Annotated in this window: 47 protein-coding genes (1 of these 47 running past the window's edge); 14 read left to right on the top strand and 33 right to left on the bottom strand. The window is 44.6% G+C overall.

All coding sequences use genetic code 11. From position 1 onward, the window contains the following. Both RH86_RS00500 and yfcC read right to left on the bottom strand, forming a co-directional pair. Positions 1-991 carry the 5' portion of a succinylglutamate desuccinylase/aspartoacylase family protein gene (locus RH86_RS00500; RefSeq protein WP_009384265.1) on the bottom strand. 5 nt of this gene lie to the left of the window's left edge, so the window shows 991 of its 996 coding nt (coding positions 1-991); its start codon is at positions 989-991; its stop codon lies off the left edge, out of view. A gap of 109 nt (positions 992-1,100) precedes the next feature. After that, positions 1,101-2,633, bottom strand: coding sequence for a putative basic amino acid antiporter YfcC (gene yfcC / locus RH86_RS00495; protein WP_009384263.1), 1,533 nt, complete (start codon positions 2,631-2,633; stop codon positions 1,101-1,103). A gap of 379 nt (positions 2,634-3,012) precedes the next feature. On the opposite strand from yfcC, the gene RH86_RS00490 reads away from it, so the two are divergent. Both RH86_RS00490 and RH86_RS00485 read left to right on the top strand, forming a co-directional pair. Next, positions 3,013-3,255, top strand: a complete 243-nt coding sequence (locus tag RH86_RS00490; protein ID WP_009384261.1) for a hypothetical protein — start codon at positions 3,013-3,015, stop codon at positions 3,253-3,255. Between the two features lie 100 nt (positions 3,256-3,355). Continuing rightward, positions 3,356-4,606, top strand: a complete 1,251-nt coding sequence (locus RH86_RS00485) for a DEAD/DEAH box helicase (RefSeq protein ID WP_009384259.1) — start codon at positions 3,356-3,358, stop codon at positions 4,604-4,606. 140 nt (positions 4,607-4,746) lie between these two features. On the opposite strand, the gene RH86_RS00480 is transcribed toward RH86_RS00485, so the two are convergent. Together RH86_RS00480 and RH86_RS00475 are read right to left on the bottom strand one after the other, a co-directional pair. Continuing rightward, positions 4,747-6,591, bottom strand: a complete 1,845-nt coding sequence (locus tag RH86_RS00480; protein ID WP_009384257.1) for a toxin-antitoxin system YwqK family antitoxin — start codon at positions 6,589-6,591, stop codon at positions 4,747-4,749. A gap of 4 nt (positions 6,592-6,595) precedes the next feature. Continuing rightward, positions 6,596-8,950, bottom strand: coding sequence for a hypothetical protein (locus RH86_RS00475; protein ID WP_009384256.1), 2,355 nt, complete (start codon positions 8,948-8,950; stop codon positions 6,596-6,598). Positions 8,951-9,347: 397 nt separating this feature from the next. On the opposite strand from RH86_RS00475, the gene RH86_RS00470 reads away from it, so the two are divergent. Next, positions 9,348-11,345, top strand: a complete 1,998-nt coding sequence (locus RH86_RS00470) for a peptidase U32 family protein (RefSeq protein ID WP_038219012.1) — start codon at positions 9,348-9,350, stop codon at positions 11,343-11,345. 110 nt (positions 11,346-11,455) lie between these two features. Here RH86_RS00470 and brnQ read toward each other — a convergent pair whose 3' ends face one another. From brnQ to uvrB, 3 genes are all read right to left on the bottom strand, one after another. Then, positions 11,456-12,739, bottom strand: coding sequence for a branched-chain amino acid transport system II carrier protein (brnQ, locus tag RH86_RS00465; RefSeq protein ID WP_038218987.1), 1,284 nt, complete (start codon positions 12,737-12,739; stop codon positions 11,456-11,458). Between the two features lie 136 nt (positions 12,740-12,875). After that, entirely contained in the window at positions 12,876-13,010 is a 135-nt protein-coding gene (locus tag RH86_RS20755) for a hypothetical protein (protein WP_005592909.1), read from the bottom strand. A 254-nt stretch (positions 13,011-13,264) separates the two neighbouring features. After that, positions 13,265-15,253: an excinuclease ABC subunit UvrB gene (gene uvrB, locus RH86_RS00460; RefSeq protein WP_009384250.1), complete on the bottom strand. Its 1,989-nt coding sequence runs from the start codon at positions 15,251-15,253 to the stop codon at positions 13,265-13,267. A 349-nt stretch (positions 15,254-15,602) separates the two neighbouring features. On the opposite strand from uvrB, the gene RH86_RS00455 reads away from it, so the two are divergent. Further along, entirely contained in the window at positions 15,603-17,933 is a 2,331-nt protein-coding gene (locus RH86_RS00455; RefSeq protein WP_009384248.1) for a hypothetical protein, read from the top strand. Positions 17,934-18,050: 117 nt separating this feature from the next. Here the strand turns inward: RH86_RS00455 and RH86_RS00450 are convergent, their stop codons facing one another. Then, a complete protein-coding gene (locus tag RH86_RS00450; protein WP_009384246.1) occupies positions 18,051-18,659 on the bottom strand; it encodes an SMI1/KNR4 family protein in 609 nt (202 codons plus the stop codon). A 367-nt stretch (positions 18,660-19,026) separates the two neighbouring features. Here RH86_RS00450 and RH86_RS00445 point away from each other — a divergent pair, with 367 nt between their 5' ends. Further along, positions 19,027-20,985, top strand: a complete 1,959-nt coding sequence (locus RH86_RS00445; RefSeq protein WP_009384244.1) for an ATP-dependent DNA helicase RecQ — start codon at positions 19,027-19,029, stop codon at positions 20,983-20,985. A gap of 93 nt (positions 20,986-21,078) precedes the next feature. Here the strand turns inward: RH86_RS00445 and katG are convergent, their stop codons facing one another. From katG to RH86_RS00430, 3 genes are all read right to left on the bottom strand, one after another. Further along, entirely contained in the window at positions 21,079-23,259 is a 2,181-nt protein-coding gene (katG, locus tag RH86_RS00440; RefSeq protein ID WP_009384242.1) for a catalase/peroxidase HPI, read from the bottom strand. Between the two features lie 250 nt (positions 23,260-23,509). Then, the gene (locus RH86_RS00435) at positions 23,510-24,703 is read right to left on the bottom strand and encodes an acetate/propionate family kinase (protein WP_005592901.1); all 1,194 of its coding nucleotides are present in this window, start codon (positions 24,701-24,703) and stop codon (positions 23,510-23,512) included. A gap of 578 nt (positions 24,704-25,281) precedes the next feature. Continuing rightward, positions 25,282-27,291, bottom strand: coding sequence for a TonB-dependent siderophore receptor (locus RH86_RS00430; RefSeq protein ID WP_038218985.1), 2,010 nt, complete (start codon positions 27,289-27,291; stop codon positions 25,282-25,284). Positions 27,292-27,406: 115 nt separating this feature from the next. Between RH86_RS00430 and RH86_RS00425 the strand changes: the two genes are divergently transcribed. After that, positions 27,407-28,387, top strand: coding sequence for a helix-turn-helix transcriptional regulator (locus RH86_RS00425; protein ID WP_009384238.1), 981 nt, complete (start codon positions 27,407-27,409; stop codon positions 28,385-28,387). A 68-nt stretch (positions 28,388-28,455) separates the two neighbouring features. Continuing rightward, positions 28,456-28,845 (top strand): Cu(I)-responsive transcriptional regulator, encoded by a 390-nt coding sequence (cueR, locus tag RH86_RS00420; protein WP_009384236.1) that lies wholly within the window; start codon positions 28,456-28,458, stop codon positions 28,843-28,845. Positions 28,846-28,949: 104 nt separating this feature from the next. On the opposite strand, the gene vctC is transcribed toward cueR, so the two are convergent. The 5 genes from vctC to RH86_RS00395 form a co-directional block, all read right to left on the bottom strand. Further along, positions 28,950-29,705, bottom strand: a complete 756-nt coding sequence (gene vctC, locus RH86_RS00415; RefSeq protein WP_009384234.1) for an iron chelate ABC transporter ATP-binding protein VctC — start codon at positions 29,703-29,705, stop codon at positions 28,950-28,952. 7 nt (positions 29,706-29,712) lie between these two features. Further along, a complete protein-coding gene (gene vctG / locus RH86_RS00410; RefSeq protein ID WP_009384232.1) occupies positions 29,713-30,663 on the bottom strand; it encodes an iron chelate uptake ABC transporter permease subunit VctG in 951 nt (316 codons plus the stop codon). Further along, positions 30,653-31,588 (bottom strand): iron chelate uptake ABC transporter permease subunit VctD, encoded by a 936-nt coding sequence (gene vctD / locus RH86_RS00405; RefSeq protein ID WP_009384230.1) that lies wholly within the window; start codon positions 31,586-31,588, stop codon positions 30,653-30,655. Before vctD ends, vctG begins: the two co-directional genes overlap by 11 nt. Before the next feature lie 65 nt (positions 31,589-31,653). After that, positions 31,654-32,562, bottom strand: coding sequence for a siderophore ABC transporter substrate-binding protein (locus tag RH86_RS00400; protein WP_009384228.1), 909 nt, complete (start codon positions 32,560-32,562; stop codon positions 31,654-31,656). A 264-nt stretch (positions 32,563-32,826) separates the two neighbouring features. Next, positions 32,827-33,399, bottom strand: a complete 573-nt coding sequence (locus RH86_RS00395; RefSeq protein ID WP_009384226.1) for an RNA-binding S4 domain-containing protein — start codon at positions 33,397-33,399, stop codon at positions 32,827-32,829. Positions 33,400-33,737: 338 nt separating this feature from the next. On the opposite strand from RH86_RS00395, the gene RH86_RS00390 reads away from it, so the two are divergent. Continuing rightward, the gene (locus RH86_RS00390) at positions 33,738-35,516 is read left to right on the top strand and encodes an EAL domain-containing protein (RefSeq protein ID WP_009384224.1); all 1,779 of its coding nucleotides are present in this window, start codon (positions 33,738-33,740) and stop codon (positions 35,514-35,516) included. A 43-nt stretch (positions 35,517-35,559) separates the two neighbouring features. Here RH86_RS00390 and RH86_RS00385 read toward each other — a convergent pair whose 3' ends face one another. From RH86_RS00385 to RH86_RS00365, 5 genes are all read right to left on the bottom strand, one after another. After that, positions 35,560-37,203, bottom strand: a complete 1,644-nt coding sequence (locus tag RH86_RS00385) for an ABC transporter ATP-binding protein (RefSeq protein ID WP_009384222.1) — start codon at positions 37,201-37,203, stop codon at positions 35,560-35,562. Further along, the gene (locus RH86_RS00380) at positions 37,203-38,246 is read right to left on the bottom strand and encodes an ABC transporter permease (protein WP_174269629.1); all 1,044 of its coding nucleotides are present in this window, start codon (positions 38,244-38,246) and stop codon (positions 37,203-37,205) included. The genes RH86_RS00385 and RH86_RS00380 overlap by 1 nt, the downstream gene beginning before the upstream one ends. A gap of 59 nt (positions 38,247-38,305) precedes the next feature. Then, positions 38,306-39,394: a microcin C ABC transporter permease YejB gene (locus RH86_RS00375; RefSeq protein WP_009384218.1), complete on the bottom strand. Its 1,089-nt coding sequence runs from the start codon at positions 39,392-39,394 to the stop codon at positions 38,306-38,308. 10 nt (positions 39,395-39,404) lie between these two features. Then, positions 39,405-41,222, bottom strand: coding sequence for an extracellular solute-binding protein (locus RH86_RS00370; RefSeq protein WP_009384216.1), 1,818 nt, complete (start codon positions 41,220-41,222; stop codon positions 39,405-39,407). Positions 41,223-41,474: 252 nt separating this feature from the next. After that, positions 41,475-41,993, bottom strand: coding sequence for an NUDIX hydrolase (locus RH86_RS00365; protein WP_009384214.1), 519 nt, complete (start codon positions 41,991-41,993; stop codon positions 41,475-41,477). Between the two features lie 416 nt (positions 41,994-42,409). On the opposite strand from RH86_RS00365, the gene RH86_RS00360 reads away from it, so the two are divergent. After that, positions 42,410-43,405, top strand: a complete 996-nt coding sequence (locus tag RH86_RS00360) for a 2-hydroxyacid dehydrogenase (protein ID WP_009384210.1) — start codon at positions 42,410-42,412, stop codon at positions 43,403-43,405. Between the two features lie 70 nt (positions 43,406-43,475). Here RH86_RS00360 and RH86_RS00355 read toward each other — a convergent pair whose 3' ends face one another. Beyond that, positions 43,476-45,836 (bottom strand): Lon protease family protein, encoded by a 2,361-nt coding sequence (locus RH86_RS00355; protein WP_005592881.1) that lies wholly within the window; start codon positions 45,834-45,836, stop codon positions 43,476-43,478. Between the two features lie 229 nt (positions 45,837-46,065). Here RH86_RS00355 and RH86_RS00350 point away from each other — a divergent pair, with 229 nt between their 5' ends. Further along, a complete protein-coding gene (locus RH86_RS00350; protein WP_009384208.1) occupies positions 46,066-46,560 on the top strand; it encodes a hypothetical protein in 495 nt (164 codons plus the stop codon). 35 nt (positions 46,561-46,595) lie between these two features. Here RH86_RS00350 and RH86_RS00345 read toward each other — a convergent pair whose 3' ends face one another. The 4 genes from RH86_RS00345 to RH86_RS00325 all read right to left on the bottom strand — a co-directional run bounded on the left by RH86_RS00345 (position 46,596) and on the right by RH86_RS00325 (position 49,453). Continuing rightward, the gene (locus RH86_RS00345) at positions 46,596-47,495 is read right to left on the bottom strand and encodes a LysR family transcriptional regulator (RefSeq protein WP_009384206.1); all 900 of its coding nucleotides are present in this window, start codon (positions 47,493-47,495) and stop codon (positions 46,596-46,598) included. A gap of 419 nt (positions 47,496-47,914) precedes the next feature. Further along, complete coding sequence (locus RH86_RS00340; RefSeq protein ID WP_009384204.1) at positions 47,915-48,265, bottom strand: hypothetical protein; 351 nt, start codon at positions 48,263-48,265, stop codon at positions 47,915-47,917. Positions 48,266-48,401: 136 nt separating this feature from the next. Then, complete coding sequence (locus tag RH86_RS00335; protein ID WP_081467348.1) at positions 48,402-48,698, bottom strand: YkgJ family cysteine cluster protein; 297 nt, start codon at positions 48,696-48,698, stop codon at positions 48,402-48,404. A 290-nt stretch (positions 48,699-48,988) separates the two neighbouring features. Beyond that, positions 48,989-49,453: a DUF1456 family protein gene (locus RH86_RS00325; RefSeq protein ID WP_009384201.1), complete on the bottom strand. Its 465-nt coding sequence runs from the start codon at positions 49,451-49,453 to the stop codon at positions 48,989-48,991. A 408-nt stretch (positions 49,454-49,861) separates the two neighbouring features. Here RH86_RS00325 and RH86_RS00320 point away from each other — a divergent pair, with 408 nt between their 5' ends. Next, entirely contained in the window at positions 49,862-50,194 is a 333-nt protein-coding gene (locus RH86_RS00320; protein ID WP_005592874.1) for a PBPRA1643 family SWIM/SEC-C metal-binding motif protein, read from the top strand. 109 nt (positions 50,195-50,303) lie between these two features. On the opposite strand, the gene RH86_RS00315 is transcribed toward RH86_RS00320, so the two are convergent. From RH86_RS00315 to RH86_RS00305, 3 genes are all read right to left on the bottom strand, one after another. Then, positions 50,304-50,930, bottom strand: coding sequence for an HD domain-containing protein (locus RH86_RS00315; RefSeq protein WP_009384197.1), 627 nt, complete (start codon positions 50,928-50,930; stop codon positions 50,304-50,306). 222 nt (positions 50,931-51,152) lie between these two features. Next, a complete protein-coding gene (locus tag RH86_RS00310; protein ID WP_005592869.1) occupies positions 51,153-51,401 on the bottom strand; it encodes a DUF3297 family protein in 249 nt (82 codons plus the stop codon). A 169-nt stretch (positions 51,402-51,570) separates the two neighbouring features. After that, complete coding sequence (locus RH86_RS00305; RefSeq protein WP_009384195.1) at positions 51,571-51,981, bottom strand: DUF1330 domain-containing protein; 411 nt, start codon at positions 51,979-51,981, stop codon at positions 51,571-51,573. Positions 51,982-52,106: 125 nt separating this feature from the next. Between RH86_RS00305 and RH86_RS00300 the strand changes: the two genes are divergently transcribed. Beyond that, positions 52,107-52,499, top strand: a complete 393-nt coding sequence (locus RH86_RS00300) for a hypothetical protein (RefSeq protein WP_009384194.1) — start codon at positions 52,107-52,109, stop codon at positions 52,497-52,499. Positions 52,500-52,551: 52 nt separating this feature from the next. On the opposite strand, the gene RH86_RS00295 is transcribed toward RH86_RS00300, so the two are convergent. Further along, positions 52,552-53,361, bottom strand: a complete 810-nt coding sequence (locus RH86_RS00295; protein ID WP_009384193.1) for a sulfite exporter TauE/SafE family protein — start codon at positions 53,359-53,361, stop codon at positions 52,552-52,554. A gap of 309 nt (positions 53,362-53,670) precedes the next feature. Here RH86_RS00295 and RH86_RS00290 point away from each other — a divergent pair, with 309 nt between their 5' ends. After that, on the top strand, positions 53,671-54,645 hold the full coding sequence (locus tag RH86_RS00290; RefSeq protein ID WP_009384192.1) for a DUF1852 domain-containing protein: 975 nt from the start codon (positions 53,671-53,673) through the stop codon (positions 54,643-54,645). Positions 54,646-54,676: 31 nt separating this feature from the next. Beyond that, complete coding sequence (locus RH86_RS00285; RefSeq protein ID WP_009384191.1) at positions 54,677-55,708, top strand: methionine synthase; 1,032 nt, start codon at positions 54,677-54,679, stop codon at positions 55,706-55,708. A 197-nt stretch (positions 55,709-55,905) separates the two neighbouring features. Here RH86_RS00285 and RH86_RS00280 read toward each other — a convergent pair whose 3' ends face one another. The 3 genes from RH86_RS00280 to RH86_RS20615 all read right to left on the bottom strand — a co-directional run bounded on the left by RH86_RS00280 (position 55,906) and on the right by RH86_RS20615 (position 57,600). Continuing rightward, positions 55,906-56,541, bottom strand: a complete 636-nt coding sequence (locus RH86_RS00280) for a LysE family translocator (protein WP_009384190.1) — start codon at positions 56,539-56,541, stop codon at positions 55,906-55,908. A 122-nt stretch (positions 56,542-56,663) separates the two neighbouring features. Next, positions 56,664-57,098 (bottom strand): GNAT family N-acetyltransferase, encoded by a 435-nt coding sequence (locus RH86_RS00275; RefSeq protein WP_009384189.1) that lies wholly within the window; start codon positions 57,096-57,098, stop codon positions 56,664-56,666. Positions 57,099-57,186: 88 nt separating this feature from the next. Next, a complete protein-coding gene (locus RH86_RS20615) occupies positions 57,187-57,600 on the bottom strand; it encodes a transposase (RefSeq protein WP_009384188.1) in 414 nt (137 codons plus the stop codon). Positions 57,601-57,671: the final 71 nt, after the last annotated feature.

Raw genomic sequence — 57,671 nt, 5'->3', positions numbered from 1 at the left:
TTATCAAGCGTACTACCAAAGACCCCGGGGCACGGATTGATTCAACGTTATAGCTCAATACGGTACCGCTATTTGGCGCATAGTAACGCTTTAGCTCATCGCCAAAGTTATCGTGTTGGATCGCAACTAACTGGTTTTGCTCTACTTTGTCCATCATGGATACTTGTGGGATCACAAAGCCACCAATTTCCGCGCGAATACTGGTGATCTCTTGCCCTTCTAAACACGGGATCACCGCATCTACTTCACCTTGCAGTAGCTCATGGTGTTTAAGGATATTGAAAATACCATTAACCGTACGATCAATCAGTGTCAGTTCCGTGTAACGGCCCATGCCCACTTCGATGGTAATGCTTGGGATACCACTACTGTTCCACATGGTTTCAAGTACACCCGCATCGCCCGGATCATTTAAAATCGCATCAGGGTTAGTGAGGCGCGCCATCTCAATGGCCTGCTCTAAACGGAAATCCGCAAACACGTACAATGGGTAAACCGTTCCGCTTGTTTGGGTATGCAGATCAATCGCTAGGTCAGCATTAGGTTGTAGCAAGTGGTGCCACAATGCATGGATAAATCGATTCGCCTCGTTACCGTTAGCATCACCTGGGAAGAAACGGTTTAAGTTACACGGTGAAGCATCTGGGTCTGCCGAATAAAAATCACGGCTATGATTCAGCATGCCGGTAAGGTTGATCATCGGCACAATCGTGACGGTACCGGCCAATTCTTTACCAACCAATTCACGCGCCGTTTTTTGCGCAGCTAACACACCGTTGTATTCATCACCATGAACACCCGCCGTGATGAGGATTTTTTTGCCCGGCTTTTTACCTTTGAACACCATCACAGGCAAATGTTGCCACTGCGAAAGCGCATCGGTTGCGATACGGAACATAAACTTATGTTCACCTGCCGCTAAATCAGCCACATCTAAAGTGTGAATAACACGATGACCTTGGATCACGTCATCTGAGTACTGTGTCGCCATTAAAATGGTCTCTCCAAAATATTTGCTTACTTATCTAGAAATAAACAATAAAAAATGGCGAGATAAATATCTCGCCATCGAATCTAATTGCTAAACTCGCTTGAGTTTATTATGAGAAGCCCATTAGCTGAGCAACTACCACGACTACGCTCGAGATGGCGAACAATAGTAGCATAAAGCGCCAGCAGAATTTCGCCCAGTCACCCCAATCGATACGACATACACCAAGTGTTGCCATAAGAGGCGCAGAGGTTGGTACGATCACGTTCGTAAAACCGTCACCTAGCTGGAATGCCAATACCGCTACCTGACGCGTCACGCCAGCGATATCAGACAATGGCGATAGTAGCGGCATGGTTAGTGCTGCTTGGCCAGAGCCCGAGGTTACAAAGAAGTTGAACACAGACTGGAACACGTACATTAACCAAGCAGATGCCACTGCTGGCAAACCACTTAGCATGCCACCGGCACCATTTAGGATTGAGTTTAGTACGCTTGGTTCCTCTGAAGAGCCACCACCTAGCAGCAGTAATACACCTTTAGCACAACCAACCAGTAGTGCTGGCGCGAGCATGATGCTTGCGCCTTCTTTAAAGGCTGCCGCAGCATCATTCAATGTCATGCCGTTTAGACGGAACAAAGTACCAATAATCGCCACAACAAAGCCCATAGTGAAGAACTGAGAAGCGATTTCAGGGATGTACCATGCGTGCATTACTACGCCCCATACCACCCAAGCAGTAGAAGCAATAACAGTAAGCAGAACTAACGTATCACCGACATTCCAACGCGAAGCGGTTTCAGAAAGCTCTTGAGAACGGAAATGTGCATCAGTATGACGGCTGTAAGAAAGCTCAGGGTTTGCTTTGATGCGTGCAGCGTACGCCATAGTGAAAGCGATACCGATAAGCGTAAAGCCAGCCCATAAGCCCATACGAACTGTCATACCAGAAAGAACTGGAATGCCCGCGATACCTTGAGCAATCGCCACTGAGAATGGGTTCATCCAAGAAGTCGCAAAACCAATTTGGGTTGCGATGTAGGTGACCATTACGGTAGTGATACCGTCGTAGCCTAGGCGAACCATCAGTGGTGCAATGATAATCGCAAACGCAACCGCTTCTTCACCCATACCAAATACTGCACCACCGAGTGAGAACAGCAAGAATAGTACTGGGATAAACAGTGATTCATTACCTTTGGTTTTATCAATCAGGCGCAAAATACCGTTATCAATCGTGCCTGTGCGCATTACTACGCCAAACGCACCACCGATCACCAGCATAAACATAATTACGCCAATGGCACTGCCCCATTTTGAGCCCGAAGTTAGACCTTCAAATGGGAAGTTCATTAAGCCAATACCACCACCTGAAGCAAATAGGCTTACCGTGTTGTAAACCAGTTCACCCGCGGCATCAGTGGCATAAGTAAATGAGTTAGGGTCAATAACTGTACGAGTCTTTTCAGCACCATCGACCATGTATGTCACCTGCTGGCTTTCAAAAGAACCTGCAGGGATTAAGTAAGTAAGAATCGCAGCAAAGATACCAACAAAAAATATAAGAATAAGGGTATCTGGCATTTGCCAAGATTTCTTCGTTACAGCCGAGTCCGCTGGCTGTGCATGAGAGTGAGACATAGCTTATTTCACGTTAATATTTGTAGAGCATGAAATATCGTAAAAACAGAATAAAAAGTCAATATATATAAATATGTCAGATTATTAATTCACCATTAACACCCTATTTCACCACACAACACCAATTAACCACACACAAATAGACATACAAACCAAACAATTTATTAAAGCATTAAACAAAAGCACCTCATCCCCTCGCTTTAAATTTTTGTACTGAATTCTCTTCCATAATCGCCATTGTTAATTTAGATCACACAACGCAATGGTTTATACTCCCGAACTTATTGGTTTCATTTATACCGTTTTAGATCGAAAAAATGGATGGGTGACCCCGTCCGTTACGCTCACTCTAATCACATTAAAGAGAACGAGGAGTGATATGAATACTTTGTCAAATAGCGAAACTTACGGACTGATTTTGGCCCTTATTGCCTTCGCAGCGGCGTATGGGTTTATTCATGTGCGCTATATTCGTCATCATGCGTTGCACAAGCGTTTTCTTGAAGCTCTGTGGAAACTAATGAAAAACACCATTCACGGCCAACATATTCGTACTTTGGGATACAAAGGGGAAAGTGAATCCAACAAAGAACAAGTGACTAATACAACGAAAAACCGCTAGATGACTTGGCATAGTTTTTACGCCAAGCAGGACATAACGATGTACATCACCGTTTTGCTTGGTATCCTATGCGCCCAACACGATTTAACGACATCACTCTATGCTACAGCCTGAGCAACAAACCATGCCATTTACCAAGCTTAATCTCGGTGCCGATCTTACCGCTGTAATATCGAAACTGTTTAACAGCGCCACTGCGATCCAATCTTCTGTCATTCCTGCGGCATTAGCCAATAAAGACATTCTTGCCATTGCCCAAACCGGAAGTGGTAAAACACTCGCTTTTGGTTTACCAATCTTAGAGCGCGTACAAACTCAGCGCTCAGTAACACAAGCGATTGTTCTGGTACCCACTCGTGAACTGGCTATGCAGGTTAACGACGCCATTGTGGCTGTCGCGAAGAAACTTGAGATTCGCAGCCAAGTGTTGTGTGGCGGTGTTGATAAGGAAGTGCAATTTCAAGCTTTGCAACTGCGCCCTGAAATTGTGGTCGCGACGCCAGGTCGTCTACTCGATTTACTGACTGAAAAACAATTTGATCCTCGTGATGTCAACACGCTCGTGCTGGATGAAGCGGACCGCTTAGTTGATATGGGCTTCTGGAGTGATATACAAAAGATCGTTGCATACATGCCTGCAACACGCCAAACAATGCTGTTTTCTGCCACGCTGCTACCAGAACTTAAAGCCAGTATTGATAGCTTGTTAAATACACCAGCGTTGATTGAAGCCAATCAAGCCAATAGCGTGGTCAGTGAGATTGAAGAGATTGCTTATCTAGTCAACAAAGGCAGTAAAGCCAATGTGCTAATCGATCAGATTAAACGTCATGGTTGGAAACAAGCTCTGGTCTTTATCGGTGCGAAAGACAATGCCGATGCGCTGTGCAAAAAACTTACCAAAGCTGGCTTAACCGTTAGCGCGTTACATGGTAACAAAAGCCAACAGGAACGAGAGTCAATTTTAGCGGAATTCAAACAGCAAAAAACACAGATTCTGGTGGCCACCGATTTACTTGCGCGCGGAATTCATATCGAACAATTGCCAGTGGTGATCAACATTGAACTACCTACGAACCCAACCACCTATGTACACCGCATCGGCCGTACCGGACGCGCGGGTGAAAAAGGTCTGGCGATCTCGCTTGTTTGTCATGCTGAAAGTGACTATCTGGCCGCGATTCGTCAGCTGACCAAACGCCCATTACCATTGCAAGAACTGGCCGACTTTCCCGTCACCGATAAACCGTCAACGGGTGTGAGTAAGCGCGCGCCGAGAGATAAACAAGCGAATCGTCGTACCGCGAAGAAAACCAGCATTAAGCAGTTTGGTAACAAAACAAAGCGCTAAACCACACTGAAGTTGCAACCCGGAGACTTGCGCTCTGTTTATTTTAACAAGGAGAACGAAATTTAACGATTCTGTTCTCCTTATTGGGTGAAATGGCGTTCACGGTTTACCTTGCCATTCTCACCTTTACCTCTCATTGACTACAAAAAGATTGATTTTGCGCTGTGGCCTAATTTGCCATCAGTATTGTAGTATTCAAACTCTCCAACTGGCTCATCGTCTTTGTAGCGCTCGATACGTTTAAGCGCGCCATACTCTTCGAAGGTGTAGAACGTGCCTTGCTTGCGTCCTTGATGATCGTATTGCTGCCGACCTAGCTCATAACCCGCCGCTGAATGGGCGAACCACTTACCCACTTTCTTACCCTTTTGGTATTTTCCTGACCAAATCACAACATCAAACTCATACTCTTCTTGATGCAGCCATTGGCCATCGCGCTGATCATTTAGGTAATTGCCTTTTGCGAGTAAAGCCCCTGTTTTGGCGTAGTTTTCTGTGTGGCCATGTTGCTTACCATTTCGGTACTGCTCCCATACCAGGCGATCGCCATTAACAGTAACCTCACTCACTTCACCATGCAGTTGCCCTTTGCGATTGTAGGTTTCCGTGCGGGTTATACCATTGTAATTATGTCGCCAAACGCCACTCTTTTTGCCTTTGTAATAGCTCCCCGTATCGATCACTTTTCCTTGTTGGCTAATCACTGAATACTCTCCACTGCGCACACCATGTTGATAATGCGTCGTTTCGATATTGTCACTATAGATATCTAACGACACATAGGCGTTATGATATTTACCATTGATTTTTTCGATACGTTGCGTCAGTTCACCGTCCGCGTTAAATTGCTCCTTTAGTTGCCATTTTTTCTTCGCGTTGGTTTGCTCGCGTGAAATGAGTACAGAGTCGCGGTATTTTTTTAAATCACTAACGAGTTGCTCATTCGGATAGCGAGCAACGTAGTGATACGTCTTTGTGCTGTGCTTATCAAAACGCGTCTCTTCGATCTTATTTCCTTGCGTATCAAATTCTGTTTCGCTTTCCACTGCATTAGGCTGATCATAAAAGGCCAACTGCGTACCGCGACGGCGGCCCTTCTCGTAATTTTCGATACTTTTGGTATTGCCGGATTCATAATAATGAGTCGCAACACCGTGTGTTTTACCATCAACATTATGCTGCACAGAGCGCAGCTTATCTTGCCCATACCAAGAGCGTTCCAGGCCATTTTTTTTGCCTTGCTCGTACGTTACCTCCAAATAAAGCAATCCATCTTCGTGATAAGATCGCCCCACACCTGTCGGCTGATCATTTTGATAGCTTACCTGATAAGAAATTTGACCATTTTCATAGTAGCTTTTGTACTCACCTTGTTGGCGACCCATAACGAACGTCGACTCTTGCCTTAATGTACCATCACGATGGTAAGTTCGTTGCAGACCATGGGCTTGTCCATCGACAAAACGATGTCTTTGCCACACGCTACCATCTTTATAATAGTGAACATCTTCGCCAACACGATTCCCGCCCAATATGGTGTATTCTTCTTCGACAGCGCCATTAGGATAAAACAGTCGAGCGATACCCTCTTCCTTGCCAGCAACATATGTTGCTTCTTCGGTGAGCACCCCTTCTTGGTTATAAAATTTAGTGAGTCCTTCGTATTGCCCTTTGGCATTGCGGCTACCCGACGAGAGAAGATGACCGTTCTCGTAATAGATTTCATAAGCACCAATTGATTTACCGGTCGAGATATCGCCGCTATTAAGCGTGCCTTTAAAATTGATGGTATCCCCGCCTTGGAAATAAACCGTTACAGGCCAACCGCTTTCTTCCTTAGTGAGTGGCTCGGCGAGATAGTAACGGGCTTGAGCCTCTGATTTAACGATGTTCCAATCATCATCCAACCAAATCGGCGCTGCCGATACAGTAGAAATCATCATCAAAGGCATAAGATAAATAGAACTGAGTGAAATACGGCGCATCGTCTTATCCTTTTGGCAGCGGTGGGAATTGAACAACAAATTGCTTTTCTAATGGCGCACCTTGCACAACCACTTCTTCAATCCGTGATATAGAACCTGACATTTTTAGGTAGCCCGGAGCGAAAAGTATTTCAGACAACAAACGATCACTGGCTGTTAGCACCTCACCTTGCTGATCAATCGGCACTAATTTTTGGCCATGTTGATCTAAGATTCGATAACGCCCAAGAAAATCTGCCACGGTTTGCTTTGCATCAAACCCTTCAATTGCACTGATATCAATCAACCATGGTTTTGGACTGGAAGGCGGCGACATTTGGTTCCACTTGGTTTTCCCTGCGCATGTAAAGCGCGTAGTGATCGCCATGTCATAGAAATAACGTCGTACACCATCTGGCGTCATTAATTGGAAGGCTATTGTGTTTGGTTCAATGGTGACCGGTCCACCCGGTAAGTCGTTATCGACTTCTGATTGCGGTTTCCATTCTAGCGGCTTGCCATTCACCTGGGGGGCATTGACAATATCGAACTGGCATAAAGCCGCCCATTCCATTGGTAAGGCGACAACCGCATTTTGTAGCGATTCGGTCGCCACTCGATGATCGGCATGAAAATCGAACGCTGACGCACTTTGTTCTACAACGTTGTCACTCTCAAGCGGATAATATTCACGATTCAGATTGTTCGTCATCGGAGGCATCTCAGCACTGGCCAAATACCACTCCCTATCCAAAAACTCGACTTCTTGCGAAAAGCTTGGCGTTTCATTTTGACTGTGAACAATAAACATTAATTCTTTAGGTTCTTCAGAAAATTTGAAGCTCATTGTTCGAGTAATCAGTTCAGGCGGTGTTGATTGGACGAATAACTGACGACTCCCCGGAGAAAGCCACTCTGGCCCCGTTTTTGGGGGCGAAAATGCCATCTGGCCTTGAACACCACCAATGGTGAAACCGAGCCACTGGTACTCGCTATTATGATATTCCACTCGGTATTCATTCTCAGCCCCGGGCACCTTTTTGATTGCAACTTGTAGATCGCCCACTTGATAACTTTGGCTGCTGCCGCCTTGCCACGGCAAAGAGTGCAATTCAATGGCCCCTTTATAGTAATCAATATGGGCTGCAAATGTGCTGATCTCTTTCAGTTCAGCGCCTTTATTCCAACCAATCGGCTGCACCATGGCATTAACATTCACGTTCTCATCAAAGAACTGCAAAGCGTTGGGGGTGACAAGCTTAAGATCAATCTTATCGCCATCATTCGTGTAAGCGCGCACATCGCGCATTGCGATATGGCCGACCACCTGATTAGGGGGAATTTGAGTAGGGAAAGCGAGGCGAAATCCTTGACCATCAGAACGAGTGTTTTCTTTATTAAACATACCTTGCTCGTAAGGCATCACGTCGTCTTGGGTCAATTGGTCTTGCAGACCTTCGTTTTTGCCGGTTTCGGCTTCAACTGTTGTCCCTTTCACAAGGATGGCCTCAGGAATGGGTTCAATATCGTACCAATACAACTCATCGTCGTAATAAGCGTGAGCGAAAATATCGCTAAAGGCACCTATAGGTTGCTCTTCCGAACGCATCGCGACTGTCGTTTGAGTGACTTTGGTTTCACCATACACATCGACCGGAACATTCATCACAAGATTAAGGCTATTCACCCATCCCGTTGCACGATCAATTTCCAATTTGCCATAAAGCTGGTGGTGCGAATTGGAGGGAGTCTGTGGGTCATCCGCTTGCTTATCATTCGAACGCTTGTCCGCAAGAGAAACCGTGGCAAACAGTGTGCTCTCTGTCAGCTGGTTCACGGTTAATGTGACTGACCGACCATTGAAGTTATCTAGCGTCACCTGACGACCGACTTTAGTTGGCAGCGACTGCAGTAAACCGGGTGCGTTCATGGTTGATTTCAAACTGTTAAGCACGACATCGCCACGTTTTTTAACCAACTCGTCCCACATCGCTTGATTACGGCCTTTGAACTCGACCTGCTCTCCCGTTTCCATGTTATAGGAAACATCAAAACCATCTTGAAAGAACGGAACCATCTTTTGCTGACTACTTGATAATTCAACACTCGAGAAAGATGAATAGCCTGCTGAGAACTGTAAGTGTTCAGGCGTGATATGAAGTTTTAGTGTGTCACCGACCTCATCAACTCGATAGTGCACCAAGCTTTCGCTGATCATCGCGGTGTCGTAGCCTTGGGCTATGTCTTGCGTAGTGTGGGTATAAACCCAATAGCGTTTTTCATCGCCTTCCTTTGGCGCAAACGTCACTTGCTTTTCACAGCCGACAAGCGTGAGTAAGGTCAGTAGAAATGACGCCTTAATTCCGTTATTCAAATACATCCAATCATCCTAAAATACACATGTCATGGCTCGTTCATCCGTGCCAAGTAATGCGTGTTTACTTGATATCACCACTGGCACACCAACGCACAAACTTAACAACAGAATTCATCAATGCAACATCACATCAGTGATCCATAATCCTTTGATTGGGCGGTATTCTCTTCGCTGTGCGGTAAATGAGTAAGCTCAGTCACGAATAAATACGGGCCAGCGCACAAAAACACATATGCAATCAAAACAACAGCTTGGATAGACAAAACCCATTTAGTGATACAACTAAAGGCGACTAACCTAGGTGCCAAGTCACGCCAATTCTCAACTTTTGCTAGATTCCCTGCTTCAAACCCGTAAGATGCAAAGCCAATTTAGGGTAATTCTGACTAGAGATAAGTTTGTGACACGAGATCAATTTGAACTTCTGGCGCCGGGTGGTGATTTAGATTCGATTAAAGCAGCAATTGCTGCAGGGGCTGACGCGGTTTATTGTGGACTCGATCGTTTCAACGCTCGCAACAGAGCAACTAACCTGACTTTAGATAATTTGCGTGGTGTGCTTGAATTAGCGCATCAGCATAATTGCAAAATCTTCCTTACGCTGAATGTCATGCTACTTGAAAGTGAGATCCCAGCGGTCGTACGCTTACTAAATGAACTGAACACCACGCAAATCGATGGTGTGATCATTCAAGATCTCGGCTTGGGTGCAATTATAAAGCGTCACTTTCCCGATCTGGATGTGCACGCGTCAACTCAGTTAAACACCCATAACGAAGGACAAATTTTGTTCCTTAATCAATTGGGTGTTAGCCGAGTAAACTTATCTCGTGAGTTGAACATTAATGAGATCAAACACCTCGCCCAATTTGGTCATCAACACAATGTTTTGATGGAAGTGTTCGTCCACGGTTCATACTGCATCGGCTTTTCTGGTCTGTGTTACATGAGCTCAGCCAAAAATGGTGCTTCGGGTAACCGTGGCCGTTGCAGCCAACCTTGTCGTGATCAGTACCAAACCACGCCAACTGGCAGTGATTACCCACTGAACATGAAAGACAACTCTGCCTTTAATGATCTCGAAGCGCTGGCGGATGCAGGCGTCTACTCATTAAAAGTGGAAGGTCGAATTAAGAAGTTTCACTACGTTTATACTGTGGTGGATAACTGGCGTCAGCAGATCGATAAGTACTGTGATGGCAAAGTACTTTCAACCGATACACGTGAACTTTATACCGTATTTAACCGCGACTTTACCAATGGCTTTTTGCAAGGTGAGATTGGTAAAGATATGTTTATCAATAACCCAAGAGATCACGCGGTAACACACTTCTCTAAAGTTTATCAATGCAGTTCAGTGGATGATGTTAAAGCCGTAAAACAAAAACTGTACGACGACAAATCTGTCATCATTAATCGCGTTGAAGAAGCCATTAGTGACTTTGACGTTTCTACGCCTTCGAATGCGCCTTTGGTGAAAAGTACCATCAAGGTGCCAGCCATCGTGGCAACCACAGCGAGTGACGCTGAGCCCTCAGTAACGAAGCTCTCCGTATTAGTCTCAAATCAACAAGATGCAGCCTCGATTGTTCGCCCTGACGTCGATGTCTATTTTGAGCTGCCAATGGGACTGGCCAGTGAATGTGATGCTCTGATTACACTATTTAAAGCCAATACCCACTTAATTCCATGGTTCCAAGCGGTTCTGATCGGCGATGACTACCAAGCCGCGCAGCGCTTCTTAGCGGAAGTGCGCCCGACTCTGCTTGTCACCAACAACTCAGGGGTTGGTTACTTGGCACAAACGATGGGGATTGATTGGATTGCTGGGCCGCAAATGAACAGTGCGAACTCGTACACATTGCAATGCTTACAAGATCAGTATCAAGCCTGCGGCGCGTTTATTTCCGATGAGTTAAACTTCCTACAAATCCGTAAGTTGGTGCGACCAGAAGGCTTTAGAACCTTCTATAACGTTTACCACCCAAATACGCTACTCACTAGCCGTCAATGCCTGTTCCAGCAAACGGAAGGCTGTAAGAAGATTAAGGTAAACAAAGGCTGTTTGAAGCGCTGTAGCAAACGCACTTCGGTGATCAATCTCAATGGTACTTCATACGTAATCCAAAAGCTCAAAGGCAGCCACAACAGTGTGTACGGCGAGCATAACGTACTGAACTTAGAGATCATCAAGCGCTTGTCGACGCTTCTCACTGACGTGCTCGTAGATTTGCGTGATATTCAAACTGAAACACGTCACAACGTCACTAATGTCGAGCTCGTCGAGTTATTTGTCAATGCGCTAAATACCGCTGAAGACGAGCAGCCCCATGCCTTTGAGCTTATTCGACAAGCAACGGGAATCACCACCAACAAGCAATACGTCAAAGGACTGTAATCTCCATTACCGCTCTTAGATCAAAAAAAGCTCGTGTTTTTCACGAGCTTTTTTATTCACTTTCACAATGACAAATAGCCTCTATCCCGTTGGCATTGATTGCGAGATGTTTACAACTCACTCTCTCGATTGAGTGCCTTACTAATCATAATTGCGGCAAATACCGGAATGAACCAACTGCCGTGCGCATCAAATAGAGGTAGATATTGACTCAATATTTCCGTCAACGATTCCGGTAACAACTCAAGAATATGCAGAGCGTCTAAACTGCCCAATACCAAGCTAATCAACACGATGATGACATAGGACGCACTGAAACGTTTTGTCGTCGGCAATATCATTGCGGTCAACACCAAGGTAATCGCCACTGGGCACAAAATTAAGATCGCTGGCAAGCTTACTTTGAGGATTTGATCCAAACCAAAGTTAGCAATAACACCCGTCAACACGACAACGATCGTCGCGGTAAGATTAAACGGTGAGCGGAAAGTTTGCTGATAATATTCTGCACATGCATCGGTCAGACCAACCGTGGTGGTTAAACACGCCATGATGATGATCCCTGCCAACAAATATTGCCCAAATGGCCCAAATACCGTAGCAACATAACGCGTTAACAGTTCACCACCATTGGTCGCACCATCGGCAATCGACGCAGATGTTGCACCTACATAGGCCATGGCAAGGTAACAAGCCGACATTAACAACGCATAAACCAAGGTCACTTTCAGCGTCGCGGTAAAGATATCTTTGTTCGACTCACATCCTCTATCTCGGATCGCTTTGATAATGATCCAACCAAAACCAACGGCCGCAATCGCATCCATCGTCATGTAACCTTGAATCAATCCACTGGTTACCGCTCTTTGCTGGTAATCCAACGTTGGCACACTGAGTGGGCCTAATGGTTGAATGAACGCAGCAATTGCCAATAGGGCTAACATGATCACCAAAATTGGCGTCATGATTTTGCCGATGTAATCGACCAACTTGCCGCGTTGAAAAGCAAGCAACAAGGTTACTGTCACAAAGATTATTGAAAAAATGAGTAAATGGTCGCCTTCAACAAAAGGTTTAATCCCCATTTCATACGCAACGGTCACTGCGCGCGGCATGGCAAATGCTGGCCCAACCGCAGTAAACAATAACACCCAAAATGCGATTGCCAGTGGTTGAGGTAACGCTTTGGTTAATTGCGCACTGTCACTCAAACGGCCGAACACCACCAAAGTTAACGCCGGTAGGCCCACTGCTGTAACCAAAAAACCCAGCATGGCAGGAAGGTACATGGTCCCCGCTTCCAAACCCAAGAAAGGAGGAAAGATGATGTTGCCTGCGCCAAGAAACATGGCAAAGGTCATTAAACCTATCGCTATTGTGTGTTGATTTTTCACTGTACCGTCCTTATGCGATTAGATTTAGCCTAACTCGCTTTTTTATTATGGACCGTCAGATTTGCTGGGGAGAAAAAAAGAAGAATTGATGTATGCGATTCCTCCGTCAGCTTGGCTGACGGAAGATGCCGCCAGCCTAGTTAATAATGACTAGGACGACGACTGAAATTGTTGATGTTGCAAGCGTTGTGGTTGATTTTGCTAAACACGACAAAGCACCAAACAGCATTTGGCTATAAGCAGCAAATTGTTGGGCTAAAGTAGAAAACATCTTTGGCTCCTAATGAGCGGTTATTAATCAGTGGATTGTCGTAGCAACGAAATCAATATATAAGCAATAATTTACAAAGTAAATACATTACAGTTAAAAATATCAATACGAAGTTTACGAGCAGCCAAATACACTAAACAACTCCTTACATAGCCGCTCTTCATATAACAGCTTTTCACACAACAGCATGGCGAAGCTCTCTTGCCTCACCAAACTATGTGCACGCCAATGGGCTTAGGCTAGGTAGAGGCTCATTACACCCTGATAATGTGCTGATAACACTGTTGAAGCTGTTGCTTATACTGCTCAACCTCTTCTGTTTTGTGCGCCTCATACGCTTGCATCATTTTCAGTTCTAATACTCTTATCTCTTCACACACCTGTGTTAGTTCATGGCATTGCGCTAGAGTCGTTAAATGTTGCGTTAACGGGTTTGGCCCAACAGGCTCATCTGCATCAACAATCGTACGACTTGGGTTGCGTGGTTCTATACCATGCTCAAGATTGTATTCTTGCTGAATAAGGCGCCTTTGCTCTGTTTCATCAATCGCGACTCGCATTGCTGGCGTCACCTTATCAGCATATAAGATGGCCAACCCTTTGGTGTTACGTGCGGCTCGGCCAATGGTTTGCAACAACGCACTTTCACTACGTAGAAATCCAGCTTTATCAGCATCCAAAATCGCTACCAGCGTCACTTCTGGAATATCGAGCCCCTCACGTATTAGGTTTACACCGATCAGGACATCAAATTCACCTTTACGAAATGCCTTGATCAAAGCAACCCGATCCGCAGTTGTGATGTCAGAGTGAAGAAATCGAGCTGAAACCCCTTTATCATTGAGCTGATTTGATAGCGATTCCGCGCGCGCTTTCGTGAGTGTGGTCACCAACACCCGCTCATCATTTTCGATCCGAATCGCCACTTCATGACACAGGTTTTTCTCTTGATCGGATTTCGAGCGAACCTCAATCAATGGATCCAACAAACCGGTTGGACGAATCACTTGCGGCACGACTTGATTATGAGTACAGGACAACTCATAAGGCCCCGGGGTCGCTGAGACAAACACCGTTTGTGGTTTGACCTTAACAAACTCTTCAAATGTTAGTGGTCGATTATCATGACATGAAGGTAAACGAAACCCATAATCCACTAAGGTTTGCTTTCGAGCGCCATCACTACGAGCCATGGTGGATATTTGCGGGATCATCACATGAGATTCATCGATGAGTAATAAGCCATCTTTAGGCAAATAATCCAATAAGGTTGTCGGCAGAGCCCCCTCTTCACGTGGATTGAAATAACGAGCGTAGTTTTCCATCCCCGAGCAATAACCTTGGGTCACTAATTGCTCTATATCCCGTGTAATACGCTCCTCTAACCGACCGGCCTCTTGCCATTGCTGATTTTGGTTTAACGTTTCTAAACGCAGTTCCAACTCTTGTTTTATTTGAGGTATCGCCCTTTCAACTTGCTGCTTTGAAACGGCATAGAGCGTTTTGGGACTGACCGTATAAGAATCTAATGCCCCTAGCCTTGCTCGTGTTTTAGGGTTAATTCGCTCAATCGATTCAAGCCAACCATCAGCAAGTGTCAGACGAATCGCATCATGAGATGAATCTGCCGGAAAAATATCTAAACCGTCGCTGTTGAGTGCATAGCTGCCATTTTTCACCACATCTTTACACGCTTGGTACTGGTTCTGTTCAAGTCGCGCGATTAGATCTGGCAATGCCACGGCTTGACCAACATCTAAATGAATTTGCAGAGCCCTATATTGTTCAGGAGAGCCTAAGCCATAGATAGAAGAGACAGAGGCAATAATAATCGAATCTCGGCGCTCGATAAGCGCTTTGGTACTGGCAAGTCTTAACCGCTCAAGCCTCTCATTTACCGCCGTGTCTTTGCGGATAAAGCGGTCACTTTGCGGGATATACACTTCTGGTTGGTAGTAATCATAGTAAGAGACGAAAAAATGCACCGCATTATCGGGAAAGAAAGAGAGCATTTCCTCGTATAACTGTGCGGCGAGCACTTTATTATGCGAGAGGATCAATGTCGGTTTTTTGGTTCTCGCAATTAAATTTGCCATGGTAAAAGTTTTACCAGACCCTGTGATACCTTTCAGAATCTGATGTTTTTTCCCTTGCTCTAAACCCGACATTAGACTTGCAATCGCGGTCGGCTGATCACCCGTTGGGTAATATTGACTATGGAGTGAAAACGCATGTTTGTTCATGGCACTATCTTCTTATTGATTAGAGAGTTGTTGATGTTACTTACGTAAACGGAAGCAACCTATCGACAGAAAACTACCGAATTTTCAGATTAAAAGTCATCAGTGAATCCTCGACGATTCAAATTGATTGCAAGAAGTATAGACCACCGATTGATACGTCAAGGCTATAAGAGAAGGAATAATCAAATCGAAACATAGAGATAGGATGAATGAAACAGCGTAACGAGTCACAATTATTGGAGCAAATTTTAATACTACCAAGTAAACAATGAGACTATATGCATCACGTTTTTTGGTTAAAAATTAGATCGGGGAATCATCTCGGCGTTAACAAGGATTTTAAAGTTTCATGCAAGAATTATTAATTGTCGTCCAAATTGGTATTTTTATTTATGCCATCGTTGCTTACTTTTCAAACCAAAATAATAAAGCTCTTTTAAAAGAGCAAAAAGCTAAGTTACTGAGTACTCAGCGCGATAGCGAACTCTCCGATGAAGAGCGGGCCGCCATATTTGAACTTTTGGAGTTAGAAGCAACCTCCTCAGAGGTGTATTACATCACTGAGAAATTTGAGGTTCATTCTATTGCCGCGGAAGATAACAACGGTGAAGAAGCCTATTTCTTAGCTCTAGCTGACTATCTTGTCATCATGCCAGAGAAAGCGTTCAACTATCTCGACCTTGAAACCACATTCGCTGAAGTCGTTTTGGCCGACAATGTCATGATCGTCATAAGCCTCAATGATTATTCTATTGTCGATGATGTTAATAACACTCTCGCAGAAGCACCAATTCAAGAATCAAGTGAAGAGCTATCACCAAGCGACCAAACAGCAGTACATGATGCTAACGATCAAACCTCGTCGCCAATAAGCAACACTGAATCAGTGACGGCCAAACAAACCGTCACGTCAGCGCTAAATGAGAGAGTGAGTAATACGATAAAGCCGGAAACTCAATCGCAAGGCGATAGAGCGCCGAGAGCGTCCCACCGCGATGTAGACCCTATATCTCACACGGTATTAAAATCCGAGCGCCCGGCAACGCTGATAGAATCACGCTACCTCTCTGCCCCTTTTTACAACTTCCTCGTACCCATTCTATTGGTGATTGCGACGGCTATTTTCTCGCATATCAACAAACTCGATTTCACTATTGAGCCCGTTTGGCTAAGCGCTGCCATTCTGGTGGTTATTAGCCTAGTGACATTACTGCTGCTTAAACGACAAGGCCCTACGGCAGATCCGGCAAGCATGGTGGTCAATCGATACTTTGGTAAAGTTGAAGCGATTGACACAACCGGCAACAAAACTTGGATCGTATTTATCGCGCCTAACGGTGAAGCGACGAAAGCGTGGATACCAAGCCAATGGCAAAATAACATCACTCTAAATCGAGATGTACAATTTGAAATTGAACAGAGTCAATCGGCGGTGGTGCGCATTGGCTTAAATGAACTTTCAGATCAAGATGCAATCAAGAAAAAACCACAATATCTTGCCGCAGCAATGGGGCTATTGCTTGGCTGCTTTTTCATCGCCGCCAACACCAAATTTGAATGGCGAGATGCCAGTTTGGCGATGTTAGATAACAGCACGTCTTACAAGATCAATGGACCTTATGATTGGCCAACTAGCGAGCTTAAAGTCGGCGACCGCTTATCGATTGCTCAACCACGCTTGTGTTTAGATAGCCACGACAAGAATAACGCTGCCGCTTATTGTAAACAGTTCGAATACGCGCTAACGAATGAAGATCTGCAAGTGACTCCGGATGCGGCACCAATCGAAGCGTACCAGCGTTTTATTACCACTCAACCTGACTTTACACCTGATGTATCGGAAGAACTCTACAGCTACATGGTTAAAGTTGCCAAGATGCAAAAACAGTTCTCTCCTGATGGCTTTAAGCTACGTATCCGCCATCGCAGTGAAATGATGATGTTTACCGTTGAAAGCCTACAAGCAATCGCGACTCATTTTGCGCCCTATTGCCCAATTGAAACATCAACACCTGATGAATCAATTGATAAGAGCAGCGCTAACGATAACTCAATTCATAATGAGCGCCTCAACACCGCCTGTTCAGATTTCAAGCAAGAATTTGCTCTGCTATGGAACGAAGCTACCAGCAGCAGTTGTGACACCATACAGTGCTGGAATGAAGCACTCCAAGGGATTGTTGTTGACCACGATGCTGCATTAAGAAATACCGATGATATCGGCGGTTATCGTGCAGACCTACGTCACTTAAAAGATGAAGTATGGCAGGCAACGAAAGCTACATTGAAGACAACAAAGCCGCAACAAGCCTCTATTACACTTGATTGGTCTGGTGAAAGAAGCGCGGACCTGTACGAGATTGCGACCCTCAGAGCATCTTTAGACCAAGGCAATAGCGACAAACGAATCGAACGCCTGAATAAATTACTACCATTGCAAACCGCAGCGGCACAACAAGTGGTTGACGTCACCATCTTAAATCTCAGCAATGAGGATAATAAGGTCGCGCTCACGGTGACGCAAAAGCTTACGACCAAACAAGCGTTAAGTACCATTATTAACCTTGGCATCATGGCATTTTTTGGCTTACTGATTGTGTTGCTGATCATCGCCTACATGTTCAGTGGTAAACCACGTAAAGAAAAACAGGTTAAATCAGAAGATGCATGGATTAGTTAGTCCTATTCTTCCTTTCAGCTACCCCACGCTTTAATTGAGTGTAAATAAAAAGCCCTTTCCTAACCGAAAGGGCTTCTTCATTTTCATCGATTGAATTAGTTTGAGTCTAACTCAGTGTTAGCTTTTATAATCCAGAGCTAATAGCAATGCCGTAAAGTTAGGTAAAATTGGATAAATGCCCACACCATCATAAGTCACGTAAACAATACTAGGTTCACCGCCCTGATTAAAATCAAGACACAGCACGTCACCATTATTGTTCGCAAAAGGCACCAACTTCCGCCAATCTCGTCCTTGCAACGCATCTTGATGCTCTCCGTGACCGAAACACATTTCTAATACTGAAACGGCGGTTTCGTAACCATCCCCACCCGACAGCAGAAAGCCCTCAAATAGAGGAAATGGATAAGAACATGTTTGCCGACCATCGCTAAACGTCATCGGTAGGTTAAGCGCCAAAACCCGCTTAACCGGATCATCATGTCGATAAGCACATGGAAAACAAAAATCACACCCTACGTCAAAGCCGCCACACTGTTGGATAAACTCAACAAACAATGCAGGCAATTCTTGCCCTAGAGTTAACGTCAACTCACCGATAAACGTCAGATCGAGCTCTTCTTGGCAAGGAATAAAACACATCTCAGCCAACTTAGGGTTTTGTGTAACAAGGTTTGCCGCCTCACCATGAAAAATGACTTTATTTTCTCTGTTTTCAACCAACATCTATCGATTCTCGCTTAACATTTCTTTTTTTGAGTCTGGTTATTTGCCCAGTTTTATTCTGCATGATTTTTGACATATCGCTTTTCGCCTAACAGCCAAAACAACCCGCATGCTGTACCGAGCAATGTACACCGATTGATTTATGTATCAAAGCAAAGCATGTTGTAGAGTGAATAAAGATTGATGGCTATCGTGTTATGTCTCTTTTCAGTAAAAGAGACAAGATCTCAAACTCTATCACTTTCGTTACTTCGCTTATGCTGTTATTTCTTCTGTTCTTTCTCGGTTTTAGCGCATTAAGCTCGAAGTCGCCTCGGTAGGCAGGTAAACTTCACATTATTAAGATTTCTCGATTGGCAGAGCTGGCATGAACAAAGATATGACCTATTTAAAAACACTCAAAGATGTGTTTGCTTTTGAAAGCTTACGTGGCGGCCAACAACAGGTGGTGGAAAAGGTTTTACTTGGCCGTTCAACCGCCGCTATTTTTCCCACAGGTTCCGGCAAATCACTGTGCTATCAACTCCCCGCACTGCATCTGCCGCATTTAACCCTAGTTATATCACCGCTATTAGCTTTGATGAAAGACCAGCTTGATTTTCTAAACAGCAAAGGCATTGCTGCGGCATCGATTGACTCTTCATTGACCTATGACGAATCGCGCGAAGTGATGCGAGCGGTGAAAGCGGGAGAAACCAAGATCCTGATGATTTCAGTTGAGCGCTTGAAAAACGAACGCTTTCGTCAGTTTATTTCTTCTGTGCCTATTTCACTCCTCGTGGTAGATGAAGCCCACTGTATTTCTGAATGGGGGCACAATTTTAGACCCGACTATTTAAAACTTCCGGTCTATTGCGCACAACTTAATATCCCACAAGTTTTACTTCTTACGGCTACGGCTACCCCTCAAGTCATTGAGGATATGGGCGCAAAATTTGCCATCAAGCCCGACGATATCGTGGTAACCGGATTTTACCGAGAGAATCTCGATCTGAATGTACTGCCATGCCCGGAAGTTGAAAAGCCAAACAAGTTACTCGAATTGATCAATAGTGAATCGCCGCGCCCAACGATCGTATATGTCACCTTGCAAAACACAGCAGAAAGCGTTGCTCATTACCTCAGTGAACAAGGGGCAGCGGCCACCGCCTACCATGCGGGTATGCACAGTGACGTGCGGCAAAAAATCCAAAACGATTTTATGCAGGGTAAGATCAACGTTATCGTGGCTACCATCGCCTTTGGGATGGGTATCGACAAATCCGATATTCGCGCTGTGATTCATTACGATTTACCCAAGTCGGTTGAGAACTACAGCCAAGAAATTGGCCGAGCGGGTCGCGATGGAAACACGTCGATCTGCTCCGTACTCGCCAACCGTGAGTCGTTAAGCGTTCTAGAAAACTTTGTCTACGGTGATACACCCGATTTAGCCGCTATACATGCCGTCATTGACGAGATAGGTCAAACAGAATCCGGACAGTCATGGGAAGTGATGCTTAATAATCTATCTCGTGACTGCAATATCCGCCAGTTGCCACTCAAAACCTTGTTGGTCTATCTAGAGCTCGAAAAGGTGATTGAACCGCAATACAGCTACTTTGCTGATTACCGATTTAAGACATTGGTGCCTGTGGAACAGATCATCACCCAATTTGACGGTGAGCGCAGAACCTTTATTGAGGCGCTGTTTAGCGCATCGGCAAAATCACGCATCTGGCATACCGTCGACTTCGATGCGTTATGGCACACCTATCATGCCGAGCGTCAACGCGCAGTCGCTGCATTGGATTATCTAGCCGATAAAGGCTGGATAACACTCGAAAGCAAACAGATGACTGATGTATTTCGTCTGTGTAACCCTGCGGCCTGCAAAGGAAGTAATGCCACTGAGTTAAGTCGCGCGATTCACCACTTGTTTATCACCAAACAAGAAACGGAAATTAACCGTGTCCACGCGATGTTAACTCTGTTTGAAAGCCAAACTTGTCTAAGCCATCGATTGGCCAACTATTTTGCCGATGAGCACGCACCCGCGCAGTGTGGTCATTGTTCAGTGTGTCGTGGGCATGCCGCTGTACTACCCAATGCCAACTCGTTGCCAGAAATAGAACTCTCTCAATTGCAACATTGGTGTCAGCCATTGCTCAATGCCGGTAAATCAAACCATACCGAGATCACCATTGAGGCGCTTGCTCGCTACCTCTGCGGTATCTCTACACCGCTGACGACAAAGCTAAAAGCAACCAAGATGGCAGGGTTTGGCAAGTTGGCTCCCTACCCGTTTGCTGATGTAAAGGCTGGTTGTGAGAAAGTATTTAACTAACGTGTAATCAAAAAGCCCTCAATCAACCATGATATGAGGGCTTTGTTTGCTCTATTAGACGTCAGCTTATGTTAGGTTTCTGCTTACGTTACGTTATAGATCAAAACGATCCGCATTCATCACTTTGACCCAAGCGGCGACAAAATCGGCCACAAACTTGTCTTGATTATCATCTTGAGCATACAACTCGGCATAGGCGCGCAGTACGGAATTAGAACCAAACACCAAATCGACTCGCGAGGCGATCCACTTTGTTTCACCAGAGTTGCGTTGACGGATTTCATACAAGCCATTCTCGGCTGGATGCCAAGTGAAATTCATGTCAGTAAGGTTGACAAAAAAATCGTTGGTTAACGCGCCAACCCGATCGGTTAATACACCGGTTTGACTGCCACCATGATTCGTCCCTAATACTCGCATCCCACCGACCAGAAGCGTCATCTCTGCGGCAGTCAATTGCATCAATTGGCTGCGTTCTAACAGTAGTTCTTCTGCGCTAACGATATAATCATCTTTAAGCCAATTACGAAAACCATCATGGATCGGCTCTAAAACATCAAAAGATTCAATATCCGTCATCACTTGCAACGCGTCACCGCGACCTTGTGCAAATGGTACTTCAATCTTGATCCCAGCATTAGCGGCGGCTTTTTCAATACCGACACCACCGCCAAGCACGATCAGATCAGCCATACTAATTGGCGAGTCTAACTCGGCACGTATTGTTTCAAGCTGTTTAAGTACGCGCACTAGTCGTTCAGGCTCATTACCTTGCCAGTCCTTTTGTGGTGATAAACGAATGCGTCCGCCATTTGCTCCCCCTCTTCGATCTGAGCCACGATAGGTGCGCGCACTGTCCCACGCGGTTGTGACCAGATCACTGATTGTCATGTCGCTATTGAGAATGGCCTGTTTAAGGCTTTCAATATTATCCTCGCTGAGATGATAGCTAACGCTCGGCACCGGATCTTGCCAAATCAAATCATCACTCGGCACATCAGGGCCAAGATAGCGCGACTTCGGCCCAAGATCTCGGTGAGTAAGCTTAAACCATGCTCTAGCGAAGGTTGCGGCAAATTCATCCGGGTTATCGCGAAAGCGTTCCGCTATTTTGCGATATTCAGGATCAAATTTGAGTGCCATATCCGCATCGGTCATCATTGGATTACACTTGATGGTTGGATCTTCCACATCGACGGGCATATCTTGTTCGCTGATATTGATAGGCTCCCATTGCGCAGCGCCTGCTGGGCTTTTAGTCACCCACCAATCGTAAGTGAATAACAGATGGAAATAGCCATTGTCCCATTTAGTTGGATGGGTCGTCCATGCGCCTTCAACGCCACTGGTCACCGTATCTCGACCAATACCTCGGCCTGTTTTGTTCAGCCAGCCAAGACCTTGATCTTCTATTTCAGCCCCTTCAGGCTCTGGGCCAAGCTGTGACGCATCCCCGTTACCATGAGCTTTACCTACCGTATGACCACCAGCGGTTAAGGCAACCGTTTCTTCATCATTCATCGCCATACGAGCAAAAGTAACGCGCATATCGTGGGCGGTTTTAATCGGATCGGGCTTACCATCAACGCCCTCAGGGTTAACGTAAATGAGCCCCATCATTACCGCCGCTAGTGGATTAGCGAGATCTCGTTCTCCTGAATAGCGACTATTTTCACCACCACTGGGTTCGAGCCATTCTTTTTCTGCCCCCCAATAAATATCTTTCTCTGGATGCCATATATCTTCGCGTCCTCCGGCAAAGCCATAGGTCTTTAATCCCATCGATTCATAGGCCATCGTCCCTGCCAGTACAATAAGATCCGCCCATGATATTTTGTTGCCGTATTTCTTTTTCAGTGGCCACAATAAGCGACGCGCCTTATCAAGATTTCCATTATCAGGCCAGCTATTTAGTGGCGCAAATCTTTGGTTAGCGCGACTGGCACCACCTCGCCCATCCGCAATTCGGTATGTCCCAGCAGAGTGCCATGCCATGCGGATCATCAAACCGCCGTAGTGCCCCCAGTCCGCTGGCCACCAGGCTTGGCTATCGGTCATAAAGTCGAGCAGATCTTTCTTCAACTCGTCAAGATCAAGCGAATTGAACGCGTCAGCGTAACTAAAACCATCATTCATTGGATCGGTCTTGTTGTCATGCTGGTGGAGGATATCGAGGTTCAATGCTTTAGGCCACCAATCGAGTTCGGCCATTTTCTGATTAGTCGCCGCCCCATGCATGACAGGACACTGACCTTGTTTTGGTTTATCGCTCATGTTTGCTTCCTTTACTGAGGTTATTTTACCCAAGTTTAGTCGCAGTAAACGATTTAGCTTTTCAACAAGCGTTATTCAGAAAAAAAGGTGAGAGATGAGAATGCCGCACCTGAAGGTAAATGCTTAATTTTGTTTAATAAACTGAAATGAAGTCATGTTTTATCTAATAAGAAATTTGTTCGATATAAAAGAAAAGCCCTTTCCTAACGGAAAGGGCTTAGACATATTTCCCAAAAATATGAGTAGATTTTTATAGCAATTCTACTGACTGCTGAGCGATAACGAACTCTTCGTTAGTTGGAATAACCACTGCCACTGCACCCAAAAGTTCAGATTTAGCGATTACGCCAGCATTGCCGAAGCGTGCGTCTTCGTTGCCCTTTTCATCTTCCACAAAACCTAGAAGTTTTAGGTTATTCAGAATTTCACGACGAATTGGTAGAGAGTTCTCACCGATACCACCAGTGAAGATCACTGCGTCTAGGTGGCTAAGTGGGATTAGGTAAGAACCGATGTATTTTGCTACGCGGTAGGTGAACACTTCAAACGCCAGTCTTGCGCCTTGGTGGCCATTTTCCATCGCTTCAAGGATGCCACGAGCATCTGAAGTTAGGCCCGATACACCTAAGAAACCAGATTTTTTATTCAGTGCGTCAAATACTTTCTCTTGGCTCCAACCTTTCTTCAGTAGGAACTCAATGATACCTGGGTCAAGGTCACCACAACGTGTACCCATCATTAGGCCTGAAAGTGGCGTGAAGCCCATTGAAGTATCAACAGATTGACCGTTCTCAATCGCACATACCGATGCGCCGTTACCTAGGTGCACAGAAATGAAACTGCACTCTTCTACTGACTTGTTCAGCATTTTCGCAGCTTCGTTAGCAACGAAGTAGTGGCTAGTGCCGTGGAAACCGTAACGACGAATACCGTAGTCGGTGTAAAGATCACTAGAAATTGCACCTGTGTATGCGCGTTTTGGCATTGATTGGTGGAATGCGGTATCGAACACAGCGAACTGAGGCAAGCTTGGGAATGCCGTCATCGCAGCTTGAATACCTTTAGCGCCTGCAGGGTTATGCAATGGAGCAAGATCCGCGATGCTTTCGATTTCAGCCAATACATTCTCGTCGATACGTACCGTCGACGTGAATTTTTCGCCGCCGTGTACGATACGGTGACCAATAGCAACGATTTCAGATGTGAAACCTAGCGTGTCGATAAGCTTAACGATGCGGTTAATCGCATGTTGGTGGTGGTCGTCAGGTGCAGAAATCGCTTCTTCTGTTTTCTCACCATTGTATTTCCAACCAATTACAGCTTCTGGCATACCGAAGCATTCACCTAATCCGCTAACAATCGCTTCGCCTGTTTGCGAATCGATTACAGCAAATTTTAGTGAAGAACTACCAGAGTTAATCACCAACACAAACGAGTTAGACATGGGGTACGTATCCTGTTTAAGACTGAATGTCGAAGCTTGCAGAGCTTCATTGTGTATTGATTTTAATTATTCAAATTTTTTAAGCGTTTATCAACTTTGTTTTAGTTTTTTTGGCAAAAGAAACGATTTTTTGTTGATCTAAAGCAATATTGGATTTTATTTGCGCTAAGAAATTAATTAATTTGAGGCATTTGACCGTTTAAATTCGTCCGTATTGCAAACGAATGCGTAAGGCATTAAACCCTAGCTTAACCCACGTCAAATCTACACTCCATGCTACTTTAGAGTAGAAATTATTTGCGCAACAGAATGTGTGTTCAAAACTCGCCCACTCAAACAAAGTTGAATGATGTGATTTTCTGCCGAATTTTATAAATAATTTTGAATATTGAGGTGTATTTTTTCTCAACTGTTCTTCATTGCTGTCACATTAACGAACAATATTGAACGATATTTCGCCGAAAATTTTGCTTTATCACCACCAATGCGCAGATTTTCGCCGTACAAAAACAACAAAAGCTGCCTTGTTAGGGCAGCTCTGAGTCATCTATTTTCACTTAATTAATCGTTAACCAAAGTTAAAACTGATACGCCGCAGACAGCTTGTAATTGCGGCCAGGCTCATAATCATTCACTTCAATTCCGCGTGAAATGCCCGATGTCGATGCATGGGAAACATAGGTTTCATCAAATAGGTTATCGACGCCAAAGGTAACCGAGAGGCGATCCGCGGAACTGGGTACCCATTGCACATACATATTGTGAACATCGTAACCAGGTTTATGCTCATTGCCTTCAAGTACATTGTTTTCGTCTTCCACTACAATCGACGTCCAGCCTATGATTAAACCCGGATCATCCCATTGATAGTCGAGCGTCAACGCTATCGTGTCGCCAATGTCTTTACTCCTCGCCCCAGAGCCACTTGATGCGTAAGGCCCACCATTGGTCAGATTTTCCGAATCCGTTTGTGAGTAACTGGCTTTCGCCGTAAACGCGTCGTAACCATAGACTGCTGACAATTCAAATCCCGTCAGTTCAATATCATAAGCATTTTTGATCAAGTAACCGCCCGTCGCGCCCACATACTCTTCGGTGATGTAATCATCGATTTCAGTTTTAAACACGGTTAGATTGGCACCAAAGTAATGTTGATTCACCCAGTGATTAAACTTGAATCCACCTTGGGTATTGCGCCCCGTTTCTGGCTTAATGTCCTCATCCAGCTCAGCGACTTGTTGGAAGGCAATAAAACTTTCCAGCAATTCTGGCGCTTTAAATAAGGTTCGAGTGCTGGCAAACAAGCTAAATGAATCCGTCAACGACCAATCAGCGGCGATCGCCCAAGTAAAATCATCAAAATCCTTATCGCCCGTTTCCGCGTTACGCTGATAATGGTCATAACGGACGCCTAACGTTAGCACAAAACGATCGGAAAAGGCGATTTGGTCTTCAAGAAACAGCGCCGTTGAAATGGCGTCTTCGTCCATATATTCAACACCACCGTAGGCACTCGAAGAGCGCTTATCCATGTAATCCAACCCATAGGTTACGGTATTACTGAGGGTGAACAGATCAAGCTCAGACTGCACCTTAGCGTTCAAGCCAACGTTCTGATTTTTGGCGGTGTTTTCCGATGCGCGACCAAGAAATGTCCAGCCCGTTGCCGTTTCATCACGAATAATTTCGGTGGTTGAACTGTAAAGTGTGGCTTGTGCATGGTGTTGATCGGTGTCAAATTCATAGCCTAATCGAATGGTGTCACGATCATACTCGGTGGGTAATAACAGGCCACCATCTCGTCCAGCAAGGTTAGCTGCACCACCTCGATCGGGTCTTGCACTGTAATCACCTTCATCGCGATACACATCGTAGGAAAACTCAATTCTATGCCCATCTGTAGGCTCAAATCCTAGCTTAGCTAATACGTTGTACACCTCACCTTCCGAACCAAAGGTGTCGTTACCATCGCCGTCTTTAAAGTTATTGCGATCAACTCCGTGGATATACAACATCGAATCCACGCCCTCTGATAGTTGACCGTACAAGGTGAGCGATCCTTGCTCACTATCATTACTGGCATAACCGCCATAGAGGCGAGCGCCAAACGTTTCATCGTCGCGCAGCAAATCTTTGGCATCTTTGGTTTCAAAGTAAACGGAGCCCCCCAGGCCACTCTGTACCACTGAGTTGTTGCCGACTTGGATGTCAACCGACTTGAGAATGTCAGGGTTTAGCGTCAAGTTACCAATATGGTGGAACATATTCGCGTGTTGCGACGCGCCATCTAAACGAATATCTAAATCCGTTTCACCTAAGCCGCGAATGGTAATACGCTGGTTAACCGAATGCGTTCCTCCCACATCCACACCTGGAATGTCTCGCAGTAAGTCAGACATATGATCCGCTTGTTTAAGGGACATATCCCCAGCCCCCAAGGACTCAGTATTGCTTGATACCTTGGTTCCCCAAACCACCACCTCATCAAAATAGCTGTTCTCTTCATTTGCACTGGCGCTGTTTATCGCGCAACTCACGGCCATCCCGACCAATGTTCTAATTAATACCGATCTTTTTACCCTTTCCATGTGGCCTCTATAAATACAAATGATAACAATTCGCAACTATGTTAGTCTTAATCCACACGACCTAACAGGGAAATGAGTTATGCAAAATTGCCTAACCGTTATGAGGGAATAGCAAATGGGTGCTGAAATACGAGTCGGTTCAAAATTAACCAAAATCGCGCTAACCAAAAAGGTCGAAGAGTCTGAAAAACAATTAATTATAGGCGTGGGGAAAAATACAAAACCGATTGTTGAGGGACTCTTTGTATCTCATCGATGTGATGATGCTTTTTTTATTCATGGTAGTCGCAGTCTCGAATTGCTCGATACCCATATCGTCTCTACCGCCCCAACATCGCTCATTGTGACCCTTTTATTGTCCGGTAAACTCAGTTTTGGCTACGACGATGTTCGCTTCAATCTCGATGGCAGCACACAGCCACAAGGAGCCTTAGTCAACCTAACCAAACCGGCCAGCTTTCACCGCACAATAAATAGAGGATGCCGAGTGGCTAAACTAAACCTTTCGATAAAACCCGAATGGATCATTTCGCGTAGCAGCGAAACCTGCCATATTCGCCAGTTTCTCGCCGGGCATAAAAATGCGCTGCAGTTTTGCTTGAGTGAGGAACTTGCCAGCCTAGTTGAGCAAGTCCTCAACCTGAATAATGCCACCCGTTTTGAACAACAAATCCAGATTGAGTCTCTCAGTTATCAAATCATTGCCCTGATCATTGGGCAGCTTGATAGATCGCTTATGCGTACTAATTCATCGCCACGAGTTAACCTTAACTCTCCGACGGTAGAAGACGTAATTCACTACATCAATACTCATCTTGAGCAACCACTGGTGATTGATGACATCGCCAACCATTTTTCAATGAGTGCTTCAACACTGCAACGTAAGTTCCGCCAGCAGCTTGGGGTGACCATCATCGGTTATATCAGAATGCGCCGACTTGAAATAGCCAAGCAGTACTTATCACGTGGTCTCGTTACCATTACTGAAGCGGCCTATGAGGCTGGCTATAATCACCCTTCTAATTTTACGATCGCGTTTAAAAAAGCCTTTGGTTACCCACCCGCCGAGATACCGCCTGATGAACTATCTTGCTAGGTGATTTGGTCATCCACAGGTAAACTAGATGTTGAGTGACATGATACGGTGATTAGATAGGTTTAAGCATGAATATTGGTGAAGTTGCCCAAATGACGGGCTTGTCGAGTAAATCCATTCGTCTCTATGAAGAGAAAGGTATCATTTCTGCTCCCCATCGTAGCGCCTCTGGTTATCGGGAATATTCATCTCAACATCTGCAGGAGCTTAATTTAGTCTCACGAGCCAAAAATGCCGGTTTTTCCTTAATTGAATGCAAAGAGTTCGTTCAGTTAGCGCATAATCCTGAACGTAAAAGCAGTGAAGTGAAAGCACGAGCACAAATCAAACTCGACGAAGTACAGCTAAAGATCAAACAACTGCAAGAAATCGAACGTCAATTGCAGCAATGGGTCTCTTCATGCCCGGGAAATGCTCATAGCCAATGCCCTATTATTGATGACCTCACCAAGTCGTAGGCTGACGACACTTCTACTGAAAATAAAAATGACAAAGCCTTTCGTAATGAAAGGCTTTGTTTTATTCGCTTATCGACCGCTATTCATACCAGCTGAACAACCAATCAGTAATAAGTACACATACGCTTACCATCCATCTCAATGATGTTAAATGGCGTTTCGTAGATACTCTCAAGCACATCGGCTTGAATCACCTCTTCCACCGTACCTTGCGCAACCACCTCACCTTTTTTCAGTGCGATGATTTTATCGGAATAACACGAGGCAAAGTTGATGTCGTGGATCACCACCACTACCGCTTTGTTCATCTCTTTTGCTAAGCGACCGATATTACGCATGATCTGTAACGAGTGTTTGATATCGAGGTTGTTAAGCGGCTCATCAAGAAACACGTAATCGGTATCTTGCGCGATCACCATCGCGATGAAAGCTAGCTGACGCTGACCACCACTAAGCTCATCCAGATATTTGTGTTGGATCTTGGTTAAGTCCAGATAGTCGATTGCTTGATCGATGATCACTTGGTCTTCTTTGGTCAGTTTACCTTGGCTGTAGGGAAAACGGCCAAATGCGATCATTTCACGTACCGTGAAACGCATCGTAATTGAGTTAGCTTGGCGCAATACCGCCAGGCGCTTTGCCAGCTCTTTCGTATCCCATTCACCAATCTCTTTACAGTCAATGTAAACTTCACCTTCGTCTTTGCTCACCAAGCGGCTTGCCATCGACAGTAAGGTACTTTTACCTGCACCATTTGGGCCGATGATTGAGGTGACTTTCCCTTTTTCAAATTCCGCACTGGCTTGTTTTACTACCGCCGATTGGCCGAAAAGTTTGGTAAGACTTTGTAATTTAATCATGGTGACCCTAAACGATTTTATTTCGTAGCAGCATAGACAAGAAATAGATGCCGCCAATAAAGTTGATGACAACACTCAACGTGGTTGAGAAGCCAAAGAGGTTTTCAACGATCCATTGCCCTGCCAACAAAGAAGCCACAGACAATAGCGAGACGCCTAATAGCAATACGCGATGCTGGTATGAGCGCAACATTTCACGAGCAAGGTTAGTCACTAATAGACCAAAGAACATGATTGGCCCGATAAGCGCCGTTGATATCGCGATTAAACACGCTGAAAGCATCAGAACTTGCATCGTTACGCGCTTAACATCGATACCCAAACTGGTGGCATTATCTTTATCTAACCAGAACACATCCAAAACACGATTTAGACGGAATAGTAATGCACTGATAACCATCAGTAGCGGTGTACATAAATAAACCAATTCGACTTTAATATTATTGAAGCTCGCAAACATGCTGTCTTGAAGCGCCGCAAAGTCATTCGGATCAAGCAGCATCGTCAAAAAGGATGAAATACTGCCAAACAACTGACCAAGGATCACACCGAGTAGCAATAACATCATCAAGTTTTGCTTGCTGCCTCTAAAGTAAAAGCTAAAGAGCAGTACTGAAAAACCGAGCATCACACTGACCGATAGCGCGAAGTTAAGGTAATCATTCAGAACATAACTACTTAACCCACCGAATAATACAACCACTACCGTTTGGGTAAACATATACAGCGCATCAAACCCCATAATACTAGGGGTCAATATGCGGTTATTGGTGATGGTTTGAAACGCCAATGCCGATTGGCCAATCGCAACGCCCGCTAAGATCATCGCCAGTACTTTAGGCACTCGGCGTGATAAGAAATATTGATAGTTATCGGCATTAAGGCCAAGGCCAATAAACAGACCAGCAAACACAAGGGCAATAATCGCCAGACCAAGCAGTTTTACTCTATCCTGCATTTTTTTGACCTCGCAGAATAAAGAACACAAACACACTGCCACCTAAGATACTGATGATCATAGAAATTGGGATTTCGTAAGGGAAGATAATCACACGTCCTGCCACGTCACAACACAACACAATGAGCGCGCCAAGTACCGCGGTAAGCGGAATATTGCGGCGTAGGTTATCACCATAGAATTGACTGACTAGGTTTGGCACAATCAAACCTAAAAATGGCAACTGACCGACGATCATCACCACACTGGCAGACATAATCGACACCAAGATAACGCCAATCACCAACACTTGTTGATAATTCAAACCGAGGTTGGTGGCAAAATCTTTACCCATCCCCACCGCAGAGATACGGGTTGCGTAGAGGTAGCTGAAGATGGCAATAGGAATCGCAATATAAAGTAGCTCGTAATCACCTTGCAGTAGGTTGGCAAAGTTGGCGACTGTCCAACCCGATAAGTTTTGCAGCGCGTCGTACTTATAGGCAACAAAAGTCGCCAACGAGTCGACCACATTACCAAAGATGATTCCGATAAGAGGAACGAAAATCGCGTTTTTGAATTGCACGCGGTTGATGAATTGGACAAACAGTAGAGTGCCTAAGATAGCAACTAAAAAGATAAGCCAAATCTGCTGTCCACCAAAGAACACCAGACTCAGAACGTAGCCTAACATGGCACATTCAATCGTACCCGACGTTGAAGGTGCGGCAAAGCGGTTTTGGCTGATCTGCTGCATGATCAAGCCAGCAATACTTAGCCCTGCTCCAGCAAGTAAAATTGCCACCAAACGAGGAATACGACTGGTAAACATCAAGTGCCAACTATTGGCATCACCGGCAAGCAGAGATGCTGGCGTCAAACTGCTCACACCAACAAAGAGTGAACCGACACTGAGTAGAATCAGTATTGGGAGTAACTTCTTCAAAACACGCCTCTAACGTCAAAAAGCCCAAGCAGCCAATGCTACTTGGGCGATATCATTTTTAGTTTTTATTGACCAATCGACGTTTTCACGTCATCAATCATTCTTTGGGTCGCTTGAATGCCTGAAATCGCTAAGTACCAAGCGTTGATATCAAGATAAGCCATGCGGTTGTTTTTATGCGCATTGGTGGCTTTCACCAAATCGTTTTCAAAATCACGCTCAACCGTGCTGTTGCCTTTATTGATCAATTTATCTTTATCGATGATCAGCAAAGTGGATGGATTCGCTTCACGAATAAATTCGTAAGAGACTAAATCACCGTGACGTGATGATGCATTGATGTTTTCTACGGTTTGTGTAAAACCAAAATCACGATAAATCGAAGAAAAACGTGAAGCCTCGCCAAACGCAGTGATGTTGCCGCCCGCACTCATTACCGTCAGAGCATCCACCTTATTTTGTTGGTTATAATCGCGGATCGCTTTAAATTCACTATCGATCTCTGCAATTTTGTTTTCAACAAAGTCTTGTTTTTCGAATACTTTACCAAGGTTACGCCACTGCTCTTGCGTGCTGGTCCAGTAACCTTTGCTGTCGTCAGCGGCAAAAACGATGGTCGGAGCAATTTTTGCTAATTCATCGTATTGCTTAGCCGCACGTGAACCGACAATGATCAAATCTGGTTTTTGAGTATAAATCGTTTCGAAATTTGGCTCTGACAAGCTACCAGCGGAAACAAATTTATAATCGCGGTATTGAGCAAGATAGTCAGGGAACATGCTAACGGTTGAGATCGCGACTGGCTCTACACCCAGTGTCACTGCGGCATCCAATGCACCGACACCAATGACAACCACACGCTCAGGGTTACTTTCTAATTTTGTGGTCCCTTTCGCATGGGTGATTTCGACCATTTCTGCATTTGCGCCAAATGCGACTAAGCCTGATAGCAAGGCCAATGTTGAAACTTTCATACTCAACTCCATAATTACTAATGCAATGCATTATCATTTAGATTTGTAACAAAGTCATCTTTCCTTTACGTTTTTTACATTGGTAAATTTCTTTGGCGCCTCGTTAATAAATGGGTTTACAACCCTCAGCTCTGTTAACGTTTTACTGCGTTGCGGTCGCTCACTTCATATGGCACAAAAAAGCCCTGACAAGTTTTCACTCATCAGGGCGATGGTTAGTAAGCCGTTCAAGCATCTCAATGATGACGAAACGCTATTATCCGTTTAGAAGAAGCTGATATTGCCACGACCATTTGAATTTCTTGTCGGTGCTTGTTCTGTCTCAGCTTGCTTAGACTTAGGCTGTTTATCCGCTTTGTTTTTGGCTTGCGATTTCGCTTTCTTATTCGGATTCGCTGACTGGCTTAAACCTGCGGTATCGACCACACCGCCGTCATGACTTTTCAACTTACCCGCTTTATTAGCTTGGTTTTTCTTCTTATTTGCCGCAGATGCTTTTTGGGCTTTTTTCTCTGCTGCGGCCTTTTCTTGTTTGGTTGGTTTGTCTTCTGGTTCAGTGATCGGCGCATCACACACCACCACGTAATATTCTTGGTTAAACTCGAAAAAATCGCCATCGTACATTTTACGACGTTTACGCGTTTCAAGTTCACCGTTAACCGCAACATAGCCTTCCGAAATCAGATGTTTTGCTTCGCCGCCACCGCCTACAAGATTTGCGATTTTAAACACTTTGTACAGCTCAATTGGATGAGAGGAGACCTCAATACCAATTGCTTCAATTTCAATTTCATCGCCCTGTTCTTGCCAATTGGCATCTTGGTTCAGTTCTGACATCTTGCAACCCAAATATGAAAACGTCGAGTCTGCCCTTTCTTCCTCATTCACTCAAGTGTTTTGTTACAATTTAGGCTCGAGTTTAAAGCGACACAAATCGCGCAATATACGAGCAAATCAAACGAAAAATCATGTCCTAGGCCGCCTAAATACAAGGGTTGGCACACAATATTAGAGTATTTAATCTAATATTTTCCAATTTTGTCGTCTAGACACAAATAGTTAGTAGCATACTGCCTGTGAATGATGTAAAAACGCTATCCAATTTATACAGCGTGTGTCTGCTTGTTGAACCGTTCAGCATAAAGTGAACGTAAAAAATTTAGGTTATAAAACTAATGGGAACACATTTGCATAGTCTGCTTGAACGCCAAGATGAAGTGCTTACAAACAGCCATGCCTTTTCGATTGATCCAAAACCGCATTTGGATACGTCAACGCCGTTATCTGGCGGCGAGCTAGACTCGTTGATGAACAATCATTTTAAGTACGTCATTGATGTGCTGAACGATGGTCTGTTTTACATGACGGATCCTCACCATGTGTTCTTCTATAACCCTGCATTTTATCAACAGTTTGGCCTTGAAACCGGAGTACAGCCGATCAAACATTGGCTAGACCGAATTCACCCACTCGACAGACAAAACTTTGAAGCGCAAATAGCAGAACATATTCAAGGTGAAGAATGTAAAAAAATCACTCAATATCGTGTACGCAAAACCAATGGGCAGTATATTTGGATCGCAGGAGAAGGCATCAGTAAATCCCTGGATGGAAAACGTTTTTTAATTGGTTGTCATCGCGACATTTCTGACAAAAAACTAATGGATACCTACATACAACAAGCTGCGTTTCGCGATAGCGCATCTGGGCTTTCTAATGCACAAAAGCTGGCGGTTGACCTTGAGGCTCTTAAGCTAGCCAGTAATGACCACCATTCGTTAATCTATATTCACCTAGAAGATATTCGCTCTTATTTGTCGATTCACGGACCGCAGATCTTACGTAACCTAATGGGTCACTTGCTCTCGTCACTCGATGCGCTTTCCGATACCTTCGTCGATATCTACCGTGTGCGATCCGATGATTTCGCTATTCTGGTACAGGGGCATTACGACAGCGACCAAATCGAGCAACTTGGCCAGCGTATTCTTACTACCTATTTAGACTCTATCCAAGCCAATGGTTATTTATGGGGCAACGATATCGGCATTGGTATCTTACCCAACTTTGACATCCAACTGACCAGTGAAGAATTAATTAAAATTGCATCTCAAACGAGTCAGTTTTCTCGAGAGAAGCAGCAAAATCAATTAGCCATTTACCATCATTCAACCAAACAAAAAGTTGACCGTCATTTCTATATCGAACGTGAACTATCTCGAGCGATCAGTGACAATACGCTAAGCGTTCGGTTTCAACCTATCATTGATGCCCAAAAATGCGTCATTGCCAGTTTCGAAGCATTGGTACGTTGGCACGACAGTGAGATCGGCCCAATCTTCCCTGACGAGTTCATCTCCGTGGCAGAGAAGAAAGGCTTGATTGTTGAACTAGGCTATCTGGTTTTTAATAAGGCCTGTCAGTTTATTAAACGCTACCAAGACACTCACCAAAGCCAAGTGCGCGTGAACGTTAATGTATCGGTACTGCAACTTCTTAATAGCCAATTCCCAGAGCAAGTTAAACGTATTGCCGATGAGTATGGTATCGAGACAAGCCAGATCGTGTTAGAACTGACTGAAACCGTGATACTTGATGGGGATAAAAACGCGGTATCCCAACTTCATCGTTTGGATGAATTTGGTTTTAGACTCTCTCTAGACGATTTTGGGGCTGGTTACACCTCGCTAAACAGCTTTTTTGAATTGCCGCTCAAACAAATCAAAGTGGATAAGTTGATGGCGTGGAAATCCCTCGATAACCCATCCACATTTCAATACCTGCGTTTTATCACCCAGTTGTGTCATGCAAACAATGTCGACGTGGTGATTGAAGGGATTGAAAACGCGGCAATGCAGCGCACATTTACCGAAATGGGAGCTAACTACTTACAAGGCTTTTGGTTTTCCAAGCCACTCTGTTTAGCCAGCGCGAGTCACGTCACACTCATTTAACAAGAACAAAGCGTAGACTAGGCATGCCGCCTAGTCCTTGAGATTAAGAGAGGTCCACCAGCTCTCGAGTGTATTCATGGCTTGGCTGACCAAATAACTGCTGAGTTTCCCCCTGCTCAACAATTTCACCATTACGCATCACTATCGTGTAATGGCATAGCGAACGAACCACATTTAAATCATGACTGATAAATAAGTAGGTCAACTTATGCTTTTGCTGCAGGGATTTGAGCAATTCTAGTATTTGCGCCTGTACGGTGCGATCGAGTGACGAGGTCGGCTCATCCAGCAGTATAAACTCCGGTTTTAGCACTAACACACGCGCAATGGCGATGCGCTGGCGCTGACCTCCAGAGAACTCATTTGGATAGCGAAAACGGGTGTCGGGATCCAAATCCACCTCTTGCATCGCTTTGACGATCTCAGCATCGATTTGCTCTTCACTCAAATCCGTGTGAACCAATAAACCTTCTCCGATGACTTGTGCGACTGACATTCTCGGATTCAACGCAGAGAATGGGTCTTGAAATACCACCTGCATTTTGCTGCGATACGGCAGCATCGCTTTGCGATCAAGCCCTTGTAACTCTTGTTCCTGATAACTGATTGATCCTTCCGAATTCACTAAGCGCAATATCGCCATTCCGGTGGTTGATTTGCCTGAACCACTTTCACCAACCAACCCAATCGAATGGCCCCGCTTAAGCTGAAACTCCATATTAGTCACTGCTTTAACATGCGAGACCACACGCTTGAACACGCCACCGGTAATTGGGAACCACACTCGCAGCTGTTCGACACTTAGCAAGGTTTGTGCAGCGCTGTCCACTGACACCGGCTCGCCTTTCGGATCGGAATTAATCAGTAGCTGAGTATACGGGTGTTGAGGCTGGTAAAATACTTGCTGGCAATCGCCCACTTCAACCAATTTACCATTTTGCATCACCGCAACACGATCAGCGATACGACGAACAATACTCAAGTCATGAGTAATGAAAAGCATCGCCATGCCAAGCTCTTGCTGCAAGCGTTTAAGCAAATCAAGAATTTGCGCTTGTACTGAGACATCCAGCGCTGTCGTTGGCTCGTCGGCAATCAGCAATTCAGGCTCATTGATCAGCGCCATAGCAATCATGACACGTTGACGCTCACCACCCGACAATTCATGCGGGTAAGCGTTTATTTTGGCTTCTGGCGAACGAATTCCAACTTTATTGAGCCACTCTATCGCTAATGCTTCTGCTTTTGTTTGTCTCAAGCCACGATGAATCGCGACCGTTTCCACCAATTGCTTACCAATTTTATGCAGCGGATTTAACGACACCATCGGTTCTTGGAAGATCATCCCTATCCGCGCTCCGCGAATGCCACGTAACTGACGCTCCGAGCAAGAAAGGATATCAATGCCATCAAATTGAATTCGGCCATTAAGGTAGTGTGACGAGCCTTTCGGTAGCAACTTTAAAATCGCATTGGCGGTCACCGATTTACCCGAGCCACTTTCACCAACCAGCGCAAGCGTCTCGCCTTTTTTGATGCTCAATGAAACATCATAGGTCACTTGCTCAATCGCTTTGTCACGGCCAAAACCGAGCGACAGCGAATCAATCGTCAACACGGTTTTTGCATCACTAATACCACCATCACTTCCACTAGCATGGAGAGGTTGAAGAGTATTCGTAGCCATTACGCTCTCCCTTGTTGGTGCGGATCAAAAGCATCGCGAACGGCTTCACCGATAAAGACGAGTAACGTCAACATAATTGACAATATCGCAAAAGCAGAAAGCCCAAGCCAAGGCGCTTGTAGATTAGCTTTGCCTTGCGCTAGAAGCTCACCCAGCGATGGCGAACCGGCTGGCAAACCAAAACCTAAGAAATCAAGTGAGGTCAAAGTGGTCACCGAGCCTGACAGAATAAACGGCATCATGGTCAGTGAGGCCACCATGGCATTGGGCAACATATGACGCAACATAATCCGTTTATCATCGACCCCCATTGCTTGGGCTGCTCGAACGTAATCGAAATTACGACAACGTAAAAACTCTGCACGTACAATTCCGACCAAACTCATCCAACTAAACAGCACCATAATACCCAATAGCCACCAAAAATTTGGCTCAACAAAACTGGATAGGATGATCAATAAAAACAGCGTTGGCATGCCTGACCAGACTTCGATAAAACGCTGGCCAAACAGATCAAACCAGCCGCCATAATAACCTTGGCTTGCACCAACCACTACGCCAATCACACTCGAAACAATGGTCAACACAAAGCCAAACAACACCGAGATACGAAAACCATAAATAATACGCGCCAAGACATCGCGCCCTTTGTCATCAGTACCTAACCAGTTAACGGCATCAGGGGCTGATGGCACAGCGCCAACAATGTTGTAGTTAATGGTGTCGTAACTAAAGCGAATAATCGGCCAAATGATTGAGCCATGCTCTTCAATCAACTCAATCACGTAAGGATCGGTATAGTCAGCTTCCGTTTCAAACTCGCCGCCGAACTGAGTCTCAGTATATTGGTGGAAAATCGGCATATACCACTGCTGCTCATAGTGGATCAGCAAAGGTTTATCATTGGCAATGAACTCGGCAAACAGACTCAACACAAATAGGATCGAGAACAACCACAGCGAGAAATACCCTCGCTTATGAGACTTAAATCGCGCCCAACGCGCTTGATTTAGAGGATTGATCCCTTTTCTTTTGTTAGGCATCTTAGGCTTTGGCACCACGTCCTCTTCCATCGTTTTCTCTATCGTCGCTTTCTCTAACATCAGCGCGCCTCAAAATCGATACGAGGATCGACCCATGTGTAAGTCAAATCCGAGATAATGCTCAGTATCAAACCAAGCAGCGTCATTATGTACAAGGAGCTAAAGACCACCGGATAATCACGCTGAATCGTCGATTCAAAGCCCAACAAACCGATACCTTCGAGTGAGAACATCACTTCAATCAACATTGACCCGGTAAAGAAAATACTGATAAAGGCACTTGGGAAACCAGCAATAATGATCAGCATCGCATTACGAAATACGTGGCGATACAAAATACTGCGCTCATCCAAGCCCTTGGCTCGTGCCGTCACCACATATTGTTTATTGATCTCATCAAGGAATGAGTTTTTTGTCAGCATACTTAAGGTGGCAAAGCCACCAATCACCATGGCAAAAATGGGCAAAGCCAAATGCCAAAAGTAATCTCCGATTTGTTGATACCAAGTGAGCTGGTCAAAGTTACTCGATACCAAACCACGCAATGGGAACCAACTGAAATAGTTGCCGCTGGCAAACAAGATAATCAAGATAATGGCGAATAAGAAGCCAGGGATGGCATAACCTACAATCACAAGCGCACTCGACCAGATATCAAAACGCGAACCATGATGAATCGCCTTCATAATCCCGAGAGGAATCGAAATCAAATAAATGATTAACGTACTCCATAAACCAAGGGAAATAGAAACAGGAAGCCTTTCGACAATAAGATCAATCACATTGCCACCTTTAAACAGGCTTTCACCAAAATTAAACGTGGCGTAATTCTTCAGCATCTCAAAATAGCGCACATGAATGGGTTTATCGAAACCAAACTGCTTTTTGATCTCTTCCACCACTTCAGGGTCTAAGCCACGTGAACCTTTATAGCCAGTTGGCCCCACCTCTTTCGAGACATCCAGTTCCACCTCGCTACCACCACCGGCAAAGCGTTCCATGATGCCTGAACTTTGCCCTTCAATTTGGGCGATCGCTTGTTCAACCGGACCGCCGGGAGCAATTTGAATAATGAAGAAGTTGATAGTGATGATCGCCCACAGCGTGGGGATCACCAATAACAAACGTCGAAATATATAAGCAGCCATTTATCCCTCTTTAACGACGTTTTTCCGGTAGCAGTGAGCTTTTTTCTTGTGAAATCCACCATGTGTCAATGCCGAGATCGTATTTTGGCATCACTTCTGGACGTTCAAACTTGTCCCACATCGCAACACGATATTTGCCAATGTACCATTGGGGAATAATGTAGTAATTCCACTGTAATACGCGGTCTAACGAGCGGCCAAGTGCCAAAAGCTTTTCTGGGTTTTGCTGATTTTTCACGATGTCTTGGGTCAGTTGGTCAATCACCGGATCCATCACCCCTGCGGTGTTGTAGGTGGAGTCGATGTAGCTTGAGTTCCACATAATCAACAGATTCGGACTTGGGTATGGATTGGCACCATAAGTGGACGACAGCATATCAAAGTCACGATCACGCAGACGCTTGATGTATTGCGTGCTATCAACCGAACGGATCTTCATATTGATGCCCATACGCTTGAGGTTTTTCTGCACTGGAATCGCAATACGTTCGGTGGTTGGGCTGCGAACTAAGAATTCGAATTCGAGCGGCTGACCGGTTTCTACATTGGTCATCACTTTGTTTTGCAACTCCCAACCAGCTTCTTTTAGCAAGGCAAACGCGCTACGCATCTGATTACGGATTCGACCAGAACCATCGGTCACAGGTGGCTGATACTCAGCGGTAAATACCCGTTCTGGTATCTTACCTTTTAATGGGGTCAACACCGCAAGTTCGGCTTCCGTCGGTAAACCTGTTGCTTCATAGTCGGTATTTTGGAAGTAACTGCGAGTACGCGAATATTGGTTGTAGAACATGTTTTTGTTCATCCACTCAAAGTCCATCGCGTAGTTAAGTGCTTCCCTTACTCTTGGATCGCTAAAGACTGGGCGTTGGGTGTTGAAAACAAACGCCTTGGTCGATTCTGGCTTGTGGTGCGGGATCTCTTGCTTAACAATGAAGCCCTTGTCGAAGTTCTGCCCGGTATAAGAACTGGCCCAAAATTTGGCTGAGTTTTCTAAACGAAAATCAAACTCCCCCGCTTTAAAGGCTTCCAGCATGACCGTGTCGTCACGATAGTAGTCGTATTGGATCTGAGCAAAATTATCCCGACCAATATTAACCGGCAGATCTTTTGCCCAGTAATCGTCAAGACGGGTGTAAGTGACACTTTGGCCAGCTTTATAATCGCTAACTTTATAAGCAGAGCTGCCTACTGGTGGCTCAGAGAGAGGCTGGGAGAAGTTTTTGTCTTGCCAAAAGTGTTTCGGCAGTACTCTTGTCGATTGGGCAAAACTAAACATTTTTTCACGGTTCGGTTTCGCCATATCAATCCTTACCACCAAATCACTTTTCGCGGTGACTGACTTAATGTCTTGATAATAAACTCGGTACTGAGGCACGCCTTCAGTCATAAACTTATCAAAACTAAACGCAACATCATGAGCGGTAATGGGTTTGCCATCATGAAAACGCGCATTAGGGTTAATATTGATCTCTAACCAGGTGTAGTCATCAGAGTAACGAACGCTCGAAGCAATCAACGGGTAATAAGCATCAATCTCATCACTAGGGCTATACATTAGTGTGTCATACAACTCACCACTGCCTTGTGCTGCGACCCCGCGAGAAGCAAAGCGGTTAAAGTTATCGTAAGTGCCTACAACACCGTAAGTCACTTTACCGAATTTAGGTGCATCAGGATTGACGTAATCAAAGTGGACAAAGTTTTCAGGGTACTTGGCTTCGCCAAACCCGACGAGAGTGGTGCTTTTAATCACCGCTGAGATGGCACCTGAACTGACTGCAGACAGAAAACTGGCCAATACTAGACCTTGAATCTTCCTCATGACTACTCCCTTAGCATGCTAATCTATTTTTATAATTCAATTACTTGAGTAAGTATATACGAAAAAACGTATTCGGACAGAAAACCAATCCGACTGGATGCTACTTGCTGAGACGTCAATCGCTATAATCTCTATAAACAATAAAACCCGCAATTCGCGGGTTTTATTTCAAGCAACGGTCATCAAACGGCTATCTTCAATCGCCAATCTTAATACACCATATTTATTACATTTGCTTGCAGCATGCTTAGGCTAAAGCATTTCTTTAGCAACCAACTGCAGCAAAAAGGTTTCACGCTCAATGCTCATGCCCTTTTGTGGGCTTTCCGCCATTGTTTTTTCATTATGAGCAATCGCTGCATGAATGTTCATCCAAACCGGTTTCATGCCATTTTTTACTTCATAATCTTCATAGGCAGTTTCACCTAATTGGCGATCGATTTTGCAGGTATAACAGTAAGAAATCATGTGCATCACGTCTGCATTATCCTTGTACCAAGGACGAAATTCTTCATAGATACCATACGGTTTGATGTTATGGATATTTTGCGCGCCCGTCTCTTCTTCAAGCTCACGAACCATGCCTGCAATCATATCTTCGCCGTCATCAAGGCCGCCACCAGGAATGGTGTAATCGTGATAACGCTCAGTGTAGAGCAGTAAGATATCTTCGCCATCAATAACAATCGCGCGCGCGGCTTTACGTTGAAAGACCGTCTTATCGTCAAGATGTTCGATGTCAGAATGAATGGTGGTTTTTAAATGTCTCATTGGTACAACTGGTCAGCAAAACAAGGCGGCTATCCTAACACAGCCACTCAAATGACCAAACTCGAATCGGGGTAACCCCTTCCTCTATTTTTTGATTACGGTGCAACCGTTTGGCTTATTGTTACACAATATTTGTGGTTTATTTCACTAATGATTCGCGTTATTAATAGTCTATAGCTCCTAAGGTTTACGTATCACTGGTTATCGTTGCTTTGTGTGCATCTGTCTACAGCTAATCAAGGTACTGCACGTGATTTACGCGACTGGGCCAAGGTTGCCTTGATGATTAAAGTGGCCTTGTTAACAGAGGCAGCCTTGTCGGCAAAAGCAGCCGTTTCAACAAAAGCAACGACGCTTCATCGCGTAGCCTGAGCTAATATCACTAATATTTGAATCTGTTTTAATCGAGGTGCTCTATGATAAACGTGGCGATATTTAGTAGTAAATCCTATGACGAGACCTCTTTCTCTAAAGAGAACCAGCATTTCGGCTTCACACTTCACTATCACGACTTCGCGCTATCAAAAAAGACAGCACGCTTAGCCCAAGGTTGTCGCGCAGTATGCGCATTTGTTAATGATGACCTTTCTGAACCGGTATTACGTGAACTAGCACAGCAAGGTGTCGAACTTATCGCCATGCGCTGTGCCGGATTTGATCGTGTCGATCTCGCCGCCGCCAAAGCGCTTAATTTACAAGTAGTACGTGTCCCTGCCTACTCTCCAGAAGCGGTCGCGGAACACACCGTCGGCATGATGATGTGTTTGAATCGCCGCTTTCACAAAGCCTATCAACGCACTAGAGATGCCAACTTTTCTCTAGAAGGGCTGGTGGGTTTTAACTTTCATGGTAAAACGGTTGGCGTGATTGGCAGTGGCAAAATCGGTCTAGCGACAATGCGTATTCTCAAAGGGCTTGGCATGCATATCTTGTGTTATGACCCTTACGAGAATCCACTCGCTATTGAGCTTGGTGTGACCTATTGCGACAAAGAGACGTTATTTAAAAATAGTGACATTGTCACGCTACACTGCCCAATGTCACCAGATAACTACCATCTTCTCAATGAGAGCGCATTTGATCAGATGAAAGATGGCGTGATGATTATCAATACCAGCCGAGGTGAATTGCTCGATTCTGTCGCGGCGATTGAAGCGCTTAAAAAAGGCAGAATTGGCTCACTAGGCCTTGATGTCTATGACAACGAAAAAGATCTTTTCTTCCAAGATAAGTCTAACGACATTGTTGTCGATGATGTGTTCCGCCGCTTATCCGCTTGTCACAACGTACTGTTTACCGGTCATCAAGCATTTCTGACCAGTGAAGCGCTTGCCAATATTGCCCACACCACACTGAGCAATATTGAAACATTCCAAGCTGGCGAGCGCAGTGGTAACGAACTCATTGATTAACGGCGTCTCAGGATAACAACACATTAAAGTATAAAAGTTCGGCCTCTAAACGAGGCCGATTCTTTATTTTCTATTTTCGCAGAGCATTGAGCTTGGCTTGCGCAATGCCAAACACCGTATCAATCGGATAACTGCCCTCATCGCTTGGCACACCGGCTTGTTTACCTGTAAAAATTTCAATGGCTTCCGTAACATGGTCTATCGCCCAAATGTTAAACTCGTTTCTCTCAACGGCTTTCACCACATCTTGGCGCAACATCAGGTTATGCATGTTAGAGCGAGGAATGATCACCCCTTGAGTGGATGAGCGACCTTTGATCGCACACACATCGAAGAAGCCTTCAATCTTCTCGTTCACCCCTCCAATTGGCTGCGATTCACCAAACTGGTTCATTGAACCGGTAATGGCAATATCTTGTCGATTCGGCTGCTTGGAGAATGCTGATACCACCGCGCAAAACTCTGCCATGCTGGCGCTGTCACCATCCACGCCACCATAGGACTGTTCAAAGGTAATGGTGGTCGTTAATGGGACTTTTGCAGTCTTACCAAATACCGAGGCAAGATAGGCGGTTAAGATCATCACCCCTTTGGAGTGAATACTGCCGCCGAGATCGACACTGCGTTCAATATCGATTACTTCGCCTTCCCCGTAACACGTTGTTGCCGTGATGCGGTTTGGAGCGCCAAACATATATTCGCTGGTACTTAGTACCGACAACGCATTCACTTGCCCGACAGCTTCACCTTCTGTGTGGATCAAGGTTGTGCCGTTGATAAAGCCTTCCATTACCGCGTCTTTAAGACGGCTAACGCGTGACTCTTGATTCTCCAGCGCCTCTTCAACATGGCTTGCTCGAATCAAATTAGCATTGGCTTGACGCGCAACATAGTTAGACTCCCTGAGCAGGTTTGCAATATTTGCAGAGTGGAGCGAAATCTTGTTTTGATCACCAGCCAAGCGCGAGCTATGCTCGATAATTCGAGCGATCGCTTTACGGTCGCAATGCAGCATGTTGTTGTCGTGTACTACGCTGGAGATAAAACGCGCGTAATGCAACTCTGAATCAACCGTACGCTTCATTTCATCTTCAAAATCCGCGGTAACGCGAAATAGTTCACTGAACTCCGGATCGTAATGCTGCAGCAATTGATAGGTGCGGTAATCACCAAACAGGATAATTTTAATATCTAATGGGATCGGTTCAGGATCGAGCGATACCGCACCGGTTAAGGTGAGCTCTTTTTCCAATGAGGTAAAACTCAACTGACGTGAACGCAGCGCACGCTTGAGGCCATCCCAAACATAGGGCTGCTCAAGGACTTTTTGTGCATCCATCAACAACACGCCGCCATTAGCACGATGGAAACTACCGGCTCGAATCAGCGAAAAATCGGTGAAAACAGTGCCTTTAAAGGTAGCCGTCTCAATGTAGCCAAACAAGCTGTGATAGTTAGGATTCTCTTCCACCACAACCGGAAATTCGCACGCGGTACGGTTGACCAACAAGTTGACTTTATAACGGCGCGGTAATTTTTTATCTAACGATGCGGCGGCGATTTCGGATTGTTCATTGCCTTGCTCGAGGAAAATATCCGCGTTCTCGACGATATCTTTCTGCAAATCCGTGAGGTAAGTTTTCAGCTCAGGGTACGTCGCGTAGTCTTCTTTCAGCTGTTTGATAAAATGTCCTATCACTTCCAATGTGACATCATCATTAATCTTTTTGATTTTTTCGCTGTATACCTCTTCTAACTCGGTCAGCAAGCGTGCCATATTACGCAGTTTCACTTCGAGCTGATCGATGCTGGCGCCGAAGCGCTCTTGCTCTTTGACCGACAAATCATCAAAGCTCTCTTCGGTATGCAGATCATCGCCATTCATGGCAACAAACTGATAGTCACCTTGGGTGGTGACGGTTAAGCTGATGTTCTGATCTTTTGCTTCTTTACTGATCGATTCAAGCTCTGTTGCCTGTTTAGCCTCAAGTTGCATTTTGAGTTTATCAGTACGGCTTATATAGAGCTCGTTGTCGAACGCTAATGGCATTGCGACCACCAGCTTGGCGATCATCTTTTCAACGTCGTGTTTTAAACGACTGCCCACCCCACAAGGCAACTTGAGCACTTTAGGGGTACGATTATTGTCAAAGTTGGTGACGTAGCACCAATCAAACAAGTTCTCTACATCATTTTTATGACGGTTTAAATAGCGCAGCACCATCGTGCGCTTGCCTAAGCCATTATGGCCAATGGCGTAGATGTTATAACCCTTCTCTTTGATCGACATCGCGAACTCAACCGCTTTTTGGGCACGTTCTTGGCCGACAATTTCATCAATTGGTGCCAATTCTTTTGTCGATTTACTTGGCAATTGCTCCAGCTCTGTTGCGCTGTAAAGCTGACTTACTTCTAGCCGCTGAATCGTCATAGTCATGTCCTTATTGATCAGTGCCTTTATTTACAGTATAGATTAATTCCATTTACATTTTAGTGACTTAGGCCATACACCGAGTTAAGTGGTTATTTTTCAAACAACCACTAGTTAAATGATAATAACTTTCATTTGCATTGGTGAGCTAATTGGCTTTTAATAAAGCGTCTTTTAATTGCCGATGTCCACTTGTTGGCGTGGTATCAATTGGTAGGAGTCTACTTAGATGGAATTGCAGCAATGTTGGTCACATTACCTAAAAGCCGATCAGCTGTTAGAGCAAGGGCATTGGCCTGAAGCGCACTACTTATTTGAACAAGTATTGACGCATTTGCCAGAGCATATCCATAGCGCGCTTAATAACCTAGAAACCAAACCCTGCCAATTTACCTGTCTGGTTACCGGCATTCGCGATGCTGCGGTTGCACAATCGCACATTCTTAATCGTATGGGACAATATGAACAAGCGTTTGATACGTTAAACCAAACTTACGCATTGCTGCAATTTATCTCGTTAGAAGGCTCTGAATTAATTCGTACTATCGGCTCCATCTTAATCAAACATTGCGACGATTTATTGCAGCATATGGCCACATTTTGCTCATCACAACGTAATGCTCGATGGATGTTAGAGTTGGAAACCCTGCAAAAGGCACACCATCACTTTGATGCGCTAAAGCAGTCTTATCATGGTAAACAAAATACAGCGTTGATTAACTAATATTAATTAACTAATCAGGCTAAATAGATGACTATCTAGAAATACTCTGCCATCTCTAAATAGCGCATTTTGATGTGTTCGATAAGTAACTTTACTTTCTTCGGCGGCTGACGAGTAAAAGGATATACCGCATAGATGCCCAAACATTTGCCAACTTGCTGAGGGAATAGATCGATCAGATCACCGCGTTTCAGGTCATGGTAAACCAAGCAGCGGGGCATATAAGCAATACCACAACCTGCCAACGTTGCTTTGCGCAGCGCCGTGGCATTATCTGTTGAGAAATTACCTGATACTTTGACAATGGTGTTCTTTTTTTCACCCTTAAATTCCCATTCTCTTGCACCCGTCGTTTGATAGACATATTGCAAGCAGTTGTGATTGAGTAATTCACTTGGTAACGTCGGCTGACCACAACTTTGGATATAGCGAGGTGAACAGCACACGACCCATTGAGAATCAAGTATATGCCTAGCAATCAGGCTAGAGTCTTCTAGATAGCCGGTTCTGATCACCAGATCATAGCCATCTTCAACCAAATCGACAAAGCGATTATTGAGCGACATATCGATGGTTAAACCCGGATGTAAGTTGCAAAATTCAGCCACCGCTTGTGCCAATACTAAATCCCCCGAAATCGTTGGTACTGACATTTTTATATGGCCAGAAACGCTCTCACCATAGCCTGAAACTGAATCTATCGCCTCTTGTGTGGCTTGTTTAACGTTCTTGGCCCCTTGCAGCAACGCACGCCCAGCTTCGGTGAGTGTCAGTTTGCGCGTAGTGCGATACAACAACTGCACGCCGGCCTGCTCTTCTAACCGTGCAATTCGTTTACTGACTACCGAGTTGGTGAGATGATTTTGTTCGGCAACCTTGCTAAAACTGCCAAGCTCTTGAACTTGAGAAAAGAGGATAAGATCGTCTGCTCGCATGTCATTGCGCCATTTTTGGAAAGAATCGCTGTTATTATCTCCCTTAGAGAATAAGAGATAAAGCAATTACCCACAAACGCGCAGCATTGTGATCACATAAATTCTACTTAATCTATGCAACTGAACGATTCAGATATCGATAGTCAATGTCTGTTCTGAATTTGTATTCTTGATTTGTATTCAAAATCAGAATCGTGAATGGCTATTGTCGGTGAGTATAAAATGAAGCAATAGTGAATTGAAACTAGCAGTAGTGTGACGCTGTCACTAAAAAGGCATTAACTACTAAGCCATTAAGCTCCCAATCCAGCAATAAGACTCGTAGGGACAAAGATGATGGCGATATAAAAACCACAGCAAACATTCTTAGCCTATTACAGTCAATGCCTACTGCGGTCAGTACCAACAAGCGTTTGCGGCTATAGACCAAAACCAATTCTTGGCTGCTTACGCACCGAGCGTACACCCCAAGGGCTAAGATCCGGCTTCGGCTTGCCAGCATAATCACCAAGGCAAATGTACCCTTTCGCAAGATAGCGGTATAAAAAGTCACCACCATTTAGCGCAGCCGATTTGTCATCACCTAACGGTAAGCGGATGCGTTCAATACGTAGATCTGACGCAGCACGAAAGGCAGGGTAAACCGTTGAATTGATTGGGTGTGAGGCTAAGTCTTGAATAATTGCTTTATCCGACATTCTTGCCGATGTTTGGCTAAATAGCATCACCAGGCGCATTTGTTGCTCCGATGAAACAATGAGCATTTCCATAAATTTCTTTCCTATAAAACAAATCGACACAGCTTTGGCGCTGTTTATGTTATGGCAGGCATGGCAAGAGGCTCTAAAATGCAAGCGCTGAACATAAATATAGACAGAAGATAATTCGCTGGCGATCGTGTTAAAATCAGTCAATATTGTGAGCAATACGTTCGTCGCGACACTCGTATGAGCCCATTTCAAAGTATCGACAAATCCAAGGGCGATTTTCGTAAATCGTACACATGTACGTTTCTCTATCGAGCGCCGAGCACCAACCATCCTCTAAACGCAGCAGAGTCTCACCACCCCATTCATCGTAGGCGATGTGCTCTTCAGGCACCCCGGTATCACTAATGATCATGACCTCAAGCTTACAGCAGCAAGCTTTGCAGTCAGAACATGAGATGTCGGTGGTGGGTACATTTCTAATCGGAATTGTCATGGTATCTACAATAAGCTCAATTGCGGCTTCAATGGCCGAATACTACTCTACTTTGCACACCGATATCGGAGTTTCTCGTGCTCAATGCAAAAATAGTCGCAGCGAGACGTAATGCACAAGCAGATATTCGATCGTCGTTAGGATAGGAACAGTATTGTTGGGCTAGCATGTAAACGCAATATCCAAACCAGAGATTGCGCTTACTCAATACGAGCGTGTTCACACGGCTATAGGGCCTTGAGTGTCACCCTAAAATGCAAACCAACTCGAATCATCCTGCATGTAGATGACTATACGGTTGGGCGGAACTGAGCTTGGATGCCAACTAAGAAGTTACGGAGAGTTTGATCTTTACACTCGCGGTAATGCTTGTTTTCTGGTTTACGGAAGAAAGCGCTCAACTCATGTTTGCTTAATTCGACATTCGCCAGTTTCATAATTTCAAGAATCTCTTCCGCTTTTAGGTTCAAAGCAATACGAAGTTTTTGGAAAACCATGTTGTTGTTAAGCACTTGCTCAGGCTGAGGTTGTTCACCTTCACGCTTACCACGTTTCAGATTGATAAAGCCGTTCAAGAACACCGCCAGTTCACCATCAACCATTTTGATAAAATCAGCATCATCTTCTTTTTTCAACCAAGCGACCACTTGCTCTTCGGTGGTGTTGAAATCGGCTAATGCGAAAACTTCAACCATAGCGCTATCATTTAAATCAAAGGTATAGCGTACGCGGCGTAAAATATCATTATTGGTCAAAATAGTTCCTAGTCTTAGGTAGTACCAGCTTAATCAACGCGATTACTGGTGAGCGGCGGATTCTAGCAGAGTTGTTCGTCATACCCTATCATTTGATGCGTAATTTCAACGTCTCATTTCGCGCTCTAGCTTCTAGTTGTACTTCGAGGTGTAGCTTCGAGGTGTAGCTTCGAGGTGTCGTTTCGCTGTCTACCTCGGCTAATGTGAACAAAGCGTTACCCACCCCACTCTTGAGGAGCGGGCAACATACGAGGCAAGAGAAAAGTGCTAAACATACCGGCAATGTCAGTGTTGATATAGCAAGGGGGCAAAACTTCAATTCACATGACTATATAGTGCTTTATCAATTGAGCGATATAAGTATAATCGCCGCTTTATTGCGTCATACCCATTGTTAAAGAGTCCATCATGTCTAAATTATTTTTCAAAGGTCGAATTGAGACGAGACAAAATCACGTCCTTTCTGGCTTCAACGTAAATCGTGACGTAAAAGCTGGTACTGCTGAAGCCCCTCTTTCAGTGACCGTAGCAAACGAACAACGTAAAGTTGAGATTGAAGCACTGTTGGCTGAGCACGCTTTAATTGCCAATATCGTTGTTGATGCAGACCAAGCTGAGAACATTTCTGAGCTTGATATCATCATTAATAAGCCTAAAACGATTCGTTTTGAAAAGACTCCAAACCGCAACGAACCGTGTCTTTGTGGTAGCGGCAAAAAATACAAAAAATGCTGTGCATAATCGCACCTTATCGTCGATTTCACACAGTAATCAAACCGCCAATTGGCGGTTTTTTGTTATCTATCGATCGCTATTCGCATTCAGCAAACCCATGATCTTGTTTACAGTGTCACACTTCTTTCGATAGCTGAGCCAAATAGTCACGCATAAACTGCGTTCTTATTTGCGCCTCTGCTCGTGCTGATTCCGTATTCATGGTATCAGCGAGCTTAAACAACTTGAGGTAAAAATGGTCAATGGCAAAACGACGATCGTCAGCCGCTCTTTGCAAGCAAAATGGATCGTCAGGATGATACAGATCCACGCCTAGTTCACAGCTTACTTGTAGGCAACGAGCAATCCCTATTGCCCCCAGAGCATCAAGCCTGTCGGCATCTTGTACAATTTGGGCTTCCAAGGTTGTCGGGATGATATTGGCGCTATAACTATGCGCGACAATAGCATGATGGATCGAAGGCAAATACGTTTGCGGATAGTCAATGGTACGTAAAAAACTCACCGCTTTTTCAGCCGCGAGTTGTGAGCTTTGACTACGATCTGGGTGATTTTTTGCCAATGACACACAATCATGCAAGTACGCCGCAGGTAATACAACTTCAATTTGCGCACCTTCCGCTTGGCACAACTGCTTGGCCATTTTGACGACACGTAGAATATGATGAATATCGTGCGCTTGATCTTGCAGCATTTGCTGTTTTACAAACGCTAAGATCGGCCCTTCAAACCTTGCTGCCATGTTACCTTTGCTCCTACTTATGACCTACACACTATCCAGTATTTCATTTAGCTCTACTTAGCTCGGATAGTTTGCCATTATTGGCTGGCATGAAAAACGACAAACAATAGCAATTGAATGACGAAGATCACCAATTCAACTCAACGCAGATACAAAAAAGGCCTAGATTGCTCTAGACCTTTTGAATAGAAACCGCAGTTTCTCTGCGATGAACGACGCAACTTACACGTAGTAAGCTTCAACCGTGCCTTTTAGCGTAATTAGAATTGGCTGACCACGGCGATCGAGTGCTTTAGGTGAAGGGATTTTTACCCAACCTTCGCTGATGCAGTACTCTTCAACGTCAGTACGCTCTTTACCATTTAGACGAATACCGATTTGGTGCTCGAAACATTCTTCTACGAAAAACGGGCTACGTGGGTTGCCTGCTAGGTGATCTGGCAATGCTGGTTTGTTATCGCTCATGTTCATATTCTTATAGAAAATAAAAAGTGCGTCATTGTAGACAATCTAGACCCTACGCTCAAGGTGGAAATAGCACTAGAAAGTACGTTCCTTCAACGATCGAATTCTATTTCGCCTCTCCCCTACCACCAAAACGCAAGCTTTAAGTTTCAATACAATACCGTTTTCAGTAAGACTACTTCGGCACTTTGGTTTCAATATTAAGCTGCCCTGCAAGACCTGCTTCTCGATGCACGCTCAGTGCTTTAAATTCATCACAACTGGTCATCTCAATTAACGCCTTACGCGATGGGTACTTAACTATGACAAACGCGTCCCAGAGCTCGTCAACCTGACCAAGAATAAGATCCGTCACGTCAGAATAAAACACCACTTCGGCACCATATTTTTCCAGAACTTGTAACATTGGCTGACCATACAACTCATACGCTTGTTTACCACTAAGGCTACAAGCACGCCCATCAGCATAGACCGCTTTATCACGAAACTTAAACAGGTTCAGCAAATGGACTTCACCACTATCCGGCGACGATTTTAGTCTCTCCATCTGTTCCGTCGATGGGTAGAGTTGATTTAGAACTTCCATATTCTTTCCTCATAGTCATTGAATCATTCATCACTGCCGAGTTTTGTTAGGTGGTATAGCAATGTCACTTTGATCAATGGTAGTGCTGGGCTACAATCGCTATTTTGTATGATGAGCCAGTAACAATGCCCTTTAACAATGATCTTGATGTCATGTTTACCTATTTGGAACGTTTCTGTAAAGAGCCGCATATGTTGGCACTCGATGAAGTCTGCGATGACCAGATCAACCTGATGCTTGATTTTTTAACCCTAGCCCACAAATTAAAGTGCGATATCTATGCAACTGGCAGCCTGAAGAGTTCTCACTTTTTGGGGCTTGGCGTGTTTACACTTGAGCAAAGTGTTGCACCGCAAGGTAACTTATTTCTCAAAATAGAAGCCCATCAGCTGTACATTTCATTTGAGCTCGACAACTGTAATGAAGGCAATCTGCTGACACCAATACGCGTCATCGATGCATTAACCTATCTAGCCGACATGAAAGGCCATGGCCTGCTGCCTGAGCACTACTCGTAATTAAAGGGGGTTGCTGGGAGTAGTATCATCTGAGCTTCCAATCAAAGCCCCCTCAACTCATCATCATATTCGCAGCCATAAGCATGAGTAGCACTGCAAAGACTTTTTTGATCGTCGCTACCGGTAAGGTCTTCGTGGCTCTCGCCCCAAATGGCGCGGTGAACCACGAGGTACATACAATACCAAACAACGCCGGCAAATAGACGAATCCGGCAAAGCCATCTGCCAATAACAGATGGCGGCTACCCGAACTGATGTAACCAATAGAGCCAAATATGGCGATAACAATCCCGCAGGCAGATGCGCAGCCTATGGCTTTTTTCATATCGAGAGAGAAAAAGGTTAATAGTGGAACCAAGAGTGCACCACCACCAATGCCTATCATCGCAGAGAGTCCGCCCGTCATCGTCGTAAGCACGGTTAACATGCCTTTATTTGGCATTTTACGCTCATTCGATGTCTCATTTTTGCTGCTATAAAACATTTTAATCGCAATCAACACCGCACTCACTGCAAATACAATCCGCACCATCTGTTCAGATAACAGCGCGGCCATAAAACCGCTAATAAGCGCCCCAAAAGCAACACCACTCATCACCCACGGGGCAAGACCCCAGGGTACATTGCCATTTTTGTGATGCGCTATAGCGGAAGACGTCGACGTAAATAATATTGACGCTAAAGATGTGGCGATAGCAACGACAACCACTTGCTCGGATGGCACCACAGAAAAGTGCAGTAAAATGCTACTCAGCACGGGAACAATGACTAACCCACCACCGATGCCAAGAAGACCCGCCAAGAAACCCACGCCACTACCTAGCAACGCACAGTATATGACTAACAACAGCAATTCACTCATTTCATTCATCCATAAATATAATTAACCAGCAGAATAAGGTGGTCGCTAAAAATATTTAGCACCCCTTCACAAGGCCAAATAATATAAACGACCTTCAGGTTAACTTTCAAACCCAATGGAACATGAATGTTTTTCATAATTAGCGTGAAAGAATAACATTATTAATTACCACCCAACGTGGGTAAAACTCTCTTTTAATAATCAACCATGGTTACACTGCGCGTTCTAATCTAGGTTGTTAGAGAAAACAAAACATTACAAATCATAATGACTTAAACGAACGCCGCGCTAATTGGATATCAAATCGACATGAATAATCATTTCAACTTTATCGTCAAGAGCCTTTCTCTCGATGAGAATTATCACCCTGCTGATAGCACTCGCATCACAACTAACTTTGCCAATCTCGCGAGAGGTGAGCATCGCCAAACGAATTTACGCAATGCACTAAAAATGATTGATAATCGCTTTAATTCCCTCGCACATTGGGATAATTCGAAAGGAGATCGTTACTCGGTCGAACTTGACATTATTTCGGTTGATATGGATATTCAAGATGGCGAACAGACATTCCCATCAATTGAAGTATTAAAGACGTACATTGTCGACAATAAAACCAATCAACGCATTGAAGGCATTATTGGCAACAATTTTTCCTCTTATGTTCGAGATTACGACTTTAGCGTATTACTACTGGAACATAATAAAAACAAAACGACATTTAGCATTCCAGAAAACTTTGGAGAACTGCACGGCAAGTTATTTAAACACTTCGTCAACTCTCAGGTTTATCAACAAAACTTCAATAAAAAACCCGTTATTTGCTTGAGTGTTTCAGACAACAAAACTTACTACAAAACGGAAAATGAACATCCAATTTTAGGCTCCGAATATCAACCCAATGAGTCGTCATTGACCGAGCAGTACTTCCAACAGATGGGCTTACAGGTGCGCTACTTTATGCCACCAAACAGTGCGGCGCCATTGGCTTTCTATTTCTTTGGTGATTTGCTTAATGATTACACTAATCTAGAGCTTATCAGCACCATCAGTACCATGGAAACGTTCCAAAAAATCTATCGTCCTGAGATTTACAATGCCAATGCTACTGCTGGTAAGTGTTACCAGCCCAACCTAAAGAGCTCAGATCACTCTTTGACTCAAATCGTGTATGACCGCGAAGAACGCAGTCGCTTGGCGATTGAGCAAGGAAAGTTCGCTGAAGAACACTTCATTAAGCCCTATAAGACCGTCCTTGAGCATTGGTCTGAAAATTACGCTTAATCCTGAACCCAAATTGATGGCAGTATTTACTATGGCAAAACTATTACCCACTTCAACATCAGGCAGTTTACCTAAGCCCTCTTGGCTTGCACAACCAGAGACACTTTGGTCACCTTGGAAATTGCAAGATGAAGAACTCATACAAGGCAAACAAGATGCTCTGCGTTTGTCGTTACAAGACCAGCAACAATCCGGCATTGACATCGTCAGTGATGGCGAGCAAACCCGCCAACACTTTGTCACTACATTTATAGAACATCTCGATGGCGTTGACTTTGAAAAGCGTAAAACGGTTCGAATTCGTAATCGTTACGATGCAAGCGTACCGACGGTTGTCGGCCCTGTAACCAGGCTGAAACCGGTTTTTGTTGAAGACGCCAAGTTTCTTCGCCAGCAAACCAAGCAAAAAATTAAGTGGGCTCTGCCTGGCCCGATGACGATGATCGACACACTTTATGATGACCATTATAAAAGCCGTGAGAAGCTCGCATGGGAATTTGCCAAGATCCTTAATCAAGAAGCTAAAGAGCTAGAAGCCGCCGGTGTCGACATCATCCAGTTTGATGAACCTGCATTTAATGTCTTTTTCGATGAGGTGAATAACTGGGGTATTGCATGCCTAGAGCGAGCCATTGATGGCTTAAAATGTGAAACCGCGGTGCATATCTGTTACGGCTATGGGATTAAAGCTAACACCGATTGGAAAAAAACACTCGGTTCAGAGTGGCGACAATATGAGGCCGTCTTTCCTAAGCTGCAGCAATCCAATATTGATATCATCTCTCTTGAATGCCACAACTCTCGCGTACCGATTGAATTGCTCGAACTGATTCGCGGAAAAAAGGTTATGGTTGGCGCGATCGATGTCGCCTCTGAAACGATAGAAAGCGCTGAAGAGGTCGCTAGCACGCTGCGAGAAGCGCTGAAATTTGTCGATGCTGACAAGCTCTACCCTTGCACCAACTGTGGTATGGCTCCTCTACCTCGCCCGATCGCTACCGCAAAACTTCAAGCTTTGAGCGCCGGCGCAAAGATCATTCGAAAAGAGTTGGAGTTTAGTTAAAAACAAACTCAGTGCCCCAAAATGTCGACAAACTACGCGGTTTGAGGCACTGAGTTACCGTGAATACTCTGAGTACAATTCAGTCAAGCTTGTTGCTATTCATTAAAATCGGGGGAATCCAATTTAAAGTTTTACCGTTTGAACTGATTGAGACAAAGAATGCTGATGAAAAACCAGCTTTAACTGCCTGATGAAATTTAGGTTTTTGAGCTCAAAAGAACCCCACAGCCCATTCCTATGAACAAGCTGCCTGATACTTTTGCGAGCCTGCCCTCAAACTTTTTCGTGCTCAGCTTTTTGCCTATACGGCAAATGACTAATGCATAACTCAAGTGAATGCTCGCGACAATAACGCAAATCGATAGATACATTATGACAAATTGCGTCGTATAAGACTGATCTGGGTCTAAAAACTGTGGTAGAAATGCCGATAGAAAAATCATCGTTTTAGGGTTGCTCACTGAAACAAAGAACGCCTCTCGGAAAAGGGAGTTTGAGTTTCTGTTCGGGCGTTCAAATTCAAGATTTGCTAATTTGATGCTATCTTTCCTTACCTGTTTGAAGCTCTTCATTCCGAGGAAAATTAAGTACAAACCACCCACACATTTCATGATGAAAAACCATGTAGGTAAACGAGTAAGGAGTTCCCCGACCCCTATACCAACTAAACTAACAATGAGAAGTTGACAAAATAGGTTGCCTAAAATGGTGCTAAAAGCAGACCCAATGCCATATTGAATACTATTTTTAACAACCAACAATACGTTGGGACCTGGCGACAATGTAACAACTAAATACGCAAGAAAAAACATCACCCAAGTATCTAAACTCATTTAACACTCCTTTGCTCAAAAAATAGTGCTCCCTAACAAAAGCAGGCCCGGACATCACGGCTTATAAAAGCCGAAAACGTTATGTGCGGGGACCCCGTCTCAAATACTTTGGTATAAGCAATTTATACACGCCTAGTCATCTTGATATGAGGAACACCGGTACTTTTAGCCACATAAGTTTGCCCTGAAGCCTCAAAACCCTGTTTTTCATACATCGATACGGCATGTAACCTAGCATTTAAATATATTTCGTCTGCTCCCTTTGCAAACGCTTCGTGTATTAGTTTTGTGAGAACTCGAGTACCTAAGCCCCGACCTTGCATGTTTGGAAGAACGACCATCTGTGAAATCTTAAATAGTCGCGGGCTTTCTTCACTTAACCTGCCATATGCGCACAGTAAACCATTATCTACTGCTGCAACATGAAAGCTACTACTTTCAAGATCGTCAAACATTATTTCTCGCGGAAGACCGGGGACACGGAAGAACAAGTCATACCGTAAGTTTAAGGCCTCTTGGTATAGCTCGTCCGTTCGGTCTAAGTGAATAAGTTCCATTTTTTCTCCTTACCCTTGATCCCCCACAAAAAGGGACACTGCATAACGACATACTCTCAAACTCAAACTCAAACTAGGCTTACATGTATCAACACTTACCTTTTCGGCTCATGCTTAGTACACCACCATGCTCAAGCATGAAGTCATGATACTCGTACGCCCTGTATTGTACACCACGATCTGAGTGGATTATGACGCCCTTCGGTGGCTTACGCGACTTGGATACCTTTTTTAGAAATTCAATTTCATCTTTAAGTCGCTTGTTTTCGAGCCTAAGTGCACGGATCTCTTCGGACTCTTTTTTCGAGTAATCTACGCCGTCTAAGGTGTTAAACTGTTTATCAGATAGGCGGGTAAATTGACGTTTCCAGTTGCGGATCTGTTGAGCACTAATGCCCAGTTCTTGGGCAACCGATACAGCCGTTTTCCCTGGAAGTTCGGACAGACGAACCGCTTCTTTGCGGAACTCTTCGGTGTACGCTGGATTTCGATGTTTAGCCATAAATCACCTCTCAATTAGACCCTAGATCTAACTTAGTAAAGTGTCTACTAAACATGGGGAACTCGGGAACA

Origin of the sequence: Vibrio sp. N418 (assembly GCF_000222565.1) — a bacterium.
Classification (GTDB): domain Bacteria; phylum Pseudomonadota; class Gammaproteobacteria; order Enterobacterales; family Vibrionaceae; genus Vibrio; species Vibrio scophthalmi.
Note: the sequence above shows the minus strand (reverse complement) of the source record. Positions and strands in the feature narration are given on the sequence as shown.

What these genes read in the sequence shown, in the direction of transcription:
- yfcC (WP_009384263.1), bottom strand. Translation starts at nt 2,633, where the DNA reads ATGTCTCACTCTCATGCACAGCCAGCGGACTCGGCTGTAACGAAGAAA.
- RH86_RS00490 (WP_009384261.1), top strand. Translation starts at nt 3,013, where the DNA reads ATGAATACTTTGTCAAATAGCGAAACTTACGGACTGATTTTGGCCCTT.
- RH86_RS00485 (WP_009384259.1), top strand. Translation starts at nt 3,356, where the DNA reads ATGCTACAGCCTGAGCAACAAACCATGCCATTTACCAAGCTTAATCTC.
- RH86_RS00480 (WP_009384257.1), bottom strand. Translation starts at nt 6,591, where the DNA reads ATGCGCCGTATTTCACTCAGTTCTATTTATCTTATGCCTTTGATGATG.
- RH86_RS00475 (WP_009384256.1), bottom strand. Translation starts at nt 8,950, where the DNA reads ATGTATTTGAATAACGGAATTAAGGCGTCATTTCTACTGACCTTACTC.
- RH86_RS20755 (WP_005592909.1), bottom strand. Translation starts at nt 13,010, where the DNA reads ATGTTTTCTACTTTAGCCCAACAATTTGCTGCTTATAGCCAAATGCTG.
- uvrB (WP_009384250.1), bottom strand. Translation starts at nt 15,253, where the DNA reads ATGAACAAACATGCGTTTTCACTCCATAGTCAATATTACCCAACGGGT.
- RH86_RS00455 (WP_009384248.1), top strand. Translation starts at nt 15,603, where the DNA reads ATGCAAGAATTATTAATTGTCGTCCAAATTGGTATTTTTATTTATGCC.
- RH86_RS00450 (WP_009384246.1), bottom strand. Translation starts at nt 18,659, where the DNA reads ATGTTGGTTGAAAACAGAGAAAATAAAGTCATTTTTCATGGTGAGGCG.
- RH86_RS00445 (WP_009384244.1), top strand. Translation starts at nt 19,027, where the DNA reads ATGAACAAAGATATGACCTATTTAAAAACACTCAAAGATGTGTTTGCT.
- katG (WP_009384242.1), bottom strand. Translation starts at nt 23,259, where the DNA reads ATGAGCGATAAACCAAAACAAGGTCAGTGTCCTGTCATGCATGGGGCG.
- RH86_RS00435 (WP_005592901.1), bottom strand. Translation starts at nt 24,703, where the DNA reads ATGTCTAACTCGTTTGTGTTGGTGATTAACTCTGGTAGTTCTTCACTA.
- RH86_RS00430 (WP_038218985.1), bottom strand. Translation starts at nt 27,291, where the DNA reads ATGGAAAGGGTAAAAAGATCGGTATTAATTAGAACATTGGTCGGGATG.
- RH86_RS00425 (WP_009384238.1), top strand. Translation starts at nt 27,407, where the DNA reads ATGGGTGCTGAAATACGAGTCGGTTCAAAATTAACCAAAATCGCGCTA.
- cueR (WP_009384236.1), top strand. Translation starts at nt 28,456, where the DNA reads ATGAATATTGGTGAAGTTGCCCAAATGACGGGCTTGTCGAGTAAATCC.
- vctC (WP_009384234.1), bottom strand. Translation starts at nt 29,705, where the DNA reads ATGATTAAATTACAAAGTCTTACCAAACTTTTCGGCCAATCGGCGGTA.
- vctG (WP_009384232.1), bottom strand. Translation starts at nt 30,663, where the DNA reads ATGCAGGATAGAGTAAAACTGCTTGGTCTGGCGATTATTGCCCTTGTG.
- RH86_RS00400 (WP_009384228.1), bottom strand. Translation starts at nt 32,562, where the DNA reads ATGAAAGTTTCAACATTGGCCTTGCTATCAGGCTTAGTCGCATTTGGC.
- RH86_RS00395 (WP_009384226.1), bottom strand. Translation starts at nt 33,399, where the DNA reads ATGTCAGAACTGAACCAAGATGCCAATTGGCAAGAACAGGGCGATGAA.
- RH86_RS00390 (WP_009384224.1), top strand. Translation starts at nt 33,738, where the DNA reads ATGGGAACACATTTGCATAGTCTGCTTGAACGCCAAGATGAAGTGCTT.
- RH86_RS00385 (WP_009384222.1), bottom strand. Translation starts at nt 37,203, where the DNA reads ATGGCTACGAATACTCTTCAACCTCTCCATGCTAGTGGAAGTGATGGT.
- RH86_RS00380 (WP_174269629.1), bottom strand. Translation starts at nt 38,246, where the DNA reads ATGCCTAACAAAAGAAAAGGGATCAATCCTCTAAATCAAGCGCGTTGG.
- RH86_RS00375 (WP_009384218.1), bottom strand. Translation starts at nt 39,394, where the DNA reads ATGGCTGCTTATATATTTCGACGTTTGTTATTGGTGATCCCCACGCTG.
- RH86_RS00370 (WP_009384216.1), bottom strand. Translation starts at nt 41,222, where the DNA reads ATGAGGAAGATTCAAGGTCTAGTATTGGCCAGTTTTCTGTCTGCAGTC.
- RH86_RS00365 (WP_009384214.1), bottom strand. Translation starts at nt 41,993, where the DNA reads ATGAGACATTTAAAAACCACCATTCATTCTGACATCGAACATCTTGAC.
- RH86_RS00360 (WP_009384210.1), top strand. Translation starts at nt 42,410, where the DNA reads ATGATAAACGTGGCGATATTTAGTAGTAAATCCTATGACGAGACCTCT.
- RH86_RS00355 (WP_005592881.1), bottom strand. Translation starts at nt 45,836, where the DNA reads ATGACGATTCAGCGGCTAGAAGTAAGTCAGCTTTACAGCGCAACAGAG.
- RH86_RS00350 (WP_009384208.1), top strand. Translation starts at nt 46,066, where the DNA reads ATGGAATTGCAGCAATGTTGGTCACATTACCTAAAAGCCGATCAGCTG.
- RH86_RS00345 (WP_009384206.1), bottom strand. Translation starts at nt 47,495, where the DNA reads ATGCGAGCAGACGATCTTATCCTCTTTTCTCAAGTTCAAGAGCTTGGC.
- RH86_RS00340 (WP_009384204.1), bottom strand. Translation starts at nt 48,265, where the DNA reads ATGGAAATGCTCATTGTTTCATCGGAGCAACAAATGCGCCTGGTGATG.
- RH86_RS00335 (WP_081467348.1), bottom strand. Translation starts at nt 48,698, where the DNA reads ATGACAATTCCGATTAGAAATGTACCCACCACCGACATCTCATGTTCT.
- RH86_RS00320 (WP_005592874.1), top strand. Translation starts at nt 49,862, where the DNA reads ATGTCTAAATTATTTTTCAAAGGTCGAATTGAGACGAGACAAAATCAC.
- RH86_RS00315 (WP_009384197.1), bottom strand. Translation starts at nt 50,930, where the DNA reads ATGGCAGCAAGGTTTGAAGGGCCGATCTTAGCGTTTGTAAAACAGCAA.
- RH86_RS00310 (WP_005592869.1), bottom strand. Translation starts at nt 51,401, where the DNA reads ATGAACATGAGCGATAACAAACCAGCATTGCCAGATCACCTAGCAGGC.
- RH86_RS00305 (WP_009384195.1), bottom strand. Translation starts at nt 51,981, where the DNA reads ATGGAAGTTCTAAATCAACTCTACCCATCGACGGAACAGATGGAGAGA.
- RH86_RS00300 (WP_009384194.1), top strand. Translation starts at nt 52,107, where the DNA reads ATGCCCTTTAACAATGATCTTGATGTCATGTTTACCTATTTGGAACGT.
- RH86_RS00295 (WP_009384193.1), bottom strand. Translation starts at nt 53,361, where the DNA reads ATGAGTGAATTGCTGTTGTTAGTCATATACTGTGCGTTGCTAGGTAGT.
- RH86_RS00290 (WP_009384192.1), top strand. Translation starts at nt 53,671, where the DNA reads ATGAATAATCATTTCAACTTTATCGTCAAGAGCCTTTCTCTCGATGAG.
- RH86_RS00285 (WP_009384191.1), top strand. Translation starts at nt 54,677, where the DNA reads ATGGCAAAACTATTACCCACTTCAACATCAGGCAGTTTACCTAAGCCC.
- RH86_RS00280 (WP_009384190.1), bottom strand. Translation starts at nt 56,541, where the DNA reads ATGAGTTTAGATACTTGGGTGATGTTTTTTCTTGCGTATTTAGTTGTT.
- RH86_RS00275 (WP_009384189.1), bottom strand. Translation starts at nt 57,098, where the DNA reads ATGGAACTTATTCACTTAGACCGAACGGACGAGCTATACCAAGAGGCC.
- RH86_RS20615 (WP_009384188.1), bottom strand. Translation starts at nt 57,600, where the DNA reads ATGGCTAAACATCGAAATCCAGCGTACACCGAAGAGTTCCGCAAAGAA.